Source organism: Saccharothrix sp. AJ9571, assembly GCF_021725495.1.
Classification (GTDB): Bacteria; Actinomycetota; Actinomycetes; order Mycobacteriales; family Pseudonocardiaceae; genus Amycolatopsis; species Amycolatopsis magusensis.
The window spans coordinates 6,693,701-6,751,072 of the sequence record NZ_CP091382.1; the positions used below are offsets into that span (position 1 = coordinate 6,693,701).

Consider the following 57,372-nt stretch of genomic DNA (forward strand, 5'->3'; position numbering starts at 1 on the left):
CGACCGCACCGGCGAGGCTTTCGCCTGCTTCGGCGGGGGTGCCCGCCGGGAAGTCGGTGCCGGACCGGTAGACGGCCGTGCCGATGCTGCCGAAGACCGCGATCCCCATGGCGATGCCGAATTCCGCGGTGGTCTCCGACATGGCCGACGCCGCGCCCGCCTTCCTGGGCGGCACCGAGCTGATCACCATCTCCGTGCACAGCACGCCCTGCGGGCCCATCCCGAACGCCGCCACCGCCATGCCGAGCACCACCAGCGGGAGCCCGTTGTCCGCGCCGACCTGGGTGAACAGCAGAATCCCGCCGGCGGCGACCAGCATGCCGAAGCCGAGCACGAACTCCGGCCGGAACCGGCGGGCGAGCTTCGGCGCGATCAGCGACCCGGCGACCACCGCACCGGCCTGCGGCAGCAGCGCGAAACCGGCCTGGACCGCCGAAAGCCCTTCGACCAGCTGGAGGTACTGGTTGACCAGCAGGAACACCCCGCCCATGGTGAGCGCGCCGACCAGCATGACGCCCAGTGCCGCGCTGAACTTCCGGTTGCGGAACAGGGTCAGGTCCAGCATGGGGTGCTCCAGCACCCGCTGCCGCCGCACGAACAGCACAGCGACCGCGACACCGGCGGCCAGCGCGGCGAGGCTGCGCGGGTCCGGGCCGTCGCCGGCCAGCTCCTTCAGCGCGAAGACGATCGGCAGGACCGCGCCCAGCCACAGCGCGACGCTGACCAGGTCCAGCCTGCCCGCCTGCTCGTCGCGGTACTCCGGCAGCAGCTTCGGCGCCGTGATGAGCAGCAGCACCATGACCGGGACGGCCATCAGGAACACCGTGCCCCAGTGCGCGAACTCCAGCAGCACCCCGCCGACCACCGGGCCGATGACCATGCCACCCATGAAGCAGCTCATCCACACCGCGATCGCCGTGCCGCGTTGCCGGGGATCGGAGAACATGTTGCTGATCAGGGCCAGTGTGGAGGGCATGAGCGTGGCACCGGCGACGCCGAGTGCCGCGCGTGCCGCGATCAGCATCTCGGGACTGGTGGCGAAGGCCGCGGCGATCGACGCCACGCCGAACGCGGCCCCGCCGATCATCAGCAGCTTCCGCCTGCCGATCCGGTCGCCGAGCGTGCCCATGGTGACCAGGAAACCGGCGATCATGAAGCCGTAGATGTCGATGATCCACAGCAGTTCGCCCCCGCTGGGGTGCAGATCGGCGGCCAGGTACGGCACCGCGAGGTGCAGCACGCTCATGTCGAGTGACAGGAGCAGCGTCGGCAGCGCCAGCACGGCCAGCCCGATCCATTCCCGCCGTCCGGCTCGCGTGGTCGTCTGGGTGTCCATGGTTCCCGTCCTCATTTCGTCGCCTTACCAACTCGACGAACGGGAACGCCCGGAACCGACACGAAAACGGAGATCTTTTCCGAGGCAAGAGATCTTCGCCCCACGCCGGTTGAGGGTTTGGTCCTGCTGAGCTGACGGTGGCCGCTGAGAAGTGCCAACCGGGCTTTCAACGATACGGTTGACCGGTATGACCGCGACCATCGAACTCAGCCTGGCCGAATTGCGCGAAGTCACCGGCTATGCCGTGGCCTGCGCGGCGCCCGCACTGGCGATCTTCGAACGGGCACGTCCCGAGGACGACCGCCCGCGCACCGCGATCGACGCCGCGCGGGCTTTCGCGGACGGGGCGAAGCGAACCAAGTCGATCCGCGACAGCGCGTGGGCGGCGCAACGGGCGTACCAGGAAACGCGCGACGCGGGCCAGGCCGCGGCGAGCGAAGCCGCACGAGCGGCCCTCGCCGCGGCCAGCGCCGCTTTCCTGCACCCACTGGCGAAAGCGACGCAGGTCGTGCACATCCTGGGATCCGCCGCCCACGCCGCGCGAGCCTTCGAACTGGACGCGGGCGACGACTCGGGCGCCGACTACCTCGTCAAAGCCCAGGGCTTGGCCGATCCCGTCGTGGTCACCGTCCTCATGCGATACCCCGAGGCTCCGAGCGGGCGTGGCCGCGTAGGCGAACTACTGCGAACACTCGACACCTCGCTGCGAATCTCAGCGACCTAGTCGGCAGGTCCGCGCAGCGTCAGGACGACGCGCAACACGTGCTCGACCGCGGACGGGAACACGGCCCCACGCAACTCGCCGCGCGCGGCGAGGGTGTGGCCGGCGAAGTCCAGCATCCGCTCTTCGCCCAACCGGCGAACCAGGAGAGCGGCGACTTCTTCGAGGTCGAGGTCGGGGTGGTCCAAGCGCGTCAGCGCGAATTCGACGATCAGTTGCTCGTCTGTCACCTCACCCAGCTTAGTCCCGGCGAGCCCGTCAAGTGTATAACGCCCTATTCAGTGCGGCTTTGACGCAACTGTTCACCCGGTCGGGGTGCGCTCGTTTGGCGCACGACCAGCGGGGGAACGCCGCAGCCTGTCCTGGTCGGCTGGTGGAGGTGGGCGTGCTCAAGGGTTTGCTGGGGGCATCGAAGACCGGGATGATCCTCGCGTTGACCGGGCCTGTCCTGGTCACGCGGCAGGCGAAGAAGGCCGTCGGCGCGATCCGCCCGCTGGTCGGCGAGCTGACGGCGGGCGCGGCCGGAACCGCCACCGAGGTGGCCGGGATGACGACCCGCACCACCGTGCGGACGGCGCGCGTCTTGCGCAACGCCGCGGGTGCGCGCACGGCGGTGTGGCGTGCGGGACGGCGACTGCACGTGCCGCTGCGGCCGGGTGAGAACGCCACCCGTCCCGACGGGGCCGCCTTCGCCGACGAGGTAGCCGAGCACGAAGACGTCGTCGCGGCGTACTGGGACGGCGGGCTGGGCAGCGTGGTCGTCTACCTCGCCGAGAACACCGGCCATGGCAGCCTTCTCGTTTGGATCCACGCGCACTGCGAGCGGCACGAACTGGTCCCGGCCGAGCCGGGGGACTGCGCCCCGGCGCATCCCGGCGACACCTACGGCGTGCGGACGGCGGCTTTGGCGCTGGGGATGGACATCGCCGGGCTGGCCGTGTCGGTGGGGTCGCGTGCGGTGCGCACCGGCCGGGTGCACGAGGGCTTGCGGGCGGCGGTGTCCGCGGCCAGGGAGCACCCGGCCGTCCGCGCGGCGCTGGACGAACGGTTCGGCTGGTACACCGCGGAACTGACGCGGTCCGGGGTGTCCGCGGCGGTGCGGGGACTGAGCCAGGACCCGGTCGAGCTGGCCTTGGACGCGCTCCTGCGCACGGGACAGCTCGCCGAGGCGATCGCCCGCCTCACCGCGTTCGACGCCGTGCACGACGAGTTCTGCTCCCCGGAGCGGCCCAGCCTCGGCGTGACGCCTCCGCCGCGGCGGGTCCGGGCGCCCATGGAGGACTACGCCCAGAACGCGGTCGGCGGCGGGTTGCTGGCGGCCCTGGTCGATCTGGTGGTGCGCCGGAACATCCGGGAGGCCGCGCAGGCGATGCTCGCGGCGTCCCCGATGCCCGCCCGGTACGCCGACACCGCCTTCCACACGGCGATGGGCACCGCGTTCGCCCGTGAAGGGGTGCTCGTCCGCGACCCGGACCGGCTCAAGGCACTGAACACTGTGGACACCGTGGTACTGCAAGTCGAGGCGCTGCAAGGGGAAGACGGGCTGGACCCGCACGCCGAAGCCGTGCTGGACGCGGCCCGGCGGGCCGAGGCGCGGGTGGTCATCGCGGGCCGCGACGCCCGCGAGCGGCTGGGCGAATTCGCCACGCTCGCGGACGACGTCGTGACGACCGGCGCGGGTGAGACGTTCGCGGATCTGGTGACGCGATTGCAGGACGAAGGCCGGGTCGTGCTCACCGCCGGCCGCCCGGCGCCGCGGTGCCTGCCGAGTTCCGAGGACGTGGTGGGCCTGCTCGCCGGCGACCTCTGCGTCGCGCTCGCCGACCGGGACGCCCCGGTGCTGTGGGGTGCGGACCTGATCGTTCCCCGCGGCCTGCCCGGCGTGTGGCGGGTGCTGCGGATGGCGGCCGCCGCCCGCGCGAACAGCAGGCGCGCCACCCGGGTGGCCACCGCGGGTGCCCTGATCGGCGGGCTGCTGCTGATGTCCCGTCGCCGCCGGGGTGGCCGCGGCCGCCTGGATCCGGTCACCCTCGGCGGGCTGACCGGGATGACGATGGGCTGGCTCACCGCGCTGCGGGTGGCCGCCGCCCGCCTGCCCGCCGGACGCGCCCGGGTGGCCTGGCACGAACTCACCGCCGACGAGGTGGTCCGGCGCCTGGCCGCCTGCACCGGCACACCGACGCCGTGGGACCTGACCGTCCGGCGGGTGCGTTCGGTGGCCGAAGCGGTGGCCCGGCACCCGGCGGCGGCACCGGTGCGTTTCGGGACGGGATGGGCCACCGACGTCGTCGCCGAGCTGAACGATCCGCTGACGCCGGTGCTGGCGCTGGGCGCGGCGGCCTCCGCCGTGGTCGGCTCGCCGGTGGACGCGCTGCTGGTGGCCGCGGCGATGGGGCTCAACGCCGTGGTGGGCGGTACCCAGCAGTTCCGCGGTCACCGCGCGCTGGCCAAGCTGAAGGAGGGGGAGCGGCAGCGAGCGCGCAAGGTCGGCGACGGCGTGGTCGACGCGCGAGCGCTGAAACTCGGCGACCGGATCGAACTGCGGGTCGGCGACGTGGTCCCCGCCGACGCGCGCCTGCTCACCGCCGCCGATCTCGAGGTCGACGAATCCGCGCTGACCGGGGAATCGCTGCCGGTCGCGAAACAGCTCGACCCGGTGCCGGGGGCGCCGCTGGCCGAGCGCAGCTGCCTGGTCTTCGCCGGCACCACGGTGGTCACCGGCGAATGCACGGCGGTGGTCGTGGCGGTCGGCACCGAGACGGTGGCCGGACGGGCGGTCGAGCTGGCCACCCGGACCGCGGCCGCGGTCGGCATCCAGGCCCGGCTGCAGGACCTCACCCGCCGCGCCCTGCCGCTGACGATGCTCGGCGGTGCCCTGGTCACCGGGCTGTCCGCGATCCGCGGCCGCCCGATGCGCCGCGCGCTCGCCGGCGGGGTGGCGATCGCCGTCGCCGCGGTGCCCGAGGGCCTGCCGCTGGTGGCCACGGTGGCGCAGCGGGCGGCGGCCCGGCGGCTGTCCGGCCGGGGCATCCTCGTGCGTGCGCCGCGGACGCTGGAAGCGCTGGGGCACCTGGATGTCGTGTGCTTCGACAAGACCGGCACGCTGACCGAGAACAAGCTGCGGGTGGTCGCCACCACCGGGCCCGACGGCGAACGGCGGGAACCCGGCGAAGACGATCCGGTGCTGCGGGCCGCGGCCAGAGCGTGCCCCGGCTCGCTCGACGATCCGCACGTCCGGGTCCACGCCACCGACCACGCCGTGCTGGACTCGGCTGGCCTGGACCCCGAGTGGTCCGAAGTGGACGGACAGCCGTTCGAAGCGAACCGCGGCTTCTCGGCCGCGGTCGGCCACGACCGGAGCGGCGAAACCACGCTGGTGGTCAAGGGTGCCCCGGAGGTCGTCCTGCCCGCGTGCGCCGGGGCGGACGAACTGGCCAAGGCCGGGGAAGCGTTGGCGCACAAGGGTTTGCGTGTGCTGGCGATGGCGGCGCGGAAGGTCGGGGACGACGCCGCGAACGTGCTCGACGGTGACGATGACAGCGTGCTGTCGAACTTGGAGTTCCTCGGTTTCGTCGGGCTGGCCGACAGCCTGCGGGCCACCGCCGAACCGCTGGTCAGTGGGCTCCGCTCGGCCGGGGTCGCCCCGGTGATGCTCACCGGCGACCACCCCGACACCGCGCTCGCCATCGCGACCTCGCTCGGCTGGCCCGCCGACACCCGGGTCATCACCGGGCACGAACTCGCCGAACTCGACCGCGACGGCCGCGCGCGGCTGCTGGCCGATGCCGGGGTGATCGCCCGCGTCGCGCCGGAACAGAAACTCCAGGTCGTCGAGGCGCTGCGCGAGGCTGGACGGGTGACCGCGATGGTCGGCGACGGCGCCAACGACGCGGCGGCCATCCGCGCCGCGGACGTCGGCATCGGCGTGCGGGCCCGGTCCTCGACCGCCGCGCGCACCGCGGCCGACATCGCGCTGACCGACGAGGACCTGACCGTCCTGCTGGAGGCGGTGGCGGAAGGCCGTGCGCTGTGGCGCAGCGTTTCCGACGCGGTGGTCATCCTGGTCGGCGGCAACGCCGGGGAGATCGGCTTTTCGGTGCTGGGCACGCTGCTTTCCGGTGATTCACCGCTGGGTACGCGGCAACTGCTGCTGGTCAACCTGCTGACCGACCTGTTCCCGGCGATGGCGGTGGCGGTCACCCGCCCGGACGAGAACGGCATCGGCGGCGACGGCCCGGCCGGTCTCGGTGAGCGGTTGTCGGGCGACATCACCGCTCGCGGCGTGACCACCGGCGTCGGGGCGACTGCGGCGTGGCTGATCGGCCGGTTCACCTCCGGTTCCGTGCGCCGCACCAGCACCATGGCGTTGTGCGGACTGGTCGGCACCCAGCTGGTGCAGACGCTGAGTGGGCGGCGGCGCAGTCCGCTGGTGGTCGGCACCGCGGTCGGCTCGGCGCTCGTGCTGGCCGCGATCGTGCAGACGCCGGGACTCAGCCAGTTCTTCGGCTGTACCCCGCTCGGGCCGCTCGCCTGGGCCGGGGTCGGTGCGGGCGTCACGACCGGGGCCGCGACCTCCCTGCTGCCGATTTGGCGGCCGTCCGCGGAATCGGCCGATGACCAGGCCGATCGCGGGTAACGCGGTCTGATCGACGACGGTACTTCCCCTGGCTTGTGCGCTGGTCCGCGCGCGGGAGATTCCGCCGAGGGCCTCGACGTGTGCTGAAGCGGCAGCTACTATTTCGCTAGGCAGTATAAGTATTCCACCATGCGAAATCAAGCGCTGTTTCTGGTTGCCGTCCGAGGTCTCGGCTGAAGGGGAAGTACCGATGAAGCACGGGTTGTCCTACACCGTGAACTGCTCGATCCTGCGCACCGAGCTGCCCCTGCTGGAACGTCCGGCGGCGGCCAGGTCCGCCGGTTTCGACGCGGTCGAGTTCTGGTGGCCGTTCGCCGAGGCGGTCCCGGCGGATGCCGAAGTCGACGCCTTCGTCAAGGCGATCGAGGACGCCGGGGTGCGGCTCACCGGCCTGAACCTCGCCGCCGGTGACATGCCCGCCGGGGATCGTGGTCTCGTCTCCTGGCCTGGCCGGGAAAAGGAGCTGCGGGACAACCTCGACGTGGTGGCCGGGATCGGCGAGCGGCTCGGCTGCCGCACGTTCAACGCTCTGTACGGCAACCGGATCGACGGTGTGGCGCCGGAACTCCAGGACGAAATCGCTGTCGCGAACCTCGTGCACGCGGCGAAGGTGGTCGGTGCCATCGGCGGCCGGATCGTCGTCGAGCCGGTGAGCGGGATCGAGGCGTACCCGCTCAAAACCGCAGCCGACGCCGTCGAGGTGATCGACAAGGTCGCTGCCGACAACGTGTTGCTGCTCGCGGATTTCTACCACCTGGCGGTCAATGGCGACGACGTCCCGGCGGTCATTTCCGCGCACGCCGGGCGGGTCGGCCACGTGCAGATCGCGGACGCGCCGGGCCGGGGCGCGCCGGGCACCGGAGAGCTGCCGCTGGACGACTGGCTCGGCGCGATCGAAGCCGCGGGCTATTCCGGGCTGGTCGGCCTGGAGTACAAGGCCACCGGCGACCCGTTCGCCTGGCTGCGGCGCTGACTGTCCACAGAGGTCTGGAAGGAGAGGCATGAGCGAGCAGCGCACGGTCGCGGTGGTCGGCCTCGGCATCATGGGCGGCCCGATGGCCGCCAACCTGGTCAGGGCCGGGCACGACGTGATCGGCTTCAACCGGAGCAAGGAGAAGGTCGACGCGCTCGTCGCGCGGGGCGGCCGGGGCGCCGGGAGCGTGGCCGAGGCGGTGACCGGCGCCGACGTGGTGCTCACCATGCTGCCCGACTCCCCGGACGTCGAGGACGTGGCCGGGGAACTCCTCGAGCACGCCCGTCGGGGCAGCCTGTGGATCGACGCGAGCACCATCCGGCCCGATGTCGCGGCCCGGCTCAACGGGGCCGCCACCGAACGCGGGATCCGGATGGTCGACGCCCCGGTGTCCGGGGGCGAGGCGGGGGCCGTCGAAGGCAGCCTGTCGATCATGGTCGGCGGCACGGCGGAGGACGTCGAAGCCGCGCGGCCCGTGCTCGACGCGGTCGGCTCGACCGTCGTCCACGTGGGACCCGCCGGCTCGGGCCAGACCGTCAAGGCCGCCAACCAGCTGATCGTGGCGGGCACCATCGAACTGGTCGCGGAAGCGCTGGTCTTCCTCGACGCGCACGGGGTCGACGCCGAGGCGGCGGTCCAGGTGCTGGCCGGTGGGCTGGCGGGCAACCGGATCCTCGACCGCAAGGCCGCCGGGATGATCGCCGGCGACTACACCCCGGGTTTCCGGGTCGACCTGCACCACAAGGACCTCGGCATCGTGACCTCGGCCGCGCGCGAAGCCGGGGTGGCCATCCCGCTCGGCGCGGTGGTGGCCCAGCTGATGGGTGCCCTGCGTGCCCGTGGCCACGGCTCGCTCGACCACTCGGCGCTGCGGTTGCTCGTCGAAGAACTGTCCGGCCTCAAGTGATCCCGTCCGTCCCAAGAGGAGAGACGCCATGGCACGCATGCAAGCCGTCGACGCCGCGGTCCTGATCCTGGAGCGGGAGGGCGCCACCCAGGCGTTCGGCCTGCCCGGTGCGGCCATCAACCCGTTCTACTCCGCGATGCGCGACCACGGCGGGATCCGGCACGTGCTGGCGCGCCACGTCGAAGGCGCGGCGCACATGGCCGAGGGCTACACCCGGGCGCGGGCGGGCAACATCGGCATCTGCGTCGGGACTTCCGGCCCCGCGGGCACCGACATGATCACCGGGCTGTACTCGGCGTGGGCCGATTCCACGCCGATCCTGTGCATCACCGGCCAGGCGCCGGTGGCCAAACTGCACAAGGAGGACTTCCAGGCGGTCGACATCGCCTCGATCGCGGCGACGGTCACCAAGGCGGCCACCACGGTGCTTGAGCCCGCGCAGGTGCCCGGAACCTTCCAACAGGCGTTCCACCTGATGCGGTCCGGGCGGCCGGGCCCGGTACTGGTCGACCTCCCGCTCGACGTCCAGCTCGCCGAAATCGAGTTCGACATCGACACCTACGAACCGCTGCCGGTGCACAAACCGGTCGCGACGCGGGCGCAGGCCGAGAAGATCCTGGACCTGCTGGTCACCGCGGAGCGTCCGCTGATCGTCGCGGGCGGCGGGATCATCAACGCCGACGCCTGCGAAGAACTGGTCGAACTGGCCGAACTGCTCGACGTGCCGGTGATCCCGACGCTGATGGGCTGGGGTTCGATCCCGGACGACCACCGCCTGATGGCGGGCATGGCCGGGCTGCAGACGGCGCACCGCTACGGCAACGCGACGATGCTGGCCTCGGATTTCGTGCTGGGCATCGGGAACCGCTGGGCGAACCGGCACACCGGTGGTCTGGACACCTACACCGCGGGCCGCCGGTTCGTGCACGTGGACATCGAGCCGACGCAGATCGGGCGGGTGTTCGCGCCGGACTACGGCGTCGTGTCGGATGCCAAGGCCGCTCTGCTGCAACTGCTGGCGGCGGCCCGCGAACGCCGCGCGGCCGGAAGCCTGCCGTCGTGGGCCGACTGGGTCGGTGCCTGCGGCGACCGCAAGCGCACCCTGCACCGCCGCAACGACTTCGAAGACGTGCCGATCAAACCGCAGCGGGTGTACCGCGAGATGAACGCCGTGTTCGGGCGCGACGTCCGGTACGTGTCCACGATCGGGCTCTCGCAGATCGCCGGTGGGCAGTTCCTGCGCGTCTACCACCCGCGGCACTGGATCAACTGCGGGCAGGCAGGCCCGCTGGGGTGGACGGTGCCCGCCACTCTCGGCGTGTGCGTCGCCGAGCCGGACGCCACCGTGGTCGCGCTGTCCGGGGACTACGACTTCCAGTTCATGATCGAGGAACTGGCGGTCGGGGCGCAGTTCAACCTGCCCTACATCCACGTGCTGGTGAACAATTCCTATCTGGGACTGATCCGCCAGGCCCAGCGCGCCTTCGACATGGATTACCACGTCGACCTCGCCTTCGACAACATCAACTCACCGGAGCTGGGCGGATACGGGGTCGACCACGTGAAGGTCGCGGAAGGCTTGGGCTGCAAGGCCATCCGGGTGCATGAGCCGGAGTTCATCGCGGATGCTCTCGAGGAAGCGGCCAAGTTGATGGCCGAGCATCGGGTGCCGGTGGTGGTGGAGATCATCCTGGAGCGGGTGACGAATATCGCTATGGGGCAGAATTTGGATGGGATCGTGGAGTTCGAAGAATTGGCGGAAGGGGTAGAGGTGGCGCAGCCGGTGGGGCTGGATTGACCATCCCGTTTTTCTAGTGTGACTACGGCGGTGTTCCCTTTGTCAAGGCTGGAAAGCGTGCCTTGACAAAGGGAACACCGCCGTGTTTTGGCTTTGGATCGGGATGGGGAGGTGAGGATGGCACCCGGGTCTTTTATGTGGCCGGGCGCCGGTTTGGTGGGGATGGTGGTGCTGGGTCGTTTTGGTGGGGTGGCGCCGGTTTGGTGGGGATGGTCTTTGGTCGTCTAGGTGGCCGGGCGCCGGTTAGTGGGTGCCGGGGTCTTTTAGGGTGGCCGGGTTCGTGACAGCGAGCTCAGGGGGCGGAGGGGCTGGTGGGGGTGCCGGTGAGGGCATCCAGTACCGAGGCGAACTTCCCGTTGTCCTGGGCGGTGACCAGCTGGGTGGCGATGTCGCGCAGTTTGGTGTTGTGCCGCTGCGAAATGGTGCGCAGGTGGTCGAAGGCCTCGTCGGTGGTGGTGTCGTGGTGGCGCATGAGCAGGCCCTGTGCCCGGCCGATGGTGGTGCGGTTGTCCAGCGCGGCTTCGAGGTGGGTGACCAGCGACCGGCAGTGGTGGTAGGTGCTGACGTTGTCGAAGGTGCTTCCGGCGTGCAGGGTGAACAGCAGGATCAGGTCGTGGCTCGCCGAGTCGAACTGGGCCGGGGTGCGGGAGTAGAGGCTGAAGGCGGCGCTGCGCGTGCGGTTCGCGGGCAGGGGCAGGGCGAGGCAGCTGCGCAGCCCGGCCCGGCGGAGGAGCGCCGAGTAGGCGGGCCAGCGTTCGTCGACGCGGGTGTCGCCGAGGTAGCGCGGTTCGCGGTGGGCCAGGACCTCGCCGATCGGGCCGACCGCGACGGTGGGGCGGTGGCTGTTCTCGGTGACCGCGGCGGGCAGGTTGGTGGCCACGGGCTGCGGACCGTGCTCGGTGCGCACGGTGATGGCGGCGTGGTCGCAGCCGGGCACGGTGGTGACCACCCGGTCGATGTAGCGGGAGAGCGCGGTGTCGAGGTCGTCGTCGTCGACCAGTCTGCCGATCTCGGCCAGGTCCCTGGCCACTGCGCTCACTGGGTCCGACATGGTGCCGCCTCCGTCCTGGTTCCCGTTCCACCCGAGCGTCCCATGGGCCGCGGCGGTGGCCGTGCCCGGCGGCGGCGTGGGCGAATGGCCCAAGCGCTGCGGCCATTGGGCGGAGGCGCCCACCAGTCGCGGGACACCGGGGCGCGGACCAGTGCGCGGGATCGGAGTTCTCGCCGGTCATCGTCGGCACGACGAGCGTGCCGAGCGCTTCCAGCAGCGTGTGCCCTGGTGGCGGGCCGCCGTGATCGGCACCCGCTGACCCACCCGGCCGAATGCTATGAGTGGGGCGTTACTTGCGTTGAACGCTAGGAATGCCCCACTCATAGCATTCGCCAGTGCCCACTTGGTTGGCATGGGGGCCTTGAGTGTGGGACTCGGCTGCCTGAGTGTGGGGTTCGGTTGCCTGAGTGTGGGGTTCGGCTGCCTGAGTGTGGGGTTCGGCTGGGGGGTGCTGGGGGTGTCCATTGTGGATGGGGCGGTTATGGGGTGGGTGGCGGCGGGCGGCGTGGGTGGCGAGTAGGTCGCCGATCAGGCGCACCTTGGCGCTTCGGGTCGCCTGCCGGGTGATGACGCCGAGTCCGAGTGGCTCGACGTGGTCCGCGAGTTCCACCGACGTCACCGCTGAGCCGTCGGCGGTGACGTCGGTGCCCCATCGCTGGTTGAGGATGGCGAAACCGGCGCCGCCCGCCACCAGTGCCCGTACCGTCTCGATGCTGGTCGCGGGCAGTTCGCGTGGAGTCGGCAGCCCGAGGTGCTCGAACAGCTGCCGGGTGCGCGTCGTGGTGAAGGACGACAGGTCGTAGGACACCATCGTCTGCCCGGTGAGCTCGTGCAGGTGTACCCGCTCACGCCGGGCGAACGGGCTGTCCGAAGCGAAGATGACATACGGGCTCACGTCCGCCAGGTGCCGGAACACGAGCTGGTCCGGCAATCGCTGGTCGTAGACGAGGGCCAGGTCCAGTTCGGCGTCGGCCACATGCTGGCGCAGCAGGTCCATCGGGGCCTCTTCGATCGAGACCTCCAGGCGTGGCGCGCGTTCCTGGAGTTCACGCAGGAGCGTCGGGACGTAGAACGAGGTCAGCGGAACGAAGCAGCCGAGCCGCACCGAACCGGTGACCTCCTCGGTCTCGGTCCTGCTCCACTCCTCGAGTTCGCGCGCGGCCCGCAGGATGGCGCGTGCCCGCTCGGCGATTTCGAGCCCGGCCGCCGTCGGGACGACGCCACGGGAACGGTGGCGCACCAGCAGCTCCACCCCGAGGTGGCGTTCGAGTTTGGCGAGCGCCACCGACAGGTTGGACTGCGTGGTGTGCAGCCGCGCGGCCGCGGTGGTCATGTTGCCGTCCTCGATCGCCGCGGCGAGGAACTCCAGTTGCGCGAACGACGTGCCTACTCGGGTGCCCACGACCAGAGTAAATCGCTTTGGTTCATGAGGTTCAACTCCTCAATCTATTTGATCAATGATCGGGGTGCCGCGAAACTGGGCCGGACGTCGCCGCAGCGAAGGAGTGCACAGTGGTCGCCGAGCCCCTCCGGCTGGCGCTCTCGCCCTCGGCCAGCGACGAGCTGCGCCGCCGGTTCATCGCCGGGATGGGGCGCACCACGGGTGCGGTGACCATCGTGACCACGGAAGGTACCGCGGGCCGGTTCGGGCAGACCGTGACGGCGATGATGTCGGTCAGCGCGGATCCGCCCACCCTGGTGGTCAGCCTGTACCGCGCGGCGCCCGTCGCCGACGCCGTGCGCGCCAACCAGTGTTTCGCCGTGAACGTGCTTTCGGTCGAACACCTCGACGCCGCGCGGGCCTTCGCCGGGCAGGGCGGATCGTCGTCCCGCTACCGGTTCGGCGACGAATGGACGTCGTTGCGGACCGGCTCCCCGGTGCTGCCAACGGCGGCCGCGGCCTTCGACTGCCACGCCGAGCAGTTCCTGGTCGCCGGCTCGCACCTGCTCATCGTCGGCCGCGTGGTGGACGTCCGCGCCACCGACGCGCACGGGCTCACCTACGCCGATCGCGCTTATGGGCGGCAGGAACCGCTCGTCCGCTGAAATCCCCCCGATCCGCAAGGAGCACCCATGAAGCAGTTGCTCACCGAGCGGCAGAAGCGCTTCGTCGCGCTGGCCGACTCACTGGTGGAGACCTTCCGCGACCGCGCGGCCGCGCACGACGCCGACAACACCTTCCCGTTCGACAACTACGAGGACCTGCGTGCCGCGGGGCTGCTGAAGCTGTCGATCCCGGAGGAACTGGGCGGGCTGGGCGCGACCCAGGCCGAGCTCATCCCCGTGCTGGAGCGGCTCGCGACCGGTGACGGCGCCACCGCGCTCGCGGTGAACATGCACATCACCCCGATGGGCCAGTGGTCGAGCGTGTGGCGGCGCACCGGCAACCCGCGCCTGGAAGGACTGCTGCGCGACGCGGCCGAAGGCAACCTGATCTGGGCGGCGGTGACCAGCGAATTCGGCTCGCCGAACCTGATGTCCGACGCGCGCACGAAGGCCGAGCGCGTCGAGGGCGGCTTCCGCATCACCGGGCGCAAGAACTTCGGCACCAACACCGCCGTCGCCACGCACGCGTCCACCACCGCGCGCTACGAAGACCCCGAGAAGGGCCCGACGCTGCTGTTGCTGCGCATCGAGCTCAAGGACCCGGACGTGGCCATCCACCCGACCTGGAACATGCTCGGGATGCGGGCCACGCAGAGCAACGACCTGGAGTTCTCCGGGTTGTTCGTGCCGGACGAGAACGTGGTGCACTCCTTCCCGGTCGGCCACCTCGACGCGACGGTGACCGAGACGGTGTTCGGCTGGTCGCAGCCCGCCTTCGGCGCGATCTACCTCGGCATCGCCGTCGGCGCGCTGGACTGGGCCAAGCAGCAGGTCCGCCGCCGCGGCCTGGTCGAGGACGCCCGCGCCCAGGACGCCATCGCCGACGCCGAGATCCTCATCGAGTCGGCCAGGGCGCTGCTCTACCGCCACACCGCGCAGTTCGGCACCCCGCAGATGTACGAGGAATTCGACCTGCAGGAGATCGTCGCGCAGAGCGCGCTGGTCAAGCACGTCTGCACGAAGAACGCCGTCGCGGTCTTCACCCGCCTGATCGACGTCGTCGGCGGTGCCGCCTACGCCCGGTCGCTGCCGTTCGAGCGCACCTGGCGCGATGTGCAGGCGGGGTTGTTCATGCCGGTCGCGGACTTCGCGGCCCACGAGCTCATCGCCGCCAGCTCCCTCGGGCTGACGCTGGCACCGGCCCATGGCAGTCTGCGCGAGCAAGCCACGGCATCGAAGGAGAACGCATGAGCCAGCCGACCCCAGCCCCGTTGCGCGCCCTGATCTGCATCGGGGTCAGCCAGCACTTCTTCGCGGCCGAACAGGCCGAACGCGCGGTCGTGTTCGAGGCGACGAAGGCGGCGTTCGCCGACCTGTCCGGCCGCTTCGGCGTCAAGGTGCTCGGCACGTTCGACGACGACACGATCCAGATCGGCCCGGCCACGTCGTTCCCCTGGACCTGCTACCTGCTGCTGGAAGCACCCGACTACGAGACGGTCCGCGCCATCGTGAACCTGTTCCGCGAGACCCCGGCCGGTGAGTACCAGCTGTGGCGCTACTACAAGGTCGAGACCCGCCTGGGCCGCGCGCTGTTCTTCGGGGAGGACTGAGGATGGGGGAGGCCGCTCGCGTCGCGCTGGTCACCGGTGCCGCGCAGGGGCTGGGTGCCGCCATCGCGCGGCGGCTGCACGAGGACGGGTTCCGGGTCGCGCTCGGCGACCTGAACCTGCCGGAGGCGGAACGGGTCGCGGCGACGCTCGACCCGGCGGGGGAGACCGCGCGGGCCTTCGGGCTGGACGTCGCCGACGCGGACTCGATCGAGGAGGCGTTCGACCGGGTCACCGAGGTGTGGGGGCAGCCGGATGTGCTGGTCAACAACGCGGGGGTGACGGTCAAGCGGTCGCTGTGGGAGATCACCGTCGACGAATGGGACGCGGTGCTCGATACCAACCTGCGCAGCTACTTCGTGCTCAGCCGGCTGGCCGCGGCGGGGATGCGCGACCGCGGGTGGGGCCGCATCGTGAACGTCTCGTCGTTCGCGGGGCAACAGGGCGGACTGGTCGCCGGTGCCCACTACGCCGCGTCGAAGGCGGGGATCCTGGTGCTGACCAAGATCTTCGCGCGTGAACTCGCGGGCGACGGCGTCACCGTCAACGCGATCGCCCCGGCGGCCGTGCGCACCCCGGCCATGGACGACGACGAAGTCACCCGGCTCGGCGCGGGCATTCCGGTGGGCCGGGTCGGGCAGCCGCAGGAGATCGCGGCTGCGGTCGCCTACCTCGTCGGCCCGGACAGTGGTTACGTCACCGGCGCGACGCTGGACCTCAACGGCGGATTGTTCATGCGATGAGCGTGGGACGGCACCCCTGGCGGCTGTGGCCCGCGAGCCACCGCACGGTCCAGCACATCCTCACCGGCAACGCGGCCGCCGCCGGGGACGAGCTCGCGCTGACCGTGGGGGAGGAGCGGTTCACCGCGCGCGACCTCGTCGACCGGGCCGCGCGCACCGCCGCCACGCTTCGCGCGCACGGCGCCGGGCCGGGCGATCGCGTCGTGGTGGTCAGCCCGAACCGGGCGGAGCTGATCGATCTGTTCCACGGTTCGGCCTGGAACGGCAGCGTGCTGGTGCCGCTCAACCCCGAACTCCGCGGCGACCCCCTGCGCCACCAGCTCCGGCTGGCCGATCCGGCGATCGTGGTGGTCGACGCTTCGTCGGCGGCACAGGTCGCCGCCGTGGCTCCCGCTGCCACCCGGCTGGTGTTCGACACCCCCGCCCTCGACGCGCCGCGCGATGACGAGGCGGGGCAACAGGTGTGGGCGGACGCGGCGAGGTTCGCCCTCGCACCGGAAGGCCTCCCCGCCGAACCCGTCGGCCCCGAGACGACCGCCGCGGTCCTGTTCACCTCCGGCACCACGGGACCGGCCAAGGGCGTGGTGATGCCGCACGGCCAGTTCTGGTGGTGGTCGGTCATCGGGTGCGAGCAACTCGCGCTCGACGCCGACGACGTGCTGTACACGGCACTCCCGTTGTTCCACACCAACGCGCTGACCACTCCGCTGCAGGCTTTCGCGGCCGGGGGCCGGGCGGTCATCGGGCCGCGGTTCTCGGTGTCGGCGTTCTGGACGCGCCTCGAACAGGCGCAGGCGACGACCACCTTCATCCTCGGCGCCATGAGCACGATGCTGTGGAACCGGCGGCCGGAAACCTTCGATCGCACGCGGACCGCACGGCTGCGGCGCATCCTCGGCCCGGGGATCGACCCGGCGATCAAGCGCGACTTCGAGGACTTCTTCGGCGTGCACGTGGCCGAAGGCTTCGGCATGACCGAGATCGGCGTGCCGATCTCCACGCCGCCGGGCGAGCGCACCTCGGGTGTCGCCGGGATCCCGCACCCCGATTTCGAGGTCGCCCTGCTCGGTCCCCGGGACGAGGTCCTCGACGGACCGGCCACCGGCGAGCTGGCCATCCGGCCGCGCCAGCCGTTCCAGATCGCCGACGGCTACTTCGGCAACCCCGAGGCGACGCTGGAAGCGCGCCGCAACCTCTGGTTCCACACCGGCGACCTGGTCGAGCGCGACGCGCGGGGATACTACCGGTGGCGCGACCGCCTCAAGGACTCCATCCGCCGCCGTGGCGAGAACATCTCCAGCTACGAGATCGAGGCCGCCTTCCGCGTGCACCCCGCGGTGGCCGACGCGGCCGCGATCGCGGTGCCCAGTCCGCTCGGTGAAGACGAGGTGCTGGTGTGCCTGCACCTCGTCGAAGGCGCCGAATTCGACCCGACGGCATTGCTGGCCGCGGCGTCGGAACACCTTCCCGCGTACGCACTTCCGAGTTATCTGCGCGTGGTGGACGCGTTCCCGCTCACCGCCAATGGCAAGGTGGCCAAACAGGTGCTTCGCGAGCAGGGCGTCACCGAGGACACCTGGGAGCGCGAATGACGCCGGTGCGGAACACCCGGGGTGCGGTGATCGCCGGATGGCACGAACTCCCGGTCACCAAACGGGTCGAGCGCCCGACGCGCGAACTCCTGGCCGACGCCATCTCCGGAGCCGTGCGGCACGCCGGGCTCACCGCGGCGGACATCGACGGCCTGGCGGTCGGCGGGTTCACCCTCGCGCCGGACCACGCCGTCGATCTGGCCGCCCGCAACGGACTGCGGGTGAACTGGCTGGCGCCGCAGGAGCCCGGCGGCCCGGGCGCGGTCAACGCGTTGCTGCAGGCCGCTGCCGCGGTGCTGTCCGGTCAGGCGACAGCGGTCGTGTGCGCGGCGGCCGACACCACCGACACCGCCACCTTGGCGGAGGTGAACACGAACTTCTCCACCGGGTTCGCCGAATCGCTCGCCCCGATCGGCGCGGCGGCGGCCACCGTCGTCTTCGCGTTGCTCCAGCGCGAACACCAGGCCGCGACGGGCAGCACGCGGGAGGACTTCGGCCGGATCGCGGTCGCGCAGCGGCGCAATGGCGCGCGCAACGAACGCGCTCTGTTCCGTAAGCCGATCACCGTGGCGGACTACCTCGCCTCGATACCGATCGTCGAGCCGCTGCACCTGCTGGACTGCGTTTTCCCGGGCTCGGGTGCGGCGGCGTTCGTCGTCACCGCGGAAGCGCTGGGCGTCCGGCAGTCGGTGCGGGTGGACGCGGGATTCACCGAGCACGCCGGTAACCGGCCCCAGGAGCTCGACTTCGGCTGGGCGCGGCACGCGTCCGCGCTGTACGACGTCGCCGGTCGGGGGCCCGGTGACTTCTCCGTGCTGGAGTTCTACGACGACTTTCCCTTCATGGTGGCCGTGCAGCTCGAAGAACTCGGCTTCGCCACCCGCGGAGACCTGCGGGGGTTCCTTGCCGCCCACGACCTGGACATCGGCGGGGACCTGCCGGTGAACACCGGTGGCGGAATGTTGAGCTGCGGGCAGGCCGGGGGCGCCGGGGGCTATCTGCCCGTCGTTCAGGCGGCGCGGCAACTGAGCGGGCAAGCCGGGCCGACGCAGGTGCCCGGCGCGAGCACCGCGCTGGTGACCGGCCTCGGCATGGTCGACCAGGACGGCCCGCAGTCGATCGGCGCCGCCGTGCTCTCGGCGGGTGCGCGATGAGCCCCGCGTACCCACGCCGCTCGGGCGAGGAAATCCTGTTCCCGCGCTGCACCGAATGCGGCCGATGGCGCTGGCCGGATGGCGAAATCTGCCGGACGTGCGGCAGCGGCCAGCTTGTGGCGACGCCATGGTCGGGCACCGCGGTGCTCCTGGCGGAGGTGCGCGTGCACCGCGGTGTGCCCGCGCCTTTCCTCACGAACGGCCCCTACGACCTGATCGCCCTGGACCTGGGCGGCCTGCGTTTCCTCACCCTCTGGGCTTCACGCCCGGCGACACCCGTCCGGGGACAGGCCTGCACCCTGCACTGGGGCGAAGTCCACGGCACTCCTTGGCCGCTGGCGCACGCACTCTAGGCACAGACCACAGTTCCCCATTCAGCGCCGCCAGGGAGTGCCCCTGGTTCGCCCGGTGATGCCGTGAACGCTATGAGTGGGGCATTACTTGCATTCAATGCAAGTAATGCCCCACTCATAGCATTGGCACGAGGGCCGTCAGAGTGTCTGCTGGCCTTGGGGGGGTGTCCCTATGGGTTTGTCAAGCGGCTGCCGCGGTGTGGGCTGGTTCGGGGTGTCGGTAGTGGGTGCCGGTGCGGAGCATGGCGTAGAGGACGTCGCAGCGGCGTCGGGCGAGGCAGATGAGGGCGGCGTTGTGTTTCTTGCCTTCGGCTCTTTTGCGGTCGTAGTAGGTGCGGCTGGCCGGATCGTGCAGTGCGGCGAAGGCGGCGAGGAAGAACGCGCGTTTGAGTTTGCGGTTGCCGGTGCGGGCGGGGTGTTCGCCTTTGATGCTGGTGCCCGAGGCGCGAGTGACCGGGGCGATGCCGGCGTAGGCGGCCAGGTGTGCGGAGCTGGCGAAGTTGGAGGCGTCGCCGATTTCGAGCAGGATGCGGGCGGCGGTCCTGACCCCGATGCCCGGCATGGAGGTCAGGACCCCGGCAAGAGGGTGCGCATCGAGTATCTCCTCGACCTCGGTGGCGAGCTGTGTGCGTTGCTGGAGCACGGTTTTCAGGCTGTCGGCGAGTCTGGGCAGCACGGTGTCCGCGGCGGTGGTTCCGGGGACGGTGACAGTCTGCTCGCCGAGCGCGGTCATGATCGCCTCGACCAGTTTGTCGCCCATGCGCGGGGCGTGGGCCTTCGCTATCGCGGTGAGTTTGCGGCGCCCGGCCTTGCGGATTCCGGTGGGGCCGCCGCAGCGGGACAGGATTTCCAGGACCGCCGGATGACTGATCTTCGGGCCGATCGCGCGTTCGAGGGCGGGATGGACGCCGGTGAGCAGCCCGCGGATGCGGTTGCCGAGGCGGGTGGCCTCACCGGCCAGGTCGTCGTCGAAGCCGACCAGCACCTCCAGCTCGGCCAGGGTGTCATCACCGACGTCGACCGGGCGCAGCGTGTGGGGCAGCGAGCGGGCCGCATCAGCGATGATGAACGCGTCGCGGGCGTCGGTCTTCGCCCGCCCGGGATAGAGGTCGGCGATCCGGCGCATCGCCAGTCCGGGCAGATAGGCGACCTGGTGCCCGTGGGCTCGTGCGACAGCGACCGGCAGCGCGCCGATCGTCGCGGGCTGATCGACGACCACCAGCAGCGGCCCGTGGCTGGCGAGTTTGTCGAACAGCGCTCGCAGTTTGGGTTCGCTGTTGGGCAAGGGGCCGTCGTGCAGCCTCTTCCCGGCCGGGTCCAGGCCCACCGCGTGGTGGGACTCTTTGCCGACGTCAAGACCGAGGAACACGCCGAAACTGCTGCTCATGCACGCGTCTTTCGTCCGTCGCGGGTGGTCGCCGGTCAGGCATCGATGGCCGGCACCCACGTTACGACGAGACCTACCCGGCGGGGTGGCCGTGTCCCTATCAGCGGTCCCTCGATGCCGCCAGGCCCAGTGACACCACCCCCCGGATCATGGACTCGACTGGGGGCATCAGTCATGCCGAACCTGGCGACCACAGCTCCTTGATCAGGAACTACGAAAAAGGTAACGGGGAGCGTGTTAGCGCTTGAAGGCGCGTGCTGCCGCGACTCCGGCGGTCAGGTCGGCGGTGGTGGAGCCGAAGACGGCGGCCAGTTGGTCCGTGGTCAGTTCCGGGCCTGCCGCGGCGATGGCGAGCACGGCGTCCTGCGGCGGGGTGAAGGCGCCTTCGGAACGGCCGCTGACGAATTTGGTGACCGAGTCCAGGAAGCCCGCGTCGTCCAGGGCGGGCAGGCCTACCGAGTCGAAGCCGTCCTGCAGGTCGTATTCCGCGCGGTGCCAGGAACCGTCGAAGCCGTAGACGAAGCCGACCCATTCGCCTGCCGGCGGCAGGTGTTCGCCCCACCAGGCGGGGGCGTCGGCGAGCAGGTCGGTTTCGTCTTCCCCGAAGTACTCCGCCGCGTCCCGGAAGTAGGTGTCGGAGTACTCGTGGTCGTTCCCCTGCAGCACGGCCCGGCCGTCATCGAGCAGGACCAGGTCGCACCAGTTGCCACCGCCGTCGTCGTAGTGCCACACCCGGCCGTCGGCCCGGCACCCGTCGCCGTAGCCGATCGCGGCCATCACCGCGGCGTAGGCCGCCCAGCGCGGGCGGAGTTCTTCGGGGGACGGCAGTTCGAGCGAGACCAGTGGCATGGGGCACAGGGTAACCGCCCCTCAGCGCGGCTCCCGGGCGCGGTTCGCCGCGCCCGCGGCCGCCAGCAGAGCGACCGCGAACAGCACGTACGAAGCGAACAATCCACCGCTCTGGCCCACCGAACTCAAGGTCCCGCCGACAGCGCGGCCCAGCAGTTGCCCGATGCATTCGGCCGTGATCACCGCGGTGGCCAGTTCCGCGGTGCTGAACCCACTCGAACCCGCGGTGGTCGCGCTGATGTACAGCCCCGGATAGGCGAGCCCGACGCCGATTCCGGCCACCGCCCACGCGACGAGCACCACGGCGAACGACCCGCCGGAGACGAGTTCGACCGCCAGCACCCCCGTACCGAGGGCGGTCAGGGCCAGGCCGATCGCGGGGAAGTGCCGCTTCGAGCGCGCCGCGGCGAACAGGCTCGTGATCGCCCATCCCAGCGGCGCGGCGCTCAGCACGATCGCGGCCTGACCGAGGCTCATGGCGAACCCGCTCGTCAACAGCACGGTGATCAGGCTGTCCGCGCCGAAGTAGCCGACCGCGAACAGGACCATCGCCCCGAGCGCGGCGGGAGTGCCGCGACGCAGGCGCGCGGTGCCCGGCGGCAGGATCGAGACCATCCCGGCCACGGTGATCGCCGCGCCGAGGATCGCGAGCGGCCACCACCCCGTGCTCAGCACGACACCCGCCGCACCCAGCGGCACCAGCAACGTCCGGGCCAGCGGCCGTGGCGCCGCCCCGGGAGGCGGGCCGTCGCGGACGGCGCGCACCACCAGCAACCGTCCGAAAAGGACGAACGGCACCGGCACCAGCAGGGTCCACCGCCAGCCCACCAGGTGCTCCAGCCCGAGCGTCGCGGCCGGGCCGACCAGCGCGGGCACGATCCACATCGCCGACGACGCCGCGACCACCCGGATGCGCAGCCGGTCGTCGAGGTGCTGGATCGCGGAGCTGATGCCGAACACCGCGAGCAGCCCGCTCGCCAGCCCGCCGGCGAACTGCCCCAGCGCGAACACCCACGCCGCCTGCGCGGAAGCGGCCAACGCGAGCCCGCCCAGGTAGGCGAGCATCCCGGCGGCCAGCGTGCCGCGCGGGCCCAGGCGGTGCAGAACCCGGCTCGCCAGCGGGAGGGCGACGAACAACCCCAGCGCGGACCCGGCGATCAGCAGGCCGAGCTGGTCCCTCGCGTCCAGGTCACCGGCGACGGTGGGCAGCAGCGTGGAAGCGACGAAACCGGTGACCGCCGCGGCGAATTCGAGCGCGACGATCCCGATCGCGAGGAACAGCGGCTTCCGCGTGAGCTGACCGCCACTCACGTATAGAGGTCCCGGTCGTAGAGGTTGATCTGCACCCACACGCCGTCCGGGTCCTGGACGCGCAGCGAGTACCCGAAGGCTTCGTCGGTCACCGGCTCCGGCGCGAACCCCGCCGTTCGCAGGCGCGCCGACACCGTCTCCAGGGGCTCGTCGGCCGCGAAGGCCAGTTCGCACCGGCCCGTGTCCTCGGGGGATCCGCGGTGCACGCCCAGCACGCCGCCCTCGGCGGGCATCTCGATCCAGCCGCCCGGCCGGGACACCGGCCCGACCCGCAGGCCGAGTGCTTCGTAGAACCGGGTCAGGGCCGCGACATCCGAGCTGTAGCGGATCGGCAGCACGCGCATCAGGAACGCTCCTCATCGGCCGGATGGCTCTTCCGCAGGTACTCCTCGAGCGCCCGTTCGACGATCGACGAGAGCGAGGCGTCCGCGTCGACCGACGCGTGTTTCACCCGCCGGATGAGATCGGGCGGCAGGTAGACGCTGAATTGCCGTTTGGCGGTCGGAGCCACGCCTGCATGCTAGCAAATGAGCTTGCTAGCATGCAGGCACTGAAAGAGGGGATTGACGCCGTCCGGCGCTCGCGGACCACCGCGTGGTGCTCCTAGGGTCGAGGGATGACCACGAGGAGAACCGCCCGGATCTGCACCGCGCTCGCGCTCGCCTCGACCGTGGTGCTGGGAGGTGGCGTCGCCGCGGCGGCGGACACCTACACCAGGGTCTTCACCGGCTCCGGCTACAGCGATTGGGGATTCGCGCTCGACTACGCCAGGGGACAGGCGTACCAGAAGGCGCTCGCCGACGGCTTCGTGTATGAGCAGTGCGTGGAGACCGGGAAGGTGGTCATGATGTTCGAGGCCCACGTCACCTGGGAGTGCACCCGCCCGGCTTGATCAACGGCCCTGCCACACCGCGGCCCGCTTTCGGCGAGCGCGCCCAGTCCTTCCTGCCTTCCGCTCGGAAACCGTCAGCACCCGAACGCGCGCACCTGGTCGGCGTGGGCGCGGTCTGCCTCGTTCACGTCCTGCGGCGCGCCTGAGCGCTATAGCCTGCCGGCGTGGCCCTCATCGACGCTCTGCTGCACGCGCTGCCCCTCCGCGACCTTCGCGGTGACGTGGGAACCAAACATTCGGCCAAGGGCGGTGCGACCGCGCTGGTGGACCTGGAACCCGCCGCGGAGTTCGAGGCCGTCGACGCGATCGACGAGCGGATCCGGGCGGACTCACGTGATTTCCCCGAGCTGGTGCCGCTGTGCTTCACCAACATCGTGCTCGGTGTCCAGGCCGAGTTCGAGGAGCGCTTCGACAATCCGACCCCGCCGATCCGGGTGGTGGTGCGCGAAGTGCTGCCGCACATCATCGAGACCAACGAGGCGAACAACCGGGCGGCGGGCCGCAAAGCCGTCCAGGCCGGGCTCAGGCGGCTGGTGGTGCCGGGGGCCGAGTGCCTGATGCCCGCGATCGCGGTCCGCTGGTATGACGACGACCCGCAGCCCGGCCTGGTCGAAGTGGCGCTCACCGACCGGCACGGCACGGTCCACCGGCTGATCGGCAAGACCCCGTACTTCGACGCGGACCACGAACTGGACCCCTCGGCGCCGTACCCGTTCGTCGCGGGCGTGCCCGGGACGGTCGTCGAGATCGACGGCGACACGGCCGTCGTCGAGTTACTGCACCACCTCGACGACCAGAAAGAGGACTTCCAGCGGATCGGCGTCCGGCTCGGCACGCTCTTGCCGTACTGAAAGCGGGTTTCAGCCGATCAGCAACGGCGCGTCCCACCCGGTGACCGGGGGTTCGCCGGTGGCGTGGGTGTGCAGGGCGAGCGCGATGCCCGCCGCGCCTTCCAGGAAGCCGGGGCGGTCGAGGGGCCGGACCGAACCGGGGTAGTCGTACCGGAACCCGAACGGCGCTTCCGGGTCGTAGGCCTTCTCCAGCCGCGCCGCGAGTTCGTCCGCGGTTTCGGCGTAGTACCGGTCGCCGGTGCCGAACGACATCCGAGAGGCGATCTGCAGCAGGCCCGCCCAGCCGTGGCAGAGGCCGAAGTCCTGGATCGGGCTGTCCCCGGCGAAGGCGATACCGAACGCCCCTCGCAACGCGCTGTGCGCGGTCTCGCACCATTCTTCGTCGCCCAGCGCTGTCCCGGCCAGGAACAACGCGCGCCCGATCCCGGCGGCGCCGTAGCACCACACCTCGCGGTACCGGCCCGGCGGCGACGGGCCGTCCAGGGTGACCGAGTACGGCCAGAACGGGCCTGATTCGTCGTCGAGCCGCCACTTCCGCATCAGCGCCAGGATTCGCAGCATGGCCTCGTCGTGCCGGGCCACCGTGACCCCGGCCTGCCGGGCGAGTGCCAGCAACGCCAGCGGACCGGTCACCCCGTGCGCCATCCCGAAGTTGAGGTGCCCGGTGTCTTCGGCGGTGATGCCCGCCGTGTCGTGGTGGTTCCACCACGCGGGCACGCGCTGCCCCCGCACCTCGATGTCGTCGGCGACCGCGATGTCCACCAGCGTCGCCAGCACGTCCTCCACTGCGCTCAGCACCAGCGGGTTCCCGGTCGACCGGTAGCGGGCCAGCAGTTGCCTGCCGACACCGGCGATTCCGGAGGTCACGTCGTAACCCGACCACCCGCCGATCGGCAGGCCGTCGGCGATCCTCGCGCGGTCGCGGGTGGTGAGTGCCTGGCATTCCCGGCTGACCGCTTCGTCGAGCTGGGTGAGCATCCCCGTGTACCCACTGGCTTCCTCCGCCGCCGCGTGTGCCGCGAACGCCACCGCCGCGATGCCGCCGAACAGCCCGCCGCCCGCGGGCGGGGCCGTCGAGGCGAGCGCGGCCCGCAGGTGGGCGTGGACCTGCTCACGCAGTCCGGGATCGTCGGCGCTGAGCTCGGCGTACAGCAGGGCCAAAGCGGGGTGGCCGTCGGACAGTCCCGCCGGGCTCCACAACGTGGCGTCCCGGGTGTCCATCCGCAGGGCGTTGCCCGGAGCGTCCGTCGTCGCCACCACCCGTGCCGGATCGGCGAGCCGCTCGGCCAGTTCCGTCACGATGTGCGTGGTCATCGGCGCTCCTGTCGTTCGCGATCCCGCCGGGCCTGCACGACCCCGCGGGCGATGGCGTAGGCCTCCCGTTCCGCGTCGAGGCCGGTGCCGCTGAGGCGGTTGTGGTGCACGTGGAGCATCGAGGCGAACGCCTCCGGCGCCGCTTCGGTGCCGCGGATGACGCGTGCGTAGTCCCGGAGCAGCGGAGCACGCCGCTCCCAGCTGTCCAGCAGTTCCCGGCCCCAGTGCTCTCGGCCGGGATCGAGCAGCCGGACGGCGTCGCGCCGGCACCGCTGGAACGCCTGGTGGTGCTCGTCTTTCGGGTAGGTGGCGAGCAGCCAGTCCTGCCACCCGTCGTCGCCGCACAGCGCTCGTGCCAGTTCGAGGTGGTTGGCGGCAAGCAGGAGTTCCCTCGGCAGGTCGAGCTTTCCCTGCTCCAGTAAGGAAAGCTGCTCCAGGACGCAGTGCGAGTCCGCGTGGAACGCGCGTTCGGCGGCCTCGATCGCGCTCGGCCCGCCGTACCGGGTGATCTCCGGCTGATAGGTACCGGTCCCGAGCTCGGCGATCAGTCCCGCCTCGATCAGCTCGTCCGCCCACTGGTGCACGACGGGCAGCAGTTCGCCGTTGAGCGCCGCCGGTTCGCCGTGGAAGCGAATGCGGAGGTGGTGGCCCGGGTCGGCGTAGCGCAGGAAGAACCACCTGTCGCTGAAGGGCTGTGCCCGCGTCACCAGGGCGGGCAGGTGCCGGCTGAGCAACTCGGCATGCCTGCCCCGGTCGGCATAAACCTTGAGGTAGAGCCATTCCCCGCCCGGCGGGTACGACCGGCTGACGAACGGGCGCGAGACGGCCTTGGCCCGGGTTCGTCCCGCTCGTACCGGCATCACCGGGACGACCACTTCGGCGGCGTGCCCGTTGGCCCAGCCGGAGCCGAATTCGCCGCCGGCAGGCTCTTCCCGCAGCACCAGCTCCGGATGCTTCCGGAGGTCCGCGCGCAACAGTTCCACGGCGGTGGGGGAGTTCAGGTCGAGCTGGATCCGGCGCTCGCCTTCGGTGGTGGCGTGCACGACGCGCGGCACGGACCACTCGGCCCGCCACTTCTCGAAGCGCCGCACCCATTCGCTGTGTTCGACGTCCTCGCGCAGCCGCGGATCGGGCAGCCAGCGTGCCGGGCTGAGCACCGTGCGGCCGTGACGGATCCGGGGCAGGTAGGGAAGATCCGCGGCGGCGCCCCAGTGCCACAGCGGCCAGGGCGGGGTGTGGCTCTCGCCGATCTCGAGCAGCAGGCGCACCGCGTTCGGCACGGCGAGTCTCGGGTTGAGCGAGTGGAACACCAGAGGCGCGATCTCCCGCCCGTCCCGCAGCGACACCACGGCGAACCGGTCGAAGTACGCGGTGATCCCGAGGTCGTCGAGACCCAGTTCGGCCGGGCGCTCGGCGTACGCGCCGAGCACCGCCGCTTCGCCGGTCAACCTGGGCACCTGCGTCACGTTGACCATGCGGGGGTGCAGCGGCGGCGTGAGGAGCTGCACCGGGGTCGCTTCACCGACGAGATCCGCGGCCACCGCGCCGACCTTGTCGCCCAGTTCGGGAACCAGCGGCAGGAACCGGCCGAACAACGCGCCGACCCGGGTGAAGTTGACGTCACCGCCGCCGACGAGCCGGAACTCCCCACGCCGCAAGGCATCCTCGGAATCGGCGAGGAGCTGCACGCACAGTTCCGCGTATGAGCCCCGGTCGCCGGGGGTGTCCGGGCGCGCGAGCCGTTCGATAATTTCCTCGTCCAGCAATACCTCACGCCCGCCTCGGGCCGCCAGCGCCAGCAAGGTGGCGTCCCGTTCGGACTCGCCGGGGCGCTCGGTGCCGCTCGACCGGTTCCCCGGTGGCAGCAGGTATCCGGCCGGTGGACCAAGACCGCGTTCCGGGTCGAGCACGTCCTTGATGCCGACCACCGTGCCGGCGCCGTACCGCTCGATGAACTCCCGGCGGTAGGCGGCGAGCGGGTCGGCCGGGGCCAGCCGCGGCGGGGCCACCCGCCAGGCGACTTCGGCGGCCGAGGCCAGTTCGTCCGCGACGGCGGTGGGCAGCACGAAATCGGCGTCCATGCCGAGGTCGACCTGCAGGAGCTGGGCCTGGTCGTGGATACCGCGCATGGTGGCGGTCACCGCGCGCAGCGCTTCGTGGCCCTGGCCGACCGGGGTGGCGGCGTAGCGGGCGAGTTGCTCGCGGACCTTCTCCAGTTCGGGCGCGGGACCGCCGTGGGCGAGCACGTGCGCGATCGGGTCCTCGGTGGTCGCGGGCGGGCGCAGGTCGGTGACCAGGAATTCCGCCGCCACCAGCTGGGTGACCAGATTGGCGAGCACCTCTTCGCCCGCTTGCGGGAACTCGGCGCCGAGCCGGGCGAGCAGGGCGGGGAAGGCGATCGGGGTGTGCGCGGCTTCGAGCGCGGCGCCCACCGGGCGGGTGTGCCGGATGGTGCGCTCGCGGTCGTCCGGGCCGCGAACGCCGCTTTCCTCGGGGACCAGGGGGAGCACCAGCCGGTCGCCCCGGGAGAAGCACAGGTCGTTGCGGACCACCCGGAGCCGGGGGAGCACCGCCGGATCGGTCTCGCGGGGGCGGAGCACCTCGGCCAGCCAGCTCCGGTCGACGCGCACGTGCCTGCGGTGCCCGGTGCCGACGCGGATCTTCGGCTGCTCACCGAAATCGGCCGCGGCCACCCCGGCGAGCAGGCCGAACGGGGTCGGCCGCTGCGTCATCCTGACGAGGTAGCGGTTGAGCGACAGGGCCGCGCGGCGCTGCCTGGCCGGGTCGGTGAGCGCGCCGGAGCTGATCCTGTCGAGGGTGGCGGCGAGCGAAGGACTGGACACCTCGACCGCTTCACGGACGTAGGGGTCGGCCCAGAGGTCGCTGGAGAACGAGTCGCCGGGCGATCGTGCCGACAACCGCACGATCGCGAAGTCGAGCGCCCGGAAGCGGGTTGGCGACAGGCCCGAGCGAACCGACGGCTCGCCCGGGCCTGCCCACGTCTGTCGGCTCAGCACGATCCGGAATGGGTGCAGGCGACCGACGTGCACGGGGAGGTGCAGGTGTTGAGCGCGGCGACGTCGTGCTGCGGGTGGTCCGCCAGTCTGACGCCGCCACCGCCGAAGTGCTCGGCCCAGCCGGCCCCGGCCACCCCCTCGATCTTGAGGTCGAGATCGAATTCGCCCATGGTCTTCACTCCTTCACCTCGGCTACGGCTTTGGTGGCTGCCGATCACACCCCGGTAACGCCGGTTCGTCAACGCTTTACAGTCACACTTGAAGCGGTTGCGAGAGTCCGCCGTGTCCAGTATTCCGCCGGGAATGACACCGTCGGTGGACCGGCGGAACGGACGTCATCCGATGGGGTCGCGACTATGCCTCGAAAGCGCCGGTGTCCTCGGTTGAACATCGATTAACCTGGGTCGATGCGTCGAACAGTGATCGCGCTGGCCGGTGTCGCGGTGCTGGTGGTCGCCGGCGCGTCCGGCTACCTCGTCGTCGATCGGCTCACCCGGCCGTCCGGCGAAGTGCCGCCGGCGTTGATGAGTTCGCCGCCGCCCGCACCGCCGCCGCCGCCGATTCAGGCGGACGAGCCCGCGACCGTCACCGTGTGGCGCTCCCGGACCGAGGACGAATGGGCCCAGCTCACCGACGTGACGCCGGATCGGCTCGGGCCCGTGGTCACGAATCCGAACGACCGGTCGATCCGCGGGTCGACCGGGTGCAGTGGGTCGTATGAGGCGGTGCAGGCGGTCTCCGGGCGTGATGCCCGCGACGCCGAAGTCACCGTCGAAGTGCTTCCCCAGTCGTTCCAGGAAATCACGATCACCGATCTGCGTGTCCGGTTCCTCACCGCCATACCCGGCATCGCACCGCCGAACTACCTGTACCAGTGCGTCAACCCGCACGGCGTCGACGGCCCGTCGGATTTCGAAGTACGCGCCGACGGCCTGCACGAAAAGGTGATCAGTGCGAAGGGCCAGCGCAGGGTCGAGCTGCCCGATACCGTCACCGCTCAGCGGATGGAGGTGTGGAGCAAAGTGGTCTTCGTCGAAGTGCTCGGGGAAGCCTACGAATGGCAGATCGAGGTCGATTACCTCAACAACGGCAAGTCCTACACCGCGGTGCGGAAGTCGGACACGAAGAACGTCCCGCTCATCACCGAACCCACCATGCGGGAAGACGACTTCGACAAGGCCTTCATCTGGTGCCATGAGGAAAAGGAATTCCGTGAGGGCATCAAGTGCTGACTGGTATCCGATGGCCCCGGCTATGGCCGTGAGGGAGTTCTCCGTGCGCAGTGCGGCACGCGCCAACTGCATTCGCCGCAGTCTTCCGCCGGTATCGTCTGCTTTGACGAGCATGGCCGGGGTGGAGGAGAATCGCTTCGTCCAGCCCTGAGAAGTACCCGTACTAGCCGACCGCCCAGATCGAACTGCCGCCGAGGGCGTTGTACCGGCGGGCCGCCGCTTCGGTCGCCGTGGTCTGGAACCCCGCCTGCCCTCGAGGGGTGACGGTCAAGGTCCGCGGTTCCCCGTCCGAGACGTACTCCACGTCGATCACCCAGCGGCAGAGACAGCGGGTCGTATGGGCGGTCACGTCCAGGATCCGTGACTCGCCCTGTTTCACCTCTTCGACGTTGTGCTCGGCGAAGATTTCGCCCGGCGTGCCATCACTGTTCTGCGCTCGCACTATCGGCGTCGTCGCGTCCAGGTCCACGGTGAGCGGAATGGGACGGGTGCCCGAAGAGGCGCAGGTGAACAACGTGCCTGCCATGGCGTCCTGGCGTTCGACGACCCGCACGGCGATCCGGGTGATGACCGCCGTGTCCCGCCTGCTGCCGATGACGACCCGGACCGGGGTCGTACCGCTGGTGTACGCGCCGCCCTGGTTCACCGCCCAGCCGACCACGGAACGGCAGTCCTGGTCGTTCGGGAACTCCTGCTGCCCGAGTGGACGGGGGTGCACCGCCGCCGGATACGGGAAATCCGGCTGGTAGTCGGCCACCGCCGTGAGCGGTTCGAGGGTCGCGGGGTCCGCCGAGGTCGAATTCGCGCGCCAGGCCACGTAACCGCCGACAGCGGCCACGAGTACCGCCGCCACCACGAAACCGGCCCACATCAGCGCCCGGCGCCGGGGCGGCTCGGGGTGGACGTGCTCGTGGTTGTGCACGCTGAAGTGGCCGCCGTGGTTGAAGTAGCCGTCACGAGTGGCCTGGTTCGGGCCGGGCGGATCAGGTGGGGAACTCATCGCCCGCGTCGCCCGCGGTGGTTCGTGATGGTCTGGTTCCCCTGGATGTTGACGTAACCGTCGCGGCCCGCGACCAGGTTGACCGTCTGCTTTCCGGTCGGGCCGCCCGTGCCGATCTCGGTGAGCAACGCCTGCAAAGCCGAGGGGGCGGCGGGATTCTCCGCCAGCAGCCTCGAAAGCCGGCCCTGCCAACGCGGCAGGAGTTCCTGGCGTACCTGGGATCGTTCGGTTTCCCCGGCCTCCGCGACGACCTGGGAGTCAGCGTCGAGCGCCTGCTCGATGGTCGCCGTCCCGCCCGCGCCACCGTGCCTGGCGAAGAAGGCGACGACCTGGTGTTTGACGCTCTGCCAGCTGTCGGTGGCCATCGCCTCCACGAAGGCGGTGCCACCCGCGGCTGCCAAGGCGGCGAGTGTTTCCGGCAGCACGGCGGTCCCCTCTCGACGACGCCGTTGACCCTAGCCATGACTTCCGGCTCGGAGTGGCCGTCTGTACCGGTACCAGCCGAATGGCTGCGAGCGTCACTCGATCGTGTGCGATCACCGCCGCAAGCGTGCCGAGTCCCGTTCGACGAGCGTCGCGCTCAGCAGGACCGCCTCGCGCGGCCGATCCGGTTCCGCGACCCGGCGCAGCAGCAGGTCCACGCCCGCGGTGCCGGCCTCGTCGGCGGGCAGCCGGATCGTCGTCAGCCCCGGCTCCAGGTACGCGGCGACCGGGTGGTCGCCGTACCCCAGCACCCGCACGTCCTCGCCGACCGTGAGCCCGCGCTCGCGAACCGCTTTGTACACCCCGAGCGCGAAGTAGTCGTTGCCCGTCACCACCAGTTCCGGGTGGTGCTCGCGGGTGATCAGCCCGGCGGCGAGCCGGTAGGCGTCGTCCGGCCGCCACGGCAGCGTGGCGTCCCGCGTGCGGTGGCCCGGCACCTTCAGCACCAGCGAATCGTTCCCTAGCGCCCGGCGGAAACCCGCCATACGCGCGGCGACCGTGCTGATCTCCAGGTCCTCTTCGAACAGCCACGCCCGCCGCGGGTCCGGCCCGGCCACGCGCGTCACCGCGTCGGTGACCGCCCGTTCGACGTCGATGCCGACGAAGTCGAACCCCAGCTCCGGGATGTCGCGGCTGAGCAGGACGACCGGCAGCCCGGCGTCGGACAGTTCCGCCCACACACCGGGCCGGTGCTGGGTCGGCACGGCCAGCACCCCGTCGACGCCGAAGCGCAGCAACTGCTGCACCGCGTGTGCTTCGTTGTCCTCGTTCTCCTCGGTGACCAGCAGGAGAACCGAGTACCCGGCGAGGCGGCACCGCCGCTCCACCGCGGAGATGAGGGCGGCGTAGAACGGGTTCGACGGGTTGGTGAGCACCAGCGCGAGCACCGTCGTGGTGCCGGAGACCGGCGACCGGGCCTGGCTGTGGGGCACGTATCCCAGCCGCCGGGCCTCCGCCACGACCAGCTCGCGCGTGGCCTCGCTGACCTGGTCCTTACCCGAGAGCGCCCGGGACACGGTGTTGGCGGACACGCCCACCTTGTCCGCGACATCACGCAGCGTGACCCGCTGAGCGCGCACCACCAGCCGACCTCCGGATCAACCGTCGCCTACAAGTTGATACGCAGCTTGCCGGACGCGCCGGTACCCACGGAACACCGGACCCGCGACCACCGCTCACCGCCCAGGTCGGCGACCGCGCCGGACGGTACCAGTGGACCTTCTACAGAAGATTGACGCAAGTCGGAACTTGTGTCGATAATGAGTCGCTGTGCCGCGGACCACCACGGAAGAGGAGGTCGCATGACGGCGACTGTCGTGCCGGCGGTGAGCTTCGCCAGGCACCCGGCGGCCTACCGCCACTGGAAGCTCCGGATCGACGGGGTGATGGCCTGGCTGGAACTCGACGTCGACGAGGGCGGCGGCATCGTCCCCGGCTACGAGCTGAAGCTGAACTCCTACGACCTGGGCGTGGACATCGAGCTCTACGACGCAGTCCAGCGCCTGCGCTTCGAGCACCCCGGCGTGCGGTCGGTGGTGGTCACCAGCGGCAAGGACAACGTCTTCTGCGCCGGGGCCAACATCCGCATGCTGGCCGGGTCCTCCCACACGTGGAAGGTCAACTTCTGCAAGTTCACCAACGAGACCCGCAACGCGATGGAGGACGCGACCCAGCACTCCGGCCAGACCTACCTCGCCGCGGTCAACGGGTCGTGCGCCGGCGGCGGCTACGAACTGGCGCTCGCCTGCGACCGGATCATCCTGATCGACGACAACTCGTCCACCGTCGCGCTGCCCGAGGTGCCGCTGCTCGGGGTGCTCCCCGGCACCGGCGGGCTGACCAGGGTGGTGGACAAGCGCCGCGTGCGCAAGGACCGCGCCGACGTCTTCGCCACCCGCAGCGACGGGATCCGCGGCAAGACCGCGGTCGAATGGCGGCTCGTGGACGAACTGGCGCCCCGGCGCGACTTCGCCGAAGTGGTCCGGCAGCGGGCGCTGGAGCTGGCCGAGCGCAGTTCCCGGCCGCTGGGGGCCGAAGGCGTGGAACTCACTCCGCTCGAGCCGGACGGTTACTCCTACGAATACGTGCGGGCCGAGCTGGGCGCCGACACCGTGGACATCACCGTGCACGGCCCGCGCGAGAAACCCGGCTGGCTGCTCACGATGACCCGCGAGCTGGACGACCTCATCCTGCGCCTGCGCACCAACGAACCCGAGCTGGGCACCTGGGTCATCCGCACCGAGGGCGACATCGAAGCCGTTCTGGCGCACGAAGAAGCGGTGCTCGGCAAGCCGGATGACTGGCTGTGCAACGAGATCATCCACTACTACAAGCGGACCCTCAAACGGCTCGACGTCACCAGCCGCAGCCTCATCGCGTTGATCGAGCCCGGCAGCTGCTTCGCCGGGGTGCTGCTGGAACTCGCGCTGGCCTGCGACCGCCAGTACCTCCTGGACGGTCCGCCGATCGAGGACGTGGACAGCCCGCTGCGTGCCTCGATCAGGTTGTCGGAAGCCAATTTCGGCCGCTTCCCGATGGGCAACGGCCTCTCGCGCCTGGAATCCCGGTTCTACCTCGAGACCGATCACCTCGACTGGCTGCGCAAGGAGGTCGGGCACGCCCTCACCCCGGCCGAGGCCGACGAACTGGGGCTGGTCACCGACGCGCTCGACGACATCGACTGGGAGGACGAAATCCGGATCGTCCTCGAAGGACGGGCCGCGCTGAGCCCGGACTCGCTGACCGGGATGGAGGCCAACCACCGGTTCGTCGGCCCGGAAACCACCGAGACCAAGATCTTCGGCAGGCTCACCGCCTGGCAGAACTGGATCTTCAACCGGCCGAACGCCGCGGGCGAGGACGGGGCGCTGCGGCGGTACGGCACCGGCCGGAAGGCCGTCTTCGACAGGAAGCGGGTGTGAGCTGATGCCAGAGAAGATCGACTACGACGCCAAGATTCCCAACAACGTCGACCTCTCCTCCGACCGCAGGCTGCAGCGCGCGCTGGAGGGCTGGCAGCCGAAGTTCCTGAACTGGTGGGGCGAGATGGGCCCGACCCTGCGGACCCAGGGCGTGTACCTGCGCACCGCGGTCAGCGTCGGCCGGGAGGGCTGGGCGCACTTCGACCACGTGCACGTGCCCGACTACCGCTGGGGCATCTTCCTCGCCGAGCGCGACGGCGACCGGCGGATCGCCTTCGGTGAGCACGCCGGCGAACCGGCCTGGCAGCAGGTGCCGGGGGAGTACCGCGCTGATCTGCAGCGCCTGATCGTCATCCAGGGCGACACCGAACCGGCCTCGGTGGAACAGCAGAAGCTGCTCGGCCTGACCGCGCCCAGCCTGTACGACCTGCGCAACCTGTTCCAGGTCAACGTGGAGGAGGGCCGCCACCTCTGGGCGATGGTCTACCTGCTGCACGCCTACTTCGGCAAGGAGGGCCGCGAGCAGGCCGAAGGCCTGCTGTACCGCAACTCCGGCAGCCCCGACACCCCGCGCATCCTCGGCGCCTTCAACGAGGAGACCGCCGACTGGCTGGCCTTCTACATGTTCACCTACTTCACCGACCGGGACGGCAAGTACCAGCTCGGCACGCTGAAGGAATCCGCCTTCGACCCGCTCTCGCGCACCTGCGAGTTCATGCTCAAGGAGGAGGCGCACCACATGTTCGTCGGCACCACCGGTGTCGACCGCGTGGTGATGCGCAGCGCCCAGCTGATCCGCGAGCACGACACCACCGACATCGCCGCGCACGGCGGCATCCCGCTGGAGATCATCCAGAAGTACATCAACTTCCACTACACCGTCTCGCTCGACCTGTTCGGCAGCGAGACCTCCACGAACGCGGCGAACTACTACACCGCGGGCCTGAAGGGGCGGTGGAACGAGACCCGCCGCAAGGACGACCACCGGCTCACCGACGGCAGCACCTTCCTGGACCGGCCCGTCGACGACGGCACCTGGACCCAGGACGAGGTGCAGACCCTGCTCGCGCTCAACCTGGACCTGCGCTCGGAGTACATCGCCGACTGCCGGACCGGGCTCAAGCGCTGGAACCGGATCCTGGCCGAGAACGAGCTCGGCTACCGGTTCTCCCTGCCCCACCCCGGGTTCAACCGGAACGTCGGCATCAACCGCGGTCACCACATCACCCCCGACGGCACCATCGTGGACGAGGCGACGTGGCAGGCGGGGCGGCGTGGTTGGCTGCCGACCACCGAGGACCTGGCGTTCGTCCGCTCGCTGATGCACCCGGTGTACGAACGCGGCAAGATCGCCTCCTGGGTCGCGCCGCCGATCAACGGCATCAACGGCAAGCCGTTCGACTTCGAGTACGTCCACCTGCCCTGAGGCGGTAGAGATGCTCGCTCCCACCACGTTCAACGCCACCGACTACCTCCTCGAACGCAACCTGGCGCGGGGCCGCGGTGACCGAACCGCCGTGGTCTCGGCCAGCCGGACGCTGACCTACGCCGGGCTGTCCGCCGAAGTGCACCGGGTGGCGGGCGCGCTGCGCGAACTCGGGGTGCGCCCCGAGGAACGCGTGATGATGTGCCTCGGTGACGACCTCGAGTTGTTCGTCTCGATCCTGGCGACCATGCACCTCGGCGCGATCGCGGTGCCCACGTCGACCATGCTGACCGAGCCCGAGTTGCGCGACCTGGTGATCGATTCCCGGGCGCGGATCATGCTCACCGCACCGGCCTTCGCGGAGACCGCCGGGCGCGCGGCGCGGAACGCACCGGACATCCAGCACGTGGTCGAAGACTGGGACGCGTTCACCGGGGAGCCGGTCGAGCGCTCCTACCCGACCTGGGCCGATTCACCCGCGTTGTGGCTCTACACCTCCGGGACCACGGGCAGGCCCAAGGCCGCGATGCACCGGCACGCCGACATCCGCACGGTGGCGGAGAACTACGGGCAGCGAGTGCTCGGCATCGGTCCTGGCGACCGGTGCCTGTCGGTGGCGAAGCTGTTCTTCGCCTACGGCATCGGGAATTCGATGTTCTTCCCGATGTCGGTGGGCGCCACCGCGATCCTGGACGAACGCCGCCCGAACCCGGCGTTGTTCGCCGAACGCGTTCGCGAGGAGGGTGTCACGCTCTTCTTCGGTACGCCCAGTTTCTGGGCGCCGCTGCTCGCGAGCGACGTGCCGGACGACGCGTTTTCCTCGGTACGGCAGGGAGTTTCCGCCGGGGAGGCGTTGCCGCCGCGGCTCTACCACGGGGTGCTGGACCGGTTCGGCGTCGAGGTGCTGGACGGCATCGGCTCCACCGAGATGTTGCACATCTTCGTGTCCAACCGGCCGGGCCAGGTGCATCCCGGTTCCTCGGGCACCGTGGTGCCCGGCTACGAGGTGGAGCTCCGGGACGCCACCGGGGCCGTCATCGACGGTGCCGGCATCGTCGGTGAGCTGTACGTGCGCGGCGACTCCGCGGCGATCGGGTACTGGTGCCGGGCGGAAACCACGCGGCAGGTCTTCCTCGGCGAGTGGATGCAGACCGGCGACACCTACGTCCGCAACTCCGACGGCACGCTGAGCTGCCTGGGTCGCTTCGACGACATGCTCAAGGCGGGCGGTATCTGGGTCAGCCCGGCCGAAGTGGAGGACCGGCTGCTCCAGCACCCCGACGTGGCCGAGGCGGTGGTGGTCGCCGCGCCGGACGCCGACGCGCTCGACAAGCCGGTCGCGGTGGTGGTGCCCGCTCCCGGCCGGGCGGTGGACGGGGACGAGCTGATCCAGTGGTGCCGTGGCACGCTCGCCGGGTTCAAACGGCCGCGAGCGGTGGTCGAAGTGCCGGAGCTGCCGAAGACCGCCACCGGGAAGATCCGGCGGAACGTGCTGCGGGACATGGTCAGTACGACGTTGTCGTCAGCGCCGTTGGTGGAACCGGTCGACGCACCCGCCTGCTGAGGTTCAGGCGGCGTTTTCGTTGCCCGTCAAGCTGTCCCAGTGTGCCTGCGCGCCCGCCCGCCACTCGGCGTGCTTGCCGTGGAACAACTCGGCGGCCTTCGCCCCGCTCCACCCCGGGGGCAGCAGCCGCGCGGGCAATTGCGGGTCGAGGAACGGGAACCGGCGCCACTCGTGGACCAGGCGGGTCTGCGCGCACAGCACTTCTTCGCCCGCCGTGGGGTTGAGGGCGTCGAACTGGCCGATGAAGGCCTCGTACTGGTCCGCCACTTCACGCAGGTTCCAGGAGCGGGCCACCAGCGTCTCCTCTTCGCCGATCTCCCCGTATGAGGCGATGAAGGACATCGGGGACCCGGCGCCGAGCTGGTCGAGGATCGTGCGTGCTTCGGCTTCCCTGGCCACGTGCGGGCTGACCCACACACCCGGCGACGGCGAGCCGAACCCGGCCCAGGTGAGCTGCGTGCGCAAGCGGTGTCGAAGGTCACGCTGGGACTCCGGGACGGACACCAGCACCACCAGCCACCGGTCGTCCCATTGCCTGCCCGCGCTGCCGAAATCGTAGATCCGCCGGGCTCCTTCGGTCAGCAGCTGCCTGCCCGGCGCGGTCAGCGACCACCGGACCCGGCGCCCGGCGCGTTCGGACTCCAGCCAGCCCTCACCCGCCGCGCGGGCCAGCGCCTGCCTCGCCGACTTCTCCTCGATGCCGAACAACGCCAGCGCGTCCACCAGCGTGGCCGTCCACACCGGATTTTCCCGTGGCAGCACGTATTCGCCGAGCACGGTCATCAGCAGGGAACGCGCGCTGGTGTGGCTGACTTCGCGGCGCCTGCTCACCGTCGGCCGAGTGGTGCTCACCGGTAAATGCTACAACAATGTGGAATCACGAGAGGTTGTTGTAGGAGCTGCGCGTCCAGTGCGCGGGCATACCCCGGGGTACGGTGGGTCCGCGAAGTTGTTCATGCTGTGTGCGCCGAAACGGAGGAGCGGTCCATGCCAACATCCGAACCGGCCGTCAAGAACCCCGACAAGGGATATCTGGCCCTGCTCGGCTGGAGCCTCAACGCGGTGGAGGCACTGGACCGCTTCGACCGGCGCTACGTCGTCGTCGCGCCGGATTGGGCGGAGAAGTACTGCGTCGAACACGGCATCCCTTACCTGCCGTGGAATTTCGAGCGGCTCAACGACCGCTCGATGGAGATCGCCGAGACGCTCCAGAAGGAGGGCGTCGACGTGGCGATCCCGCTGTTCGAGGAGACCGTCGAGTGGGCCGGGGCGATCAACTCGGTGCTGCTGGACAATCCGCGCCTGTTCGGCCAGGCCATGCTGCTGCGGGACAAGTCGCTGATGAAGCGGCGGGCGCAGCTCGGCGGCATCCGGGTCGGGATCTTCGAGGAGGCCCACGACCGGGACGACGTGACCCGCTTCCTCAAGCGCGTGAACCAGACGCTGCTCAAGCTCGACGGCGACCCGAACGACCCGATCCACCTCAAGGCCTTCGACAAGGCCGGCTGCCTCGGGCACCGGGTCATCCGCACCCCGGACGAGGTCGACACCATCCCGGACGAGGAGTTCCCGGTGCTGATGGAGTCGCACCTCGACGGCTGGGAGTTCGCCGTCGAGGCGTGGATCCACAACGGGAAGATCAAGTTCCTGAACATCTCCGAGTACGTCACGCTGGGTTACTCGGTGTTCGTGCCGGCGACCCCGGAGCTGGAACGATATCGGCCGCAGATCACCGCGCAGATCGAGAAGCTGATCAAGACCTTCGACATCGAGTTCGGGTTCGTGCACCCGGAGTACTTCGTCACCAGCGACGGCGAGATGTACTTCGGCGAGGTCGCCTACCGGCCGCCCGGCTTCAAGGTGTTCGAGCTGCTCGAGCGCGCGTACGGGTTCAACGCCTACCAGGGGCTGGCGCTCGCGTTCGACCCGAAGACCACCGAGGAGGAGATCGACGCCTTCTTCCCCCGCGAGGTCGAGGACGCCGCCGGGGTGGCGGGCTGCTTCGGGGTCTACCCGCGCCGCCGGGTGGTCAGCGAGCTGCGGATCCCGCCGGAGACCGAGGATCACGACTACTACGAGTCACACGACCTCTCGGCGCCGCTGGAGGAGACGGTGACCAAGAGGACCGCGTTCGGGACCCACTGGGGTCTGCTGTACTTCTTCGGCGATGATTCCTACCGGATGCGTGATCTGCTGAAGCAGCAGGAAGAGTTCGACTTCTACGTCTGACGAAGCCGACAAGCCAGGGAAGCCAAGGAAGCCGTTGAAACCGACCGTCGATGCCCAGGGTGCCGGGGGCGCGCCCACGACGCTGGACAAGCGCGTGGCCTCGCTCGACGACGCCGTCCGCGCCATGGCCGAGACCCGCGACTTCGGCAAGCACACGAAGCTGCGGCGCGTGCTCGAGGCGCTGCGGCGGGTGCTGGTGCAGTCCGGCGGGGCCGCCGCGGTCCAGGCCAGGGCTCAGGCGCTGGAGGAGGCCGGCCTGTTCCTGGAGACGGACTGGGCCTCGCCGGAGATCCTGATCCCGGCGCTGGTCGGGCCCGGGCTGCACAGCGGGGACGCGGACACCGTGGTGATGGAGGCGTGCAGCGAGCTGCGGACGCTCGCCGTCGCGCGGGGTGACTACGAGCACCCGTCGATCTCCGCCGAGGACGCCCGCGAGTTCCTGTCCCAGGTGCTGGCGATGAACCTGGAGCTGCTGTTCACCCCGCCCACCGAGGCGGAGCGGACGCAGCAGGGGCGCACCGCGCAGCTGATCAGGGACCTGTTCCGGCACATCGCCGACGAGATCGGCTACGAGAGCGTGCTGGACAAGCTGGTCGACGAGATCTGGCGGATCCTGCGCCAGCGCCCGATCCAGGTCGACCAGGTGCAGAGTGTGATCACCCGGATCGCGGTCTACCGCGGTGATCCGGAAGTGGATCCCGGCACGCTGTCCGGGCAGGGCATCGACCGGCTGATCACCAGCCTGTTCGGCACCACCGAAGCCTGCCGCGAGGATCCGGGTATCGAGGTCTTCCGCTCGCGGTTGCAGGCGATGGACAACGGCGGCCTGCAGTACGAGGCCGCCGGTTTCGCCAGGGCGATGCACGACACCGGCCTGGTCTCGCCGTACCACGCCGAGCTGCTGCGGTTCCTGCTGCAGAAGAGCGACTACCTGCTCGGCGAGGCGCTGGGCCTGTCCGACACCGGCCGGAACTGCCTGCTGCGCTTCGGCGACCTGGTGCACCAGCTGATCGAGGAGGCGGTGTACCCGCAGACCGCGCAGTGCATCTACGGCCTGGCGCTGCTGCTCGACCGCGGCATCCTCTACGAACCGCCGCTGGTGCCCGCGCTGTGGCGGCAGCTGACACTGGAGCTGTCCGACGCCGCGCGGGAGCGCCTGACGTCGGTGTTCGGCGACGAACCGAGCCCCGAAGCGCGGCTGGTCGCGGGCGTGCTGTCGATGCTGGGCCTGCCGCTCGGCGTCGGGCAGGGCGACAACCCGACCTGCCAGTCGGCCCGCGCGCTGTCGATGTGGGCCTACAACGACCCGGACTACCTGCTGCAGATGGTGGTCTGGGCGGCCCGCGACGACGAGATCACCATGCACTTCGAAGGGCAGCCGATCTCGTCGAGGGACAGCGAGACCGGGGTGGCGACCACCCTGCCGACCGACCTGGACCCGGTGTCACTGCTGGTGGTGCCGCACCTGGACCGGATCTACGCCGAGATGGGGCGGCGCTGCGCCGACCGGCCGGGCGACCCGCACCGGTGGGTCAACCCCGAGTTCCACGGCTGGTGGGCGGCCCGCGGGTTCCGGATCAACGTCGACGTCGAGACCGGCAACCTGATCGACCTCGACGCGTTCCTGCGGCAGTTCCACGCCAGCTACCACCCGGAGTACAACGGCGGGCAGCCGCTGATCCACCCGCAGCCCGCCGGGGTCGCGGTCACCGACAGCGCGGCCCGCTACGTCGGCTGGCACGCGATCACCATCCTGCGCGTCGCCCTGGACCCGCAGGAGGTCATGCGGGTGTACTTCTACAACCCGAACAACGACAGCGGCCAGGACTGGGGCGACGGCGTCGTGGTCTCCACCGCGGGCAACGGCGAGCGGTTCGGCGAGGCCTCGCTGCCCTTCGACGAGTTCGCCTCCCGGCTCTACATCTTCCACATCGACCCGCTCGAACGCGGCGAGCCGGAGAAGGTGCCCGCCGAGTACGTCGAGCGGATCATCGGCTTCATCGAACGCAGCTGGGGCGCCGACCGGCTGCCCTCGGGCAGGCTCCAGGCGCTGAAGGCCCCGCACGACCGCTGAGGGCCCCGGTCCGGGGGCGCTCCCGCACCCGGGACCGGGCCCTCCGGCTCGGCTCAGCCGGCGTCGGGCAGGTGGATGTCGGTGACGCGCACGTCCACGGCTTCGACTTCCAGGCCGAGGAACTGCTCGACGGCTTCGATCACGTCGGTCCGGAGCTGCTCGGCCAGCGCCTTGACCGCGTGACCGAACTCGATCACCAGCGGGATCTCGATGAGGGCGACATCGCCCTCGATGCCGACGGAGATGCTCTCGCCGAGTTCGTGCACGCCTTCGACCTTGCGGGCCACCATGGTCACGACCTTTGTGACGACCCCGTCGTCCACCGAGGTGTTACCGCGAACGGCCGCGGCGGGCCTGGCCGGCGCCGCGACGGTCTCTTCCTCTTCCTCTTCCTCGGTAGCGGTCTCGGCTTCTGCGGTGATGTCTTCGGGGGCGGTCGCCTCGTCGGCCTCTTCGGTTTCGTCCTCGTCTTCGACCTGCTCGTCCGTGTCGACGTCTTCGGCGGCGTCGGTTTCGGCGGTGTCGTCAGCGATGGTGTCGGTGTCGGTTTCGTCGGCCTCGGTGTCGGTTCCGGCGGCGCTGTCGGACTCGGCTGCCGCCGGTTCGACGACCACAATCGCGGTCGGCGCGGTCGCGGAGTCGGCCAGGTCGGCCTTGTCGTCCACGATCGTTTCGGTGCCGCGGGTTTCCGGGGTGCTGGTGCTCGCGGCGTACTCGCTGGGCGTGCGGCCGAAGATGCTGTTGACGACGTCGGACATGGTTTCCCCTTTTCGGGAGCGGAGGATTCGGGAGAGCGCGAGCAGGCGGCGCCGAGCCAGGGGTCCGTCGAAGATCTTGATCGCCAGCCCCTGCCTTCGAGATTTCCTTGTGTCCCACAGATGTTCAGCTCGAGGAAGATGGTCGCCTGTTGCTCGTACCCGGCAGTCCTAGAACCTCGGCGCCCCCTGCGTCAAGGGGTTCACCGGAAACTTCGGCGCCATGACACCGAACCGGGATCTCCCGGCCGGTCGATTGACCGAACTCCCCGGCGGCGGCTAGAACGGCGGGATGACCCTTCTCCCCGTACTGGCCGCCGCCGGCTTGCTCTTCGCCGCCGATCCCTATGCCGACGCGATCGCCCCGAGCACGACCGCGGTGGTGCAGAACGGCGCGAACGCGCTCGGTGCGCCGGACGGCCAATTCGCCACGGTGTCCGGGAACGCGAATTCCCACGTCGTGTTCGACCTCGGCGCCGGCGAGGAAGGCACCGGCGATCTCCTCGTGCACTTCCACGGGTTCGACCTGGTTGTGCAGACCGCCGTGGAATTCCTCGACGGCGCCGGAAAACCGATTTCGACCGCGCCGCTGGTCATGGTCGGTTTCGGTGCCCACACCGCCACGGTGCAGAACCCGTCCGCCGCGCCCTATCGATTCGTGCGCATCCGGACCGGTTACATTCTCAATCCACTTCAATTCAACGTGGACGCGATCCAGACTACGAATCAGCCGGGGTGACCCCGGCCGAAACGGGAAAATTGCTGCGGAAGGTGTTCGCCGGATCGGTGCGGTGCTTGATCTCCCGCAGCCGGGCGAGCGACGCGGGCGCGAAGGCGTCGGCCGCGGTCTCACCGGGGTTGAGGAAGGTCAGCGGTTTGCGGCCGCTGACCGGCAGCGCGTCAGCGAATGCTCGCTGCCGGGCGGCGACCGCCGCGGCGGTCGCCGGATCGGCCGGAATTCCGAACAGGTACAACGCATAGGGCTCGGTCAACGGGCCGTGCGGGCTGTCCGACGGCCGTGCGAATGCGCCGCCGAGGTGCCGGATCTGGACGCTCATCAGGGGCGCGATCGGCTCGGCCAGCAGCGTTTTGACCGTGACCTCGTCGAATGCGGTCAGCAGTTCTCCCCGGGAGAGACCGGCGCCGGGATCGGTGGGTTCGGCGGTGATGGTGCCGAGTTCGGAGACGGGCAGCATCCGCCTGCTGTCGGAGATCGGCTGGGGGAGCCGGTCCAGTGGGGCGAGCAGTTCCCGCGCTTCGGCCGCCGTGCCGAGGTGGGTGAGGTCGATCGCCACCATCGGCGCCGAACCCGGGAAGTGCAGCAGTTCCAGCCAGGCGGTCAGCTCCTCCGGCGCGGTGGCGGTGAGCTTCCGGTACGCCTCGGCGACCTCGGAGGTGTGCTCGCCGGACCACAGCATCCGGCCGCCGTAGAGGTGTGGTGCCGGGTGCAGCGCCACTTCGAGCGAGGTGACGACGGCGAAGTCGCCGCCTCCGCCGCGCAGCGCCCAGAACAGGTCGGGTTCGGTGTCGGCATCGACTCGCCGGGCGCGGCCTTCGGCGTCCACGATGCCGAACGCGGTGACGCTGTCGGCGACCCAGCCGTGGGCGCGGCCGAACCAGCTCAGCCCGCCGCCGAGGGCGACCCCGGTGACGCTGACGACCGGGGAACTGCCGGGCAGGCCGGTCAATCCGTGTGCCGCGGCGGCGCTCTGCAGGCGGCCCGACGCCACACCCGTGCCGATGCGGGCGCGGCGCGCGACCGGGTCGATCTCGATCGAGTCGAGCCGCCGGGTGCGCAGCAGGATGGTGCCGCCGGTGCGCCCGGTGGCGCCGTGCCCGTTGGGCTGGGTGGAAATGCCCAGCCCGGCTCTGCGGGCGTGCTTGACCAGTGCGACGACGTCTTCGGCGTCGGCGGCCTCGACCACGGCGGCCGCGGGCTGCTCGACGGCGAGGTTCCAGGGGCGGCGGACGTGGTCGAAGCCCGGGTCACCCGGCAGCCAGACCTGGCCGCGGACGGTGGAACGCAGGGTGGAGAGCTCAGTCATGATCTTCCTTCTTCCTGGGGGAGGGTTCTTCAGACGGCGGTGGTGGTGGTCTTGCGGGTGGGGGAGAAGCCGAGGGCGACCAGTGCGGTGACAGCGATCCCGGCGGCCGCGGCGAACACGGTGATCCGCAGGCCGGTGAGCGTGGCGCTGTGGGTGTTGGCGATCGCCACCAGGACGGCCAGGCCGACGGCGCCGCCGATCTGCTGGGCGGTCGAGGTCACCCCGGAGGCGACGCCCTGCTGGTGGGCCGGGGTGCCGGCGGTCGCGGCGCCGAACATCAGCGTGTAGCCCGCGCCCTGCCCGATGCCGAGCACGACCAGTCCGGGCAGCAGGGAGAGGTAGGAACCGTCGGCGCTCAGGCTCAGCCCGAGGACGGCGGTGCCGATGCCGCCGACGGCCAGGCTGGCGAGCATGGCGGTCCGGGTGCCGCGTGCGGTCGCCAGCCGCCCGGCGAGCTGGGAACCGGTCACGATGGCGGCCATCGGGACCAGGAACGCCAGTCCGGTGCCCAGTGCGTCGTAACCGCGCACCACCTGGAAGTAGACGGTGAGGAAGTACAGCAGGGAGCCGAAGGTGGCCATGTAGAGGAACGTCACCAGCACGCCGGTACCGAGATCACGGCCACGCAGCAGGTGCAGCGGCAGCAACGGGTCGGCGCTGCGCTTTTCGATCCCGGCGAACAACCCCAGCACCACGATCCCGGCCGCCGCCGCGAGCACCACGACCGGCGCGCTCCAGCCCGACTCGGGTCCCTGCACCAAGGCGAACACCACGAGCGTGGTTCCGGCGGTCGCGGTGAGCGCCCCGGCCAGATCGAACCGGCGCCCGGCCACCCGCACCACGCGGCGCGGGATCAGCGGCAGGGCGAGCAGGGCGGCGGCCGCGGCGAGCGGCACGTTGACCAGGAACACCGCGGCCCAGCCGAAGGCGTCGGTCAGCACCCCGCCCAGCAGTGAACCGAGGATCATGCCGCTGCCGCCCGCGGTGCCCCAGACGGCGAAAGCCCGGTTGCGTTCGCGCCCGGCGGCGAACCCGGTGGACACCAGGGTGAGCGTGGCGGGGAAGAGCAGCGCGCCACCCAGCCCCTGGACCGCCCGCGCCGCCACCAGCGGCAGCGGCGTGGTGGCCAGCCCGCCCGCCAGCGAAGACACCGCGTACAACGCCAGCCCGAGCACGAACATCGGCCGCGGCCCGAACAGGTCGACCGCCCGCCCGCCGAGGAGCAGGAAGCCACCGAAGGCGACCGCGTAGGCGCTGACCACCCATTGCAGCGTCTGCGCCGAGAACCCGAGCGTGGTGCCGATCTCGGGCAGTGCCACGTAGACGATGTTGTAGTCGAGCGAAATGATCAGCTGGGCGAACGCCAGCAGCCCCAGCACGATCGCGGGGCGGTGGAAGGATTTTTCCTTCGTGGACATCGGTGCTCCTCGTGGTGACCAGCTGAACCGGACACCACAACGATCACCGGGAAGCGGGGTGTGAACAACGAGGAACTACGCAACGATCGATAACCTTGGGGTTACCTATCGGGCCGCGAGCAGCGCCCGGGCGAACCGGGCGTGCCCGGCGGCCAGCCCGCGGGTGAGCAGCACCGAGAGCACCGCGAAGACGAACCCGAGCGCCGCCCACGGCAGGGCTTCCAGCGGGGTGTCCACGGTGACCCAGTGCAGGCTCTCGCTGGGGAAGCGGTACGCGCCGTCGTCGACGAAGTGGTAGAAGACCGGCAGGGCGAGCAACGCCACGCTCATCGACCAGGACCCGACCACCAGCGAAAACTGGAGGACGCCGAGCGGGAAGAGCAGGAAGACGTAGAGCAGGTCCCGCCAGGTGGCGCCGTCCCTCAGCGGCGCGGTCCACCGGCGGACCTGCCCGCCCGCCGGTGGCACCAGGTGGGGCGCCGGGATGTAGGTGCCCAGCATGGTGTGGACCCGCGCGCGTTCCATCCGCGCGACAGCCCTGGCCAGCAGGGCGGTCAACCCCAGCAGCGGCAGCCCGATCAGCACGACCGACAGGGAGAAACCCAGCGAAGTCAGGGCGAACAGGATCGAAAAGCCCGCCACCCCGATGGGCAGGTTCATCAGCAGGTAGGCCAGCGCCCGGAAGAACCGCCGGCGCGGCGGCCGGTCGGCGGATTGTTCGGCCTTGGCCATGACATTCTCCATTCCGGTGACCTCAGGGCAGGAAAACGCCCCAGTAGAGTCCCCAGGGAATCAGCAGCAACGCACCGCCCAGCGGCAGAGCGAGGATTTTCCGCTCTTTGCGGACCTCATTCGCCCGCCACCACTGGACGGCCGCGACTCCCGCGAGGACGAGCGTGCCGAGCGCGAGCACCTGGGTCGCCAGCCAGAACACCGGCCTGCCCCACAGCACCGGGCCGACCTCCTCGCCACCACCGGTGAAGATGAGCATCACGAACGACATCGAGCCGAGCACGGTCAGCAGTCCGGTGATCGAGGCCCAGTGCGCCGGTGCCACCGCGTTCCGTGGCTTGCCGCGAACGGCCCGGAAGAGGGCGGTGAACGGGTAGGCGGCGAAGGCCACGACCAGTGCCAGCAGCGCGAATCCCTGCACCCACAGTGATTCGTACCAGGCGAGCGGGGTGACCTCCGCCGCCGGTTCCTCCTGGGCGGGCAGCGGGCCCGAAGCCGCCGCCGGTGCGCCGCCGGTGATGTCCTTCACCCACGAACCGACGAGCTCGGGGAAGTCGGGAACGAAGCCTTCGAGGCGGTCGAAGCCGTCGGTGGTGTGGACCAGTGCGTGGTGCGCCTGCGGGAAGGTGCGCATGGTGAAGGCGGGGTTGTCGGCCTGGGTGGCGGCGAACAGGGCGGCGGCGTCGCGCGGCGGGCTCTGCCGGTCCTGCGCGCCCCAGATCGCGAGCACCGGAATACGTAGTTCCTCCAGCGCCGGTTCGGGATCGAAGTCCGCCTCCGGGAAGAGCCCGGCTTCCGCCGCGATCCGGGTGGCGGTGACCGAGGCGAGGTCGAGCACCGACTCGCTGGACACCCCCTGCTTGCGCATCCACTGCCGGTAGCTCCAGGCCTGCGCTTCCGAAGGGCTGACCCCGTTCGCGCCCACGACCACCAGGAACGCGGCGTGCTCCGCCCGGGTGGCGGCCAGCGGGGCCACCCAGCCGCCTTCGCTGAAACCCCACAACCCGGTGCGGGCCGGATCCACTTCGGGCCGGCCGCGCAGGTAGTCGAGCGCGGCGACGGCGTCGTCGGCGAGCCCGGAGAAATCCCGCTGCATCAGGGAATAATTGCTGGTGTCCTTGTCGTAGATCAGCGACACCACGCCCTGGGCGGCGAAGGCTTCCGCCTGCTTGCGCAGTTCCTCGCGCTTCCCTTCGCCGGAGCCGTGCACCAGCACCATCGCCGGCCGGGGGGAGCCGTCGCCGGGCGGGACCACCAGGGACCCGTGCATGGTCTTGCTCGCACTGGTGAAGGAGATCTCGGTATGGCGGAACGCGGACGGCTGCGCCGCGCTCGCGGACGCGAGGCATGACGGGAACAACGCCGCGAACACGGTGAGCAAAACCGCCGTTCGTCCTGTCAGGCGCATGGCACCGTGTTCCTTTCCTCGAACGAAACGTATTCTAGAGGTGGTTCGCTGGTGGTTTCCCCATGAACCATTCCTAGTGTGCCGGAAGTTGTCGGAATACCGGTCGTCGCCGGAATTCCTCGTTCTGCGGAACGAATTCCGTGAAACGGGGAAAAATGCGCCCCGCCGCGAGTGCATTCATCACGTGGATGGGTGCCATCACCGACATTCATTTCCGTGATCGCGCGGCCTCCGTCACAGTGGTGCTCCCACGGTAAAACGTTTCAATCCCGTCTCGCGGTGGGCGCGGCGGAGAACGGAAACCTCGGCATGGCAACGAAGCTCGGCTCGAGACGGCGCGGCGGCCCGTCCACGGTCCCCTGGTGGTTCCTCACCCCGGCGCTGGCCTTCTTCGTGTTCGTGGTCGTGGTGCCGAGCGTCCAGGGCGCGGGCTACGCCTTCACCGACTGGGACGGCATCAGCCCGGCACCCGACTTCGCCGGGCTGGACAACTTCCGCACCCTGATCGACGACGAGACCGCGCGCCTGGCGCTGGTGAACACGCTGCTCGCGGCCGTGGGCATCACGGTGGTGCAGAACGTGATCGGGCTGCTGCTGGCGCTGGGGGTGCACGCCCGCATCAAGAGCCGGACCGTGCTGCGGGTGTTCTTCTTCGCCCCGGCGGTGATCACCCCGGTGGTCACGGCGTACCTGTGGAAGTACCTCTACGCCCCGGAGGGCGCGATCAACGCCCTGTTCGCCGCGCTGGGCCTGGATTCCTGGCGGCAGGACTGGCTCGGTGACCCGGACCTGGCGCTGTGGTCGGTGGTCGCGGTGGTCATCTGGCAGTTCGCCGGCTACTCGATGGTGATCTTCCTCGCGGGGCTGCAATCCATCCCGCAGGAGGTCTACGAGGCGGCCGCGCTGGACGGGGCCGGTGCGCTGGGCCGGTTCTGGCACGTCACCCGGCCCATGCTGGCCCCGGCGATGACGATCAACCTGATGCTGTCGGTGATCGGCGGGCTCAAGCTGTTCGACCAGGTGTGGGTGATGACCCAGGGCGGTCCCGGCGGTGCCACCGACACGCTGTCCACGGTGATCTACCGGCAGGCGTTCCAGTTCAACGACTTCGCCTACAGCATCGCGCTCGCGCTGGTGCTCACCGTGCTCGTCGCGGTGATCAGCGCGGTGCAGTACCGGGGGCTCCGGCGGCGGGAGGACTTCTCGTGAACCGCTACACCTGGCGCACCGCCGTGCTCGAAGCCGCGATGGTCGTCGCGGCCCTGGTCTTCGCCTTTCCGGTGTACGTGCTGGTTTCCCTGTCACTGCGGGAGCCGGGGGACCAGAGTTCCCCGATCGCGCTGTCCACGCCGACGCTGGTCAACTACGGCGACGCGTGGCAGCAGGCCGGGCTCGGCTCAGCGCTGCTGACGAGCACGCTGATCACCGCCGGCAGCGTGGTGCTGGTGGTGGTGCTCTCGGCGATGGCGGCCTACCCGCTGGCGCGGAGCACGCGGACCTGGTCGAAGGCGGCGTTCGGGCTGTTCATGCTCGGCCTGCTGCTGCCGTTCCAGCTCGCGCTGATCCCGCTGTACCAGACCATGCGCGACCTCGGCCTGCTCGGGAACCCGCTGGCACTGGTGGTGTTCTACACCGGCCTGCAGACGCCGTTCTCGGTGTTCCTCTACACCGGATTCCTGCGCGCGCTCGACCCCGCCTACGAAGAAGCCGCGCTGATCGACGGCTGTGGTCCGCTGCGGGCGTTCTTCTCCGTGGTGCTGCCGCTGCTGCGCCCGATCACCGGCACGGTGGTCATCCTCAACGCGATCTTCGTCTGGAACGACTTCCTCACCCCGCTGCTCTACCTCAGCGGCACCGGGCAGCAGACGGTGCCGGTCGCGCTCTTCGGCTTCGTGGGCCAGTACGTGTCCCAGTGGCCGATGGTGTTCGCCGGGCTGGTCATCGGCACCGCGCCGATGCTGCTCGTCTACTTCGCCCTGCAGAAACGCGTCATCCAAGGATTCGCCGGCGGCCTCAAGGGCTGACCGGCGCCTCCACTCGCCACCCACGGAGCACAACCATGCCCACTCGCACCCCCGGCCGCCTCGCGGCCACCGTCCTCACCGCCGCGCTGGCCCTGTCCGGCTGCGGTTCCGGATCGTCCACATCGGACCCGAACAGCCTCGAGGTCGCCGCCAACGCCACCGACCGGACCGCCATGGACGCGGTGGTCGCCGCGTTCGAGCAGGCGAACCCGGGAATCCGGGTGACGGTGACCTACGCCGACACCGATCAGCTGCAGAGCACGCTGCGCACCCAGTTGTCCTCCGGCACCGGCCCGGACGTGTTCACCGTGTGGCCGGGCAACGGCAATCCCGGTGCGCTGCAGGTGCTCCAGCCCGCCGGGTACCTCGCCGACCTCGGCAGCCGCCCGTTCGCCGGGGGGATCCCGGCTGCCGGCCGCGAGGTCACCCAGGTCGAGGGCAGGACCTATCTGGTGCCCGCCAACTACAGCGGCATCGGCGTGCTCTACACCCAGCCCGCGCTGACCGCGATCGGCGGCCAGGAGCCTCGCACCTGGGACGAGCTGATCGCGTTGTGCGGCAAGGCCCGTGCCAACGGCAAGGTGTTGCTCTCGCTGGGCAACCAGACCCCGTGGGTGACCCAGCTGGTCACCTACGCGCTGGCCGCCACCACCGTGTACGCCGACGATCCCGGGTTCGCCGGGAAGATGGCCGCGGGCCAGGTCCGGTTCGCCGGCTCCGGCTGGCGGATCGCGCTGGAGAAGTACCAGGAGCTGGACCGCGCGGGCTGCTTCAGCGACCAGCCGCTGGGCACGAGCTACGAGAACTCGCTCAAGGACGTCGCGCAGGGCAAGGCCGTCGGCGTGGTGCAGGTGGCCAGCAGCCTCGCGCAGATCCGCGCGGAGGCGCCCGGGGCCGAGCTGCGCATGTTCGCGCTGCCCGCGGGCAACGATCCCGCCAAGACCCGGATGCCCGGCGCCATCTCGGCCGCGTACGGGGTGAACGCCAAGAGCGGGAATCCTGAGCTGGCATTGAAGTTCGCCGACTTCCTGGGCTCCGAGCAGGGGCAGAACCTCTACAACGAACAGGGCGGCACCCTGCCCGCGATCCCCAACGCGAGCTTCCGCGCCGACCCCGCGCTCGGGGTGCTCGACCAGCGCCTGCGGGCCGGGACCACGGTGCCGTTCATGGACCAGCTCTGGCCGAACCCGAAGGTGCAGCAGGAGCACTTCAGCCAGGTGCAGAAGCTCTTCTCCGGCTCCGCCACCGTGCCGCAGGCCCTCGAAGCACTGGACAAGGCCTACGCCGCCCACTGAAAACCCACCGATCGGAAGGCCGACATGGATCGACGTAGCTTCATCTCAGCCGCCCTGCTCACCACGCTGGCCGCCGCGCTCGCCCCGGGCGTGGCACGCGCCGCCGACCCCAGAGTGGACCAACTGCTCGCCAAGATGAGTCCGGCGCAGAAGATCGCCTTGCTGCGCTGCGACTTCCCAGCCTTGGCCAGCCTCGGCATCCCGGCGTTGAGCATGGCCGACGCGTCCGCGGGACTGCGCGGTGAAACCGGCGTCACGGCGTTTCCCGTGCCGCTGGCCCAGGCGGCGACCTTCCACCCGGACCTCGTGGGGAAGCTCGCCACCGCGGTCGCCGCCGAGGGCCGGGGCAAGGGGTTCACCAACCTGCTCGCGCCCACCGCCGACATCACCCGCACCTGGCACTTCGGCCGCCAGTCCGAGGGCTTCGGGGAGGACCCGCACCTGTCCGGGGTGCTCGCCGCCGCGGCGGTCAAGGCACTGCGGCAGGGTCGCGTGGTGGCCACGCTCAAGCACTTCGGTGCCTACACCCAGGAGCTCGACCGGCTGGTGGTCGACGTCAAGGTGGACGAACGCACGCTGCACGAGGTGTACCACGCCCCGTTCCGCGCGGCGGTCGAGGCGAATCCCCTGGCTTCGGTGATGCTGGCCTACCCCCAGGTGAACGGCACCTACGCGGTCCAGCACCCCGGGCTGTTCGACGACCTCAAGCGGCTGCTGGGCCTGCAGGGCTACACCGTGCCGGACTTCTGGGCCGGTGACGACCAGATCGCGGCCGCCAACGCGGGGATGGACCTCGCCGGGCTCGGTCCCGGCGGGGTGCGCGTGTCCGCCGAGCAGCTCGCCGCGGGGGTCCCGGCGGCCCGCATCGACGACGCCGTGCGCCGGATCCTCGGCAGCATGTTCGACGCGGGCCTGTTCGACCACCCGCTCCCGGCACCGGCACCGGTGGTCACCACCCCGGCGCACCAGGCACTGGCGCACGAGATCGCCACGCACGCCACGGTCCTGCTGAGCAACCGCGATTCGATGCTGCCGTTGACCCCGGCGGTGCGGACACTGGCCGTCATCGGCGTCACGGGCACCGGCGCGCTGACGGGCGTCTCCGGCTCCAGCTACGTCGACCCCGGTGCCTGGACCACGCCGCTGCAGGCGATCCGCGATCGCGCGGGCTCGGCCGTCGGGGTGACCACCGCGCCGGGCACCCTGGGCGACGTGCCGCTGCCCCTGGTGCCCGGCACCGCCCTTCCCGGTGGCCTGACCGGCACGTTCTACGCGGGTCCCCAGCCGGCGGGCACGCCGGTCGCCACGCGGAAGGTGTCCACACTGGACTTCTCGCAACCGCCGGTCGCCGGGCTGCCCGCCGTGTGGTCGGCGCGGTGGACCGGCACCCTGAGCCCGCCGGTCACCGGCCTGCACCGCTTCTCCCTGCTCGCGTCCGGGACGGCGAAGCTGGTCGTCGGCGGCAAGACCGTCGTTTCCGGCACCCGGCACATGAAGCGGTTCTTCCTCGGGCCGTTCGACTACCCGCTCCAGGGCACCGCCCGGCTCACCGCCGGGCAGCCGGTGCCGATCACCGTCGAATACACCAACAGCACCGGAACGCCCGGCGAAGCCGCCCTCACCCTCGGCTGGCAGCCCGATTCGCTCATCCCCGCCGCGGTGGCTACGGCCGCGAAGGCCGACGCCGCGGTCGTCGTGGTCAACCGCGTCGCCGGTGAGGACATGGATCACTCGACACTGGCACTGCCGGGTGATCAGGACGACCTCGTCACCGCGGTGGCCGCCGCGAACCCGAACACCGTGGTCGTCCTCAACACCGACGGGCCGGTCGCCATGCCGTGGCTGAACTCGGTCCGTGCCGTGGTGCAGACCTGGTACGGCGGACGCGGTATGGGCACCGCGCTGGCCGCCGTCCTCTTCGGAGACAGCGACCCGGCCGGGCGGCTGCCGGTGACCTTCCCCGCCTCCGCGGCGCAGGGACCGGCCGGCTACCCCGGCACCGGGCAGGTGGTGCGCTTCGACGAGGGCGTGCACGTCGGCTACCGGTACTACGACCGCGCCGGGCAGCAGCCCCTGTTCCCGTTCGGCCACGGCCTGTCCTACACCACCTTCGTCCTCGGGGGCCTGAACCTCACCCGGACCGCCGGGAAGGTGACGGCCACCGCCACGCTCACCAACACCGGCACCCGGGCGGGCTGGCAGACCGTCCAGCTCTACGCCGCCCTGCCCGCCGCGGCGGCCGCGGAACCACGACGGCTCGTCGGTTTCCGCAAAGTCCACTTGGGAGCGGGGCAGCACACCCAGGTGAGCATCACGGTTCCCGATCGCGCACTGTCGATCTGGGACGCCGCCGCCGGCCGGTTCGTGCTCACGCCCGGCCTCTACACGCTCTCGGCGGGCACCTCCTCGCGCGACCTGCCCGTCCGGCGCTCGATCACCCTGTAAGCGACGAATGACCGGCATGACCTGCACGACCTGGAGGATCTGATCGACGTCGTGAAGACTCGAAAGTGTGCCCACGCGGGTGGTCGCCGCTCACGATTCCATTACGGACAGACGAGCGCTCTGACTTCAGATCAAGTCCCGATCGCTGGGCCTACCTGGCCGAGGGCAACGCGAAGCAGGCTCGCAAACGCGTCGGCGCTGATGTTCTGCTTCGTGACGACGACCCGCACGGGCCCTGGGACGACCAGCTGGCGTTCGTCACCCCGGAGGAGGCACGTCGCCGGCTCCGGCCGGACATCGCGGCTTTGATGGACCGGGCACTCGCGGCGTTGGCGGGCGGTGGTACGAACTACGCCGAGCGGCGCTGACACCTTGTCGCCGCGGGACTCGGAAGCGGTCAGCCGCGCATCGCTCATGTAGCGCTTGACCCTGGAGCCGTACCCGCGTGCTCGATTGGCCGGGGTCTGGCCCTCGTGTCAGGGTGGGGGTATGACAGCACCGGGTCCGGAGCCGGACGACGCACCAGGGCTGGAGCCGGGCGGTTCGGTCTCGCCCGGGGACACGCCGCCCGACGCGGGCCAGACGTCCGGGCTTTCCCACCCCCAGCCCATGCCCTCGCGAGCCGTGCCGATCACCGTGCTCGTGGTGCTCGGCGTGCTGGTCCTCGGCGTGGCGGCCTTCTTCGTGCTGCGTGCGCTTGACTTCTTCAACTAGGCGCTGCCCGGTGGATCTGGGCGCGGAGAGCGCGACCTTGACCCGCCGGACATGCACGAAGGGGTGAATCGCTCTAGGCTGAGCTTGCATCGGTTGTGCATCGGTGCGGACGCCTGAAGCTGGGAGAGCATGGGTGAAACGGATTCCGGGCCCCGCCGAGCGGGTGGTGGTGATCGGCGCCGGGCTGGCCGGGCTGGCCGCGGCGGCGCACCTGACCGGTCGCGGCCGGTCGGTCACCGTGCTGGACGACCGCGAAGGCCCCGGTGGGCGGGCGAGCGGGCACCAGCTGGACGGGTACTCGATCGACACCGGCCCCACGGTGCTGACCATGCCCGGCATCCTGGGCGACACCTTCGCCGCGCTCGGTGAGGAGCTGGGGGACTGGCTCGAGCTGAGCCGGCTGGACCCGGCCTACCGCGCCCTCTTCGCGGACGGCTCGCACCTGGACGTGCACACCGGCGCCGAGGCGATGGCCGAAGCGGTGCGCGCCTTCGCCGGGCCGGCCGAGGCCGAGGGCTACCTCCGGCTCCGGGCTTGGCTGAGCGAGCTGTACACCGTGGAGTTCGAGCGGTTCATCGCGTCGAACTTCGACTCACCGCTTTCCCTGCTCTCCCCGCAACTGGCCAAACTGGTCGCGATGGGCGGCTTCCGCAGCCTCGACGGGGCGATCGGGCGCTTCCTGAACGATCCCCGCCTGAAGCGGGTGTTCAGCTTCCAATCGCTGTACGCCGGGCAGTCCCCGCGCCGCGCGCTGGCGCTGTACGCGGTGATCTCCTACATGGACACCGTCGGCGGGGTGTTCTTCCCCCGTGGCGGGATGGGCGCGGTGCCCATCGCGCTCGCCGCGGCGGTGGCCAAGGCGGGCGCCACCTTCGACTACGGGGACCCGGCGGCCTCGCTGGAAATGAGCGGCGGGCGCGTGCACGCGGTCCGGACCGCGGCCGGGCGGCGGCTGCCGTGTGACGCGGTCGTGCTCACCACCGAACTCGACCAGACCTACCGCCTGCTCGGCCGCACCCCTCGTCGTCTGGTACCCCTGCGTCCCGCGCCGTCCGCGGTGGTGCTGCACGCCGGAACCGTGCGCGCGCGAACCGACGTGGCGCACCACAGCATCCTTTTCGGCGAGGCATGGCACCGCACCTTCGACGAGATCATCGGCCAGGGTTCGCTGATGAGCGACCCGTCACTGCTGATCACCCGCCCCACCGCCACCGATCCCGCCCTCGCGCCCGCGGGGCACGACCTGTACTCGATCCTGGCGCCGGTGCCCAACCTCGACCGCGGCCGCCAGCGCTGGGGAGCGCTCGGCCCGCGGTACGCCGACGAACTCGCCCGGCACGTGCAACGGCGGATGATGCCCGGCTTCACCGCCGACATCTACCGGACCTTCCTGCTCACCCCCGACGACTGGGCGGCGCGGGGCATGGTCGCGGGCACCCCGTTCAGCTACGCGCACACCTTCGCCCAGACCGGCCCCTTCCGCCCGGCGAACCTGGTGCGCGGGGTCGAGAACGCGGTGCTCGCCGGGGCGGGCACCGTACCCGGCGTCGGCGTGCCGACCGTGCTGCTGTCCGGCCGCCTGGCCGCCGACCGGATCACCGGAGCACGCCGATGACCCGCGCCGAACTCGACGCCGCGGGCATCACCGGTCCCGAGCTCCGCGCGGCCTACGCCCGCTGCCGCGAACTCAACGCCCGGCACGGCCGCACCTACTTCCTCGCCACCCGCCTGCTGAGCCCGGGCCGCCGTCCCGCCGTGCACGCGTTGTACGGCTTCGCGCGCTGGGTCGACGACCTGGTCGACGAACCCGAACCCGGCACGAGCACCGCGGAACTGCAGGAGCGCCTCGACCGGGTGGACAAGGACCTCGGCGCGGCGCTGGGTGGCGCGCCGGTCAGCGAGCCCGCCCTGGTGGCGGTGGCCGACACAGCGCACCGCCTCGCGCTCGACCGGGCGCTGTTCGACGCCTTCCTCCGCTCGATGCGCATGGACCTGGACACCATCGGGTACGCCACGCGGGCCGAACTGGCCGAGTACGTGCACGGGTCCGCGGAGGTGATCGGCTTGCAGATGCTCCCGGTGCTGGGCACGGTCACCAGCCGCGCGGAAGCGGCGGAGCCCGCCGCCGCGCTGGGCGAAGCGTTCCAGCTCACCAACTTCCTGCGTGACATCGGCGAAGACCTGGACCGCGGCCGCGTCTACCTGCCCGCCGACGAACTCGCCACCTTCGGGGTGGACCGGGAAAGGCTGCGCTGGTGCCGGGCGCACCGGCGCGTCGATCAGCCGGTGCGGCGGGCGCTGGCCGACCAGATTGCCACCACGCGCGCTGTCTACCGCCGTGCGCGTCCCGGTATCGCGATGCTCCACCCGGCTTCACGGCCGTGCGTGCGTACCGCCTTCGACCTGTACTCGCGCATCCTCGACCGGATCGAAGCCGCGGAGTACAACGTCTTCGCCCAGCGGGCCACCGTTTCGCTGCGCCGCCGGGTGGTCGTCGCCGGGGTCGCGGCCGCGCGCGTGACGGTCGCCCGCCTGGGGCGCGGCGCATGAGCGAGGACCGCCGCCGGGTGCTCCACCCACCCGCACCCGGGCTCGCGCACGCCGGCGAACTGCAGCGGCGTCCGCGCGTGGCGGTGGTGGGCGGCGGGATCGCCGGTCTCACCGCGGCGACCGGGCTGGCCGAGCGCGGGGTCGAGGTCGAGCTGTACGAACGCGAGCCCTACCTCGGTGGCCGGGCGGGTGGTTGGGACACCGCACTCGGCGACGGCACCCCGGTGACGATGAGCCGCGGTTTCCACGCCTTCTTCCGCCAGTACTACAACCTGCGGGCGCTGCTGCGGCGCACGGATCCCGGGTTGCGCCGCCTGAAACCGGTGGCCGACTACCCGCTGCTCGACGCCGAAGGCCGGATCGACACCTTCCGCGGCCTGCCCAGCCGCCCGCCGTGGAACGCGCTGGTGTTCGCGCTGCGCAGCCCCACGTTCAAGCTGCGCGACCTGGTGCGGGTGGACCCGGTCCGGGCGTTGTCGCTGGCGACGGTGTCCGTGCCCGAGACCTACCACCAGCTCG

50 protein-coding genes (2 of these 50 only partly in view) are annotated in these 57,372 nt (G+C 70.6%); 29 read left to right on the forward strand and 21 right to left on the reverse strand.

Features of this window, described 5'->3' with window-relative positions:
* Positions 1–1,336 carry the 5' portion of an MFS transporter gene (locus L3Q67_RS31050; RefSeq protein WP_499184980.1) on the reverse strand. The gene continues 164 nt to the left of window position 1, outside the view, so only the first 1,336 of its 1,500 coding nucleotides appear in the window; it begins with the start codon at positions 1,334–1,336; its stop codon lies beyond the left edge, outside the window.
* A gap of 187 nt (positions 1,337–1,523) precedes the next feature.
* Here L3Q67_RS31050 and L3Q67_RS31055 point away from each other — a divergent pair, with 187 nt between their 5' ends.
* Positions 1,524–2,060, forward strand: a complete 537-nt coding sequence (locus tag L3Q67_RS31055; RefSeq protein ID WP_499184981.1) for a putative immunity protein — start codon at positions 1,524–1,526, stop codon at positions 2,058–2,060.
* Here the strand turns inward: L3Q67_RS31055 and L3Q67_RS31060 are convergent.
* A complete protein-coding gene (locus L3Q67_RS31060) occupies positions 2,057–2,287 on the reverse strand; it encodes a hypothetical protein (RefSeq protein WP_499184982.1) in 231 nt (76 codons plus the stop codon). The genes L3Q67_RS31055 and L3Q67_RS31060 overlap by 4 nt on opposite strands.
* A 155-nt stretch (positions 2,288–2,442) precedes the next feature.
* Between L3Q67_RS31060 and L3Q67_RS31065 the strand changes: the two genes are divergently transcribed.
* From L3Q67_RS31065 to gcl, 4 genes are all read left to right on the forward strand, one after another.
* Positions 2,443–6,693 carry a cation-translocating P-type ATPase gene (locus tag L3Q67_RS31065; RefSeq protein WP_499184983.1) on the forward strand — a complete coding sequence of 1,417 codons (4,251 nt, stop codon included), beginning with the start codon at positions 2,443–2,445 and terminating at the stop codon, positions 6,691–6,693.
* A gap of 190 nt (positions 6,694–6,883) precedes the next feature.
* Complete coding sequence (locus tag L3Q67_RS31070) at positions 6,884–7,666, forward strand: hydroxypyruvate isomerase family protein (RefSeq protein WP_499184984.1); 783 nt, start codon at positions 6,884–6,886, stop codon at positions 7,664–7,666.
* 28 nt (positions 7,667–7,694) lie between these two features.
* Positions 7,695–8,573: an NAD(P)-dependent oxidoreductase gene (locus tag L3Q67_RS31075; protein ID WP_499184985.1), complete on the forward strand. Its 879-nt coding sequence runs from the start codon at positions 7,695–7,697 to the stop codon at positions 8,571–8,573.
* Between the two features lie 28 nt (positions 8,574–8,601).
* Positions 8,602–10,371 carry a glyoxylate carboligase gene (gene gcl, locus L3Q67_RS31080; protein ID WP_499184986.1) on the forward strand — a complete coding sequence of 590 codons (1,770 nt, stop codon included), beginning with the start codon at positions 8,602–8,604 and terminating at the stop codon, positions 10,369–10,371.
* A gap of 292 nt (positions 10,372–10,663) precedes the next feature.
* On the opposite strand, the gene L3Q67_RS31085 is transcribed toward gcl, so the two are convergent.
* On the reverse strand, positions 10,664–11,422 hold the full coding sequence (locus tag L3Q67_RS31085) for a GAF and ANTAR domain-containing protein (RefSeq protein WP_499184987.1): 759 nt from the start codon (positions 11,420–11,422) through the stop codon (positions 10,664–10,666).
* Between the two features lie 289 nt (positions 11,423–11,711).
* Entirely contained in the window at positions 11,712–12,824 is a 1,113-nt protein-coding gene (locus L3Q67_RS31090) for a LysR family transcriptional regulator (RefSeq protein WP_499184988.1), read from the reverse strand.
* A gap of 110 nt (positions 12,825–12,934) precedes the next feature.
* Here L3Q67_RS31090 and L3Q67_RS31095 point away from each other — a divergent pair, with 110 nt between their 5' ends.
* From L3Q67_RS31095 to L3Q67_RS31125, 7 genes are read left to right on the forward strand one after another with little or no spacing between them, the layout of a single operon-like run.
* Positions 12,935–13,468, forward strand: coding sequence for a flavin reductase family protein (locus L3Q67_RS31095; RefSeq protein WP_499184989.1), 534 nt, complete (start codon positions 12,935–12,937; stop codon positions 13,466–13,468).
* Positions 13,469–13,495: 27 nt separating this feature from the next.
* Entirely contained in the window at positions 13,496–14,719 is a 1,224-nt protein-coding gene (locus L3Q67_RS31100; RefSeq protein WP_499184990.1) for an acyl-CoA dehydrogenase family protein, read from the forward strand.
* Positions 14,716–15,078 carry a hypothetical protein gene (locus L3Q67_RS31105; RefSeq protein ID WP_282768572.1) on the forward strand — a complete coding sequence of 121 codons (363 nt, stop codon included), beginning with the start codon at positions 14,716–14,718 and terminating at the stop codon, positions 15,076–15,078. The genes L3Q67_RS31100 and L3Q67_RS31105 overlap by 4 nt, the downstream gene beginning before the upstream one ends.
* Positions 15,079–15,080: 2 nt before the next feature.
* Positions 15,081–15,818, forward strand: coding sequence for an SDR family NAD(P)-dependent oxidoreductase (locus L3Q67_RS31110; RefSeq protein ID WP_499184991.1), 738 nt, complete (start codon positions 15,081–15,083; stop codon positions 15,816–15,818).
* Positions 15,815–17,410: an AMP-binding protein gene (locus tag L3Q67_RS31115; protein WP_499184992.1), complete on the forward strand. Its 1,596-nt coding sequence runs from the start codon at positions 15,815–15,817 to the stop codon at positions 17,408–17,410. Before L3Q67_RS31110 ends, L3Q67_RS31115 begins: the two co-directional genes overlap by 4 nt.
* The gene (locus L3Q67_RS31120; protein WP_499184993.1) at positions 17,407–18,564 is read left to right on the forward strand and encodes a thiolase family protein; all 1,158 of its coding nucleotides are present in this window, start codon (positions 17,407–17,409) and stop codon (positions 18,562–18,564) included. Before L3Q67_RS31115 ends, L3Q67_RS31120 begins: the two co-directional genes overlap by 4 nt.
* Entirely contained in the window at positions 18,561–18,917 is a 357-nt protein-coding gene (locus L3Q67_RS31125; protein ID WP_499184994.1) for a Zn-ribbon domain-containing OB-fold protein, read from the forward strand. The genes L3Q67_RS31120 and L3Q67_RS31125 overlap by 4 nt, the downstream gene beginning before the upstream one ends.
* Before the next feature lie 181 nt (positions 18,918–19,098).
* On the opposite strand, the gene L3Q67_RS31130 is transcribed toward L3Q67_RS31125, so the two are convergent.
* The 5 genes from L3Q67_RS31130 to L3Q67_RS31150 all read right to left on the reverse strand — a co-directional run bounded on the left by L3Q67_RS31130 (position 19,099) and on the right by L3Q67_RS31150 (position 22,975).
* Positions 19,099–20,304: an IS110 family RNA-guided transposase gene (locus tag L3Q67_RS31130; RefSeq protein ID WP_209663709.1), complete on the reverse strand. Its 1,206-nt coding sequence runs from the start codon at positions 20,302–20,304 to the stop codon at positions 19,099–19,101.
* A gap of 237 nt (positions 20,305–20,541) precedes the next feature.
* Positions 20,542–21,153 carry a proteophosphoglycan 5 gene (locus L3Q67_RS31135; RefSeq protein ID WP_499184995.1) on the reverse strand — a complete coding sequence of 204 codons (612 nt, stop codon included), beginning with the start codon at positions 21,151–21,153 and terminating at the stop codon, positions 20,542–20,544.
* A 21-nt stretch (positions 21,154–21,174) separates the two neighbouring features.
* Positions 21,175–22,464: an MFS transporter gene (locus tag L3Q67_RS31140; protein WP_499184996.1), complete on the reverse strand. Its 1,290-nt coding sequence runs from the start codon at positions 22,462–22,464 to the stop codon at positions 21,175–21,177.
* The gene (locus tag L3Q67_RS31145; protein ID WP_499184997.1) at positions 22,461–22,808 is read right to left on the reverse strand and encodes a VOC family protein; all 348 of its coding nucleotides are present in this window, start codon (positions 22,806–22,808) and stop codon (positions 22,461–22,463) included. Before L3Q67_RS31145 ends, L3Q67_RS31140 begins: the two co-directional genes overlap by 4 nt.
* Positions 22,808–22,975 (reverse strand): RH3 domain-containing protein, encoded by a 168-nt coding sequence (locus tag L3Q67_RS31150; protein ID WP_499184998.1) that lies wholly within the window; start codon positions 22,973–22,975, stop codon positions 22,808–22,810. The genes L3Q67_RS31145 and L3Q67_RS31150 overlap by 1 nt, the downstream gene beginning before the upstream one ends.
* Positions 22,976–23,080: 105 nt before the next feature.
* Between L3Q67_RS31150 and L3Q67_RS31155 the strand changes: the two genes are divergently transcribed.
* The gene (locus tag L3Q67_RS31155; RefSeq protein WP_499184999.1) at positions 23,081–23,356 is read left to right on the forward strand and encodes a hypothetical protein; all 276 of its coding nucleotides are present in this window, start codon (positions 23,081–23,083) and stop codon (positions 23,354–23,356) included.
* Between the two features lie 164 nt (positions 23,357–23,520).
* Positions 23,521–24,207 carry a hypothetical protein gene (locus L3Q67_RS31160; RefSeq protein WP_499185000.1) on the forward strand — a complete coding sequence of 229 codons (687 nt, stop codon included), beginning with the start codon at positions 23,521–23,523 and terminating at the stop codon, positions 24,205–24,207.
* Positions 24,208–24,216: 9 nt separating this feature from the next.
* Here L3Q67_RS31160 and L3Q67_RS31165 read toward each other — a convergent pair whose 3' ends face one another.
* The 3 genes from L3Q67_RS31165 to L3Q67_RS31175 are packed head-to-tail and all read right to left on the reverse strand — an operon-like array spanning position 24,217 to position 28,708.
* Complete coding sequence (locus L3Q67_RS31165; RefSeq protein WP_499185001.1) at positions 24,217–25,521, reverse strand: lanthionine synthetase C family protein; 1,305 nt, start codon at positions 25,519–25,521, stop codon at positions 24,217–24,219.
* Positions 25,518–28,538: a lantibiotic dehydratase gene (locus L3Q67_RS31170; RefSeq protein ID WP_499185002.1), complete on the reverse strand. Its 3,021-nt coding sequence runs from the start codon at positions 28,536–28,538 to the stop codon at positions 25,518–25,520. Before L3Q67_RS31170 ends, L3Q67_RS31165 begins: the two co-directional genes overlap by 4 nt.
* Positions 28,532–28,708 (reverse strand): hypothetical protein, encoded by a 177-nt coding sequence (locus L3Q67_RS31175; RefSeq protein WP_499185003.1) that lies wholly within the window; start codon positions 28,706–28,708, stop codon positions 28,532–28,534. Before L3Q67_RS31175 ends, L3Q67_RS31170 begins: the two co-directional genes overlap by 7 nt.
* A 237-nt stretch (positions 28,709–28,945) precedes the next feature.
* Here L3Q67_RS31175 and L3Q67_RS31180 point away from each other — a divergent pair, with 237 nt between their 5' ends.
* Complete coding sequence (locus tag L3Q67_RS31180; protein WP_499185004.1) at positions 28,946–29,770, forward strand: hypothetical protein; 825 nt, start codon at positions 28,946–28,948, stop codon at positions 29,768–29,770.
* Between the two features lie 163 nt (positions 29,771–29,933).
* On the opposite strand, the gene L3Q67_RS31185 is transcribed toward L3Q67_RS31180, so the two are convergent.
* From L3Q67_RS31185 to L3Q67_RS31195, 3 genes are all read right to left on the reverse strand, one after another.
* A complete protein-coding gene (locus L3Q67_RS31185; RefSeq protein ID WP_499185005.1) occupies positions 29,934–30,770 on the reverse strand; it encodes a hypothetical protein in 837 nt (278 codons plus the stop codon).
* On the reverse strand, positions 30,767–31,195 hold the full coding sequence (locus tag L3Q67_RS31190; protein WP_499185006.1) for a hypothetical protein: 429 nt from the start codon (positions 31,193–31,195) through the stop codon (positions 30,767–30,769). Before L3Q67_RS31190 ends, L3Q67_RS31185 begins: the two co-directional genes overlap by 4 nt.
* Positions 31,196–31,306: 111 nt before the next feature.
* Complete coding sequence (locus tag L3Q67_RS31195; RefSeq protein WP_499185007.1) at positions 31,307–32,332, reverse strand: LacI family DNA-binding transcriptional regulator; 1,026 nt, start codon at positions 32,330–32,332, stop codon at positions 31,307–31,309.
* A gap of 222 nt (positions 32,333–32,554) precedes the next feature.
* Between L3Q67_RS31195 and boxC the strand changes: the two genes are divergently transcribed.
* From boxC to L3Q67_RS31210, 3 genes are read left to right on the forward strand one after another with little or no spacing between them, the layout of a single operon-like run.
* Entirely contained in the window at positions 32,555–34,174 is a 1,620-nt protein-coding gene (boxC, locus tag L3Q67_RS31200; RefSeq protein ID WP_499185008.1) for a 2,3-epoxybenzoyl-CoA dihydrolase, read from the forward strand.
* 4 nt (positions 34,175–34,178) lie between these two features.
* On the forward strand, positions 34,179–35,600 hold the full coding sequence (boxB, locus tag L3Q67_RS31205) for a benzoyl-CoA 2,3-epoxidase subunit BoxB (protein ID WP_499185009.1): 1,422 nt from the start codon (positions 34,179–34,181) through the stop codon (positions 35,598–35,600).
* A 10-nt stretch (positions 35,601–35,610) separates the two neighbouring features.
* Positions 35,611–37,164: an acyl-CoA synthetase family protein gene (locus L3Q67_RS31210; protein ID WP_499185010.1), complete on the forward strand. Its 1,554-nt coding sequence runs from the start codon at positions 35,611–35,613 to the stop codon at positions 37,162–37,164.
* A gap of 3 nt (positions 37,165–37,167) precedes the next feature.
* Here the strand turns inward: L3Q67_RS31210 and L3Q67_RS31215 are convergent, their stop codons facing one another.
* Positions 37,168–37,947, reverse strand: a complete 780-nt coding sequence (locus L3Q67_RS31215; RefSeq protein WP_499191684.1) for a PaaX family transcriptional regulator — start codon at positions 37,945–37,947, stop codon at positions 37,168–37,170.
* Between the two features lie 204 nt (positions 37,948–38,151).
* Here L3Q67_RS31215 and L3Q67_RS31220 point away from each other — a divergent pair, with 204 nt between their 5' ends.
* Both L3Q67_RS31220 and L3Q67_RS31225 read left to right on the forward strand, forming a co-directional pair.
* Positions 38,152–39,393, forward strand: a complete 1,242-nt coding sequence (locus tag L3Q67_RS31220) for an ATP-grasp domain-containing protein (RefSeq protein ID WP_499185011.1) — start codon at positions 38,152–38,154, stop codon at positions 39,391–39,393.
* A gap of 34 nt (positions 39,394–39,427) precedes the next feature.
* The gene (locus L3Q67_RS31225) at positions 39,428–41,467 is read left to right on the forward strand and encodes a hypothetical protein (RefSeq protein WP_499185012.1); all 2,040 of its coding nucleotides are present in this window, start codon (positions 39,428–39,430) and stop codon (positions 41,465–41,467) included.
* A gap of 53 nt (positions 41,468–41,520) precedes the next feature.
* On the opposite strand, the gene L3Q67_RS31230 is transcribed toward L3Q67_RS31225, so the two are convergent.
* On the reverse strand, positions 41,521–42,225 hold the full coding sequence (locus L3Q67_RS31230; protein WP_499185013.1) for an Asp23/Gls24 family envelope stress response protein: 705 nt from the start codon (positions 42,223–42,225) through the stop codon (positions 41,521–41,523).
* 322 nt (positions 42,226–42,547) lie between these two features.
* On the opposite strand from L3Q67_RS31230, the gene L3Q67_RS31235 reads away from it, so the two are divergent.
* On the forward strand, positions 42,548–42,961 hold the full coding sequence (locus tag L3Q67_RS31235) for a hypothetical protein (protein WP_499185014.1): 414 nt from the start codon (positions 42,548–42,550) through the stop codon (positions 42,959–42,961).
* On the opposite strand, the gene L3Q67_RS31240 is transcribed toward L3Q67_RS31235, so the two are convergent.
* The 4 genes from L3Q67_RS31240 to L3Q67_RS31255 all read right to left on the reverse strand — a co-directional run bounded on the left by L3Q67_RS31240 (position 42,942) and on the right by L3Q67_RS31255 (position 47,825).
* Complete coding sequence (locus L3Q67_RS31240) at positions 42,942–44,267, reverse strand: FAD-binding oxidoreductase (RefSeq protein ID WP_499185015.1); 1,326 nt, start codon at positions 44,265–44,267, stop codon at positions 42,942–42,944. The genes L3Q67_RS31235 and L3Q67_RS31240 overlap by 20 nt on opposite strands.
* 29 nt (positions 44,268–44,296) lie before the next feature.
* On the reverse strand, positions 44,297–45,685 hold the full coding sequence (locus tag L3Q67_RS31245; RefSeq protein ID WP_499185016.1) for an MFS transporter: 1,389 nt from the start codon (positions 45,683–45,685) through the stop codon (positions 44,297–44,299).
* A 105-nt stretch (positions 45,686–45,790) separates the two neighbouring features.
* Complete coding sequence (locus L3Q67_RS31250) at positions 45,791–46,417, reverse strand: sensor domain-containing protein (protein WP_499185017.1); 627 nt, start codon at positions 46,415–46,417, stop codon at positions 45,791–45,793.
* 22 nt (positions 46,418–46,439) lie between these two features.
* Positions 46,440–47,825, reverse strand: coding sequence for an alpha/beta hydrolase family protein (locus L3Q67_RS31255; RefSeq protein WP_499185018.1), 1,386 nt, complete (start codon positions 47,823–47,825; stop codon positions 46,440–46,442).
* A 309-nt stretch (positions 47,826–48,134) separates the two neighbouring features.
* On the opposite strand from L3Q67_RS31255, the gene L3Q67_RS31260 reads away from it, so the two are divergent.
* The 8 genes from L3Q67_RS31260 to L3Q67_RS31295 form a co-directional block, all read left to right on the forward strand.
* Positions 48,135–49,034, forward strand: coding sequence for a carbohydrate ABC transporter permease (locus L3Q67_RS31260; protein ID WP_499185019.1), 900 nt, complete (start codon positions 48,135–48,137; stop codon positions 49,032–49,034).
* Positions 49,031–49,849: a carbohydrate ABC transporter permease gene (locus L3Q67_RS31265; RefSeq protein ID WP_499185020.1), complete on the forward strand. Its 819-nt coding sequence runs from the start codon at positions 49,031–49,033 to the stop codon at positions 49,847–49,849. The genes L3Q67_RS31260 and L3Q67_RS31265 overlap by 4 nt, the downstream gene beginning before the upstream one ends.
* Positions 49,850–49,884: 35 nt before the next feature.
* On the forward strand, positions 49,885–51,144 hold the full coding sequence (locus L3Q67_RS31270) for an ABC transporter substrate-binding protein (RefSeq protein ID WP_499185021.1): 1,260 nt from the start codon (positions 49,885–49,887) through the stop codon (positions 51,142–51,144).
* 24 nt (positions 51,145–51,168) lie between these two features.
* Entirely contained in the window at positions 51,169–53,589 is a 2,421-nt protein-coding gene (locus L3Q67_RS31275; protein ID WP_499185022.1) for a beta-glucosidase, read from the forward strand.
* Between the two features lie 489 nt (positions 53,590–54,078).
* The gene (locus L3Q67_RS31280) at positions 54,079–54,303 is read left to right on the forward strand and encodes a DUF6480 family protein (protein WP_499185023.1); all 225 of its coding nucleotides are present in this window, start codon (positions 54,079–54,081) and stop codon (positions 54,301–54,303) included.
* Between the two features lie 133 nt (positions 54,304–54,436).
* Positions 54,437–55,918, forward strand: coding sequence for a phytoene desaturase family protein (gene crtI, locus L3Q67_RS31285; RefSeq protein ID WP_499185024.1), 1,482 nt, complete (start codon positions 54,437–54,439; stop codon positions 55,916–55,918).
* Entirely contained in the window at positions 55,915–56,853 is a 939-nt protein-coding gene (locus L3Q67_RS31290) for a phytoene/squalene synthase family protein (RefSeq protein WP_499185025.1), read from the forward strand. Before crtI ends, L3Q67_RS31290 begins: the two co-directional genes overlap by 4 nt.
* A protein-coding gene (locus tag L3Q67_RS31295; RefSeq protein ID WP_499185026.1) for a hydroxysqualene dehydroxylase crosses the window boundary here: on the forward strand, positions 56,850–57,372 show its start. Its footprint extends 1,001 nt past the window's final position; 523 of the gene's 1,524 nt are visible here — the first part of the coding sequence; it begins with the start codon at positions 56,850–56,852; its stop codon lies off the right edge, out of view. The genes L3Q67_RS31290 and L3Q67_RS31295 overlap by 4 nt, the downstream gene beginning before the upstream one ends.

Bases quoted from the DNA above. Each gene is read 5' to 3' on its own strand.
- L3Q67_RS31055 (WP_499184981.1), top strand. From the start codon at position 1,524: ATGACCGCGACCATCGAACTCAGCCTGGCCGAATTGCGCGAAGTCACC.
- L3Q67_RS31070 (WP_499184984.1), top strand. From the start codon at position 6,884: ATGAAGCACGGGTTGTCCTACACCGTGAACTGCTCGATCCTGCGCACC.
- L3Q67_RS31075 (WP_499184985.1), top strand. From the start codon at position 7,695: ATGAGCGAGCAGCGCACGGTCGCGGTGGTCGGCCTCGGCATCATGGGC.
- gcl (WP_499184986.1), top strand. From the start codon at position 8,602: ATGGCACGCATGCAAGCCGTCGACGCCGCGGTCCTGATCCTGGAGCGG.
- L3Q67_RS31085 (WP_499184987.1), bottom strand. From the start codon at position 11,422: ATGTCGGACCCAGTGAGCGCAGTGGCCAGGGACCTGGCCGAGATCGGC.
- L3Q67_RS31100 (WP_499184990.1), top strand. From the start codon at position 13,496: ATGAAGCAGTTGCTCACCGAGCGGCAGAAGCGCTTCGTCGCGCTGGCC.
- L3Q67_RS31105 (WP_282768572.1), top strand. From the start codon at position 14,716: ATGAGCCAGCCGACCCCAGCCCCGTTGCGCGCCCTGATCTGCATCGGG.
- L3Q67_RS31110 (WP_499184991.1), top strand. From the start codon at position 15,081: ATGGGGGAGGCCGCTCGCGTCGCGCTGGTCACCGGTGCCGCGCAGGGG.
- L3Q67_RS31115 (WP_499184992.1), top strand. From the start codon at position 15,815: ATGAGCGTGGGACGGCACCCCTGGCGGCTGTGGCCCGCGAGCCACCGC.
- L3Q67_RS31120 (WP_499184993.1), top strand. From the start codon at position 17,407: ATGACGCCGGTGCGGAACACCCGGGGTGCGGTGATCGCCGGATGGCAC.
- L3Q67_RS31125 (WP_499184994.1), top strand. From the start codon at position 18,561: ATGAGCCCCGCGTACCCACGCCGCTCGGGCGAGGAAATCCTGTTCCCG.
- L3Q67_RS31130 (WP_209663709.1), bottom strand. From the start codon at position 20,304: ATGAGCAGCAGTTTCGGCGTGTTCCTCGGTCTTGACGTCGGCAAAGAG.
- L3Q67_RS31135 (WP_499184995.1), bottom strand. From the start codon at position 21,153: ATGCCACTGGTCTCGCTCGAACTGCCGTCCCCCGAAGAACTCCGCCCG.
- L3Q67_RS31145 (WP_499184997.1), bottom strand. From the start codon at position 22,808: ATGCGCGTGCTGCCGATCCGCTACAGCTCGGATGTCGCGGCCCTGACC.
- L3Q67_RS31155 (WP_499184999.1), top strand. From the start codon at position 23,081: ATGACCACGAGGAGAACCGCCCGGATCTGCACCGCGCTCGCGCTCGCC.
- L3Q67_RS31165 (WP_499185001.1), bottom strand. From the start codon at position 25,521: ATGACCACGCACATCGTGACGGAACTGGCCGAGCGGCTCGCCGATCCG.
- L3Q67_RS31175 (WP_499185003.1), bottom strand. From the start codon at position 28,708: ATGGGCGAATTCGATCTCGACCTCAAGATCGAGGGGGTGGCCGGGGCC.
- L3Q67_RS31180 (WP_499185004.1), top strand. From the start codon at position 28,946: ATGCGTCGAACAGTGATCGCGCTGGCCGGTGTCGCGGTGCTGGTGGTC.
- L3Q67_RS31185 (WP_499185005.1), bottom strand. From the start codon at position 30,770: ATGAGTTCCCCACCTGATCCGCCCGGCCCGAACCAGGCCACTCGTGAC.
- boxC (WP_499185008.1), top strand. From the start codon at position 32,555: ATGACGGCGACTGTCGTGCCGGCGGTGAGCTTCGCCAGGCACCCGGCG.
- boxB (WP_499185009.1), top strand. From the start codon at position 34,179: ATGCCAGAGAAGATCGACTACGACGCCAAGATTCCCAACAACGTCGAC.
- L3Q67_RS31210 (WP_499185010.1), top strand. From the start codon at position 35,611: ATGCTCGCTCCCACCACGTTCAACGCCACCGACTACCTCCTCGAACGC.
- L3Q67_RS31215 (WP_499191684.1), bottom strand. From the start codon at position 37,947: ATGACCGTGCTCGGCGAATACGTGCTGCCACGGGAAAATCCGGTGTGG.
- L3Q67_RS31220 (WP_499185011.1), top strand. From the start codon at position 38,152: ATGCCAACATCCGAACCGGCCGTCAAGAACCCCGACAAGGGATATCTG.
- L3Q67_RS31230 (WP_499185013.1), bottom strand. From the start codon at position 42,225: ATGTCCGACGTCGTCAACAGCATCTTCGGCCGCACGCCCAGCGAGTAC.
- L3Q67_RS31240 (WP_499185015.1), bottom strand. From the start codon at position 44,267: ATGACTGAGCTCTCCACCCTGCGTTCCACCGTCCGCGGCCAGGTCTGG.
- L3Q67_RS31245 (WP_499185016.1), bottom strand. From the start codon at position 45,685: ATGTCCACGAAGGAAAAATCCTTCCACCGCCCCGCGATCGTGCTGGGG.
- L3Q67_RS31250 (WP_499185017.1), bottom strand. From the start codon at position 46,417: ATGGCCAAGGCCGAACAATCCGCCGACCGGCCGCCGCGCCGGCGGTTC.
- L3Q67_RS31255 (WP_499185018.1), bottom strand. From the start codon at position 47,825: ATGCGCCTGACAGGACGAACGGCGGTTTTGCTCACCGTGTTCGCGGCG.
- L3Q67_RS31260 (WP_499185019.1), top strand. From the start codon at position 48,135: ATGGCAACGAAGCTCGGCTCGAGACGGCGCGGCGGCCCGTCCACGGTC.
- L3Q67_RS31270 (WP_499185021.1), top strand. From the start codon at position 49,885: ATGCCCACTCGCACCCCCGGCCGCCTCGCGGCCACCGTCCTCACCGCC.
- L3Q67_RS31275 (WP_499185022.1), top strand. From the start codon at position 51,169: ATGGATCGACGTAGCTTCATCTCAGCCGCCCTGCTCACCACGCTGGCC.
- L3Q67_RS31280 (WP_499185023.1), top strand. From the start codon at position 54,079: ATGACAGCACCGGGTCCGGAGCCGGACGACGCACCAGGGCTGGAGCCG.
- L3Q67_RS31290 (WP_499185025.1), top strand. From the start codon at position 55,915: ATGACCCGCGCCGAACTCGACGCCGCGGGCATCACCGGTCCCGAGCTC.